Source organism: Congregibacter sp., assembly GCF_965660375.1.
Lineage (GTDB): Bacteria > Pseudomonadota > Gammaproteobacteria > Pseudomonadales > Halieaceae > Congregibacter.
Genome location: NZ_CBFHZO010000115.1, coordinates 1 through 43,952, shown reverse-complemented (window position 1 = coordinate 43,952; position 43,952 = coordinate 1). Strand labels below are relative to the sequence as shown.

The 43,952-nt window shown below is 57.8% G+C and carries 36 protein-coding genes; 14 read left to right on the top strand and 22 right to left on the bottom strand.

Annotation, left to right across the window (positions count from 1 at the left end; genetic code table 11):
• From ACTG3T_RS11465 to ACTG3T_RS11450, 4 genes are all read right to left on the bottom strand, one after another.
• Positions 1-922, bottom strand: a 922-nt coding sequence (locus ACTG3T_RS11465) for an NAD(P)H-dependent flavin oxidoreductase (RefSeq protein ID WP_439102410.1), incomplete at its 3' end; no start/stop codon positions are given.
• 69 nt (positions 923-991) lie between these two features.
• Positions 992-2,218 carry a thiolase family protein gene (locus ACTG3T_RS11460; protein WP_439102409.1) on the bottom strand — a complete coding sequence of 409 codons (1,227 nt, stop codon included), beginning with the start codon at positions 2,216-2,218 and terminating at the stop codon, positions 992-994.
• A complete protein-coding gene (gene paaN / locus ACTG3T_RS11455) occupies positions 2,215-3,918 on the bottom strand; it encodes a phenylacetic acid degradation protein PaaN (protein ID WP_439102408.1) in 1,704 nt (567 codons plus the stop codon). Before paaN ends, ACTG3T_RS11460 begins: the two co-directional genes overlap by 4 nt.
• Before the next feature lie 8 nt (positions 3,919-3,926).
• The gene (locus ACTG3T_RS11450) at positions 3,927-5,072 is read right to left on the bottom strand and encodes an acetyl-CoA C-acyltransferase (protein ID WP_439102407.1); all 1,146 of its coding nucleotides are present in this window, start codon (positions 5,070-5,072) and stop codon (positions 3,927-3,929) included.
• Between the two features lie 132 nt (positions 5,073-5,204).
• Between ACTG3T_RS11450 and ACTG3T_RS11445 the strand changes: the two genes are divergently transcribed.
• The 5 genes from ACTG3T_RS11445 to ACTG3T_RS11425 are packed head-to-tail and all read left to right on the top strand — an operon-like array spanning position 5,205 to position 10,032.
• On the top strand, positions 5,205-5,498 hold the full coding sequence (locus tag ACTG3T_RS11445; protein WP_439102406.1) for a hypothetical protein: 294 nt from the start codon (positions 5,205-5,207) through the stop codon (positions 5,496-5,498).
• The gene (locus tag ACTG3T_RS11440; protein ID WP_439102405.1) at positions 5,495-6,397 is read left to right on the top strand and encodes an MBL fold metallo-hydrolase; all 903 of its coding nucleotides are present in this window, start codon (positions 5,495-5,497) and stop codon (positions 6,395-6,397) included. The genes ACTG3T_RS11445 and ACTG3T_RS11440 overlap by 4 nt, the downstream gene beginning before the upstream one ends.
• A 4-nt stretch (positions 6,398-6,401) precedes the next feature.
• Positions 6,402-8,093, top strand: a complete 1,692-nt coding sequence (locus ACTG3T_RS11435) for a TIGR01244 family sulfur transferase (RefSeq protein ID WP_439102404.1) — start codon at positions 6,402-6,404, stop codon at positions 8,091-8,093.
• Positions 8,090-9,817: a SulP family inorganic anion transporter gene (locus ACTG3T_RS11430; protein ID WP_439102403.1), complete on the top strand. Its 1,728-nt coding sequence runs from the start codon at positions 8,090-8,092 to the stop codon at positions 9,815-9,817. The genes ACTG3T_RS11435 and ACTG3T_RS11430 overlap by 4 nt, the downstream gene beginning before the upstream one ends.
• A complete protein-coding gene (locus tag ACTG3T_RS11425) occupies positions 9,814-10,032 on the top strand; it encodes a hypothetical protein (RefSeq protein ID WP_439102402.1) in 219 nt (72 codons plus the stop codon). The genes ACTG3T_RS11430 and ACTG3T_RS11425 overlap by 4 nt, the downstream gene beginning before the upstream one ends.
• Before the next feature lie 22 nt (positions 10,033-10,054).
• On the opposite strand, the gene ACTG3T_RS11420 is transcribed toward ACTG3T_RS11425, so the two are convergent.
• From ACTG3T_RS11420 to nudC, 8 genes are all read right to left on the bottom strand, one after another.
• A complete protein-coding gene (locus ACTG3T_RS11420; RefSeq protein ID WP_439102401.1) occupies positions 10,055-10,408 on the bottom strand; it encodes a tRNA-binding protein in 354 nt (117 codons plus the stop codon).
• A gap of 30 nt (positions 10,409-10,438) precedes the next feature.
• Positions 10,439-11,695: an amidohydrolase family protein gene (locus ACTG3T_RS11415; protein ID WP_439102400.1), complete on the bottom strand. Its 1,257-nt coding sequence runs from the start codon at positions 11,693-11,695 to the stop codon at positions 10,439-10,441.
• The gene (locus tag ACTG3T_RS11410) at positions 11,692-13,071 is read right to left on the bottom strand and encodes an amidohydrolase (protein ID WP_439102399.1); all 1,380 of its coding nucleotides are present in this window, start codon (positions 13,069-13,071) and stop codon (positions 11,692-11,694) included. The genes ACTG3T_RS11415 and ACTG3T_RS11410 overlap by 4 nt, the downstream gene beginning before the upstream one ends.
• A gap of 134 nt (positions 13,072-13,205) precedes the next feature.
• Positions 13,206-13,382: a hypothetical protein gene (locus ACTG3T_RS11405; protein WP_439102398.1), complete on the bottom strand. Its 177-nt coding sequence runs from the start codon at positions 13,380-13,382 to the stop codon at positions 13,206-13,208.
• Positions 13,383-13,399: 17 nt separating this feature from the next.
• Entirely contained in the window at positions 13,400-13,903 is a 504-nt protein-coding gene (locus tag ACTG3T_RS11400; RefSeq protein WP_439102397.1) for a hypothetical protein, read from the bottom strand.
• Between the two features lie 22 nt (positions 13,904-13,925).
• Positions 13,926-14,330 (bottom strand): DUF2237 family protein, encoded by a 405-nt coding sequence (locus tag ACTG3T_RS11395; protein WP_439102396.1) that lies wholly within the window; start codon positions 14,328-14,330, stop codon positions 13,926-13,928.
• Between the two features lie 53 nt (positions 14,331-14,383).
• A complete protein-coding gene (gene sohB, locus ACTG3T_RS11390; protein WP_439102395.1) occupies positions 14,384-15,451 on the bottom strand; it encodes a protease SohB in 1,068 nt (355 codons plus the stop codon).
• Between the two features lie 30 nt (positions 15,452-15,481).
• Positions 15,482-16,300: an NAD(+) diphosphatase gene (nudC, locus tag ACTG3T_RS11385; protein ID WP_439102394.1), complete on the bottom strand. Its 819-nt coding sequence runs from the start codon at positions 16,298-16,300 to the stop codon at positions 15,482-15,484.
• 208 nt (positions 16,301-16,508) lie between these two features.
• Here nudC and nhaB point away from each other — a divergent pair, with 208 nt between their 5' ends.
• Positions 16,509-18,014, top strand: a complete 1,506-nt coding sequence (gene nhaB, locus ACTG3T_RS11380; protein WP_439102393.1) for a sodium/proton antiporter NhaB — start codon at positions 16,509-16,511, stop codon at positions 18,012-18,014.
• A 38-nt stretch (positions 18,015-18,052) separates the two neighbouring features.
• On the opposite strand, the gene dnaQ is transcribed toward nhaB, so the two are convergent.
• The 3 genes from dnaQ to ACTG3T_RS11365 are packed head-to-tail and all read right to left on the bottom strand — an operon-like array spanning position 18,053 to position 20,167.
• A complete protein-coding gene (gene dnaQ / locus ACTG3T_RS11375; RefSeq protein ID WP_439102392.1) occupies positions 18,053-18,775 on the bottom strand; it encodes a DNA polymerase III subunit epsilon in 723 nt (240 codons plus the stop codon).
• 32 nt (positions 18,776-18,807) lie between these two features.
• Positions 18,808-19,245, bottom strand: a complete 438-nt coding sequence (gene rnhA / locus ACTG3T_RS11370; RefSeq protein WP_439102391.1) for a ribonuclease HI — start codon at positions 19,243-19,245, stop codon at positions 18,808-18,810.
• Between the two features lie 28 nt (positions 19,246-19,273).
• Entirely contained in the window at positions 19,274-20,167 is an 894-nt protein-coding gene (locus ACTG3T_RS11365) for a class I SAM-dependent methyltransferase (protein ID WP_439102390.1), read from the bottom strand.
• 117 nt (positions 20,168-20,284) lie between these two features.
• Between ACTG3T_RS11365 and gloB the strand changes: the two genes are divergently transcribed.
• Positions 20,285-21,055: a hydroxyacylglutathione hydrolase gene (gloB, locus tag ACTG3T_RS11360; RefSeq protein WP_439102389.1), complete on the top strand. Its 771-nt coding sequence runs from the start codon at positions 20,285-20,287 to the stop codon at positions 21,053-21,055.
• Positions 21,037-22,389, top strand: coding sequence for a LysM peptidoglycan-binding domain-containing protein (locus tag ACTG3T_RS11355; protein ID WP_439102388.1), 1,353 nt, complete (start codon positions 21,037-21,039; stop codon positions 22,387-22,389). Before gloB ends, ACTG3T_RS11355 begins: the two co-directional genes overlap by 19 nt.
• A gap of 18 nt (positions 22,390-22,407) precedes the next feature.
• Here ACTG3T_RS11355 and ACTG3T_RS11350 read toward each other — a convergent pair whose 3' ends face one another.
• The 4 genes from ACTG3T_RS11350 to ACTG3T_RS11335 form a co-directional block, all read right to left on the bottom strand.
• Complete coding sequence (locus ACTG3T_RS11350) at positions 22,408-25,449, bottom strand: efflux RND transporter permease subunit (RefSeq protein ID WP_439102387.1); 3,042 nt, start codon at positions 25,447-25,449, stop codon at positions 22,408-22,410.
• Positions 25,446-26,549: an efflux RND transporter periplasmic adaptor subunit gene (locus ACTG3T_RS11345; RefSeq protein ID WP_439102411.1), complete on the bottom strand. Its 1,104-nt coding sequence runs from the start codon at positions 26,547-26,549 to the stop codon at positions 25,446-25,448. The genes ACTG3T_RS11350 and ACTG3T_RS11345 overlap by 4 nt, the downstream gene beginning before the upstream one ends.
• Before the next feature lie 153 nt (positions 26,550-26,702).
• Complete coding sequence (locus tag ACTG3T_RS11340) at positions 26,703-30,026, bottom strand: UvrD-helicase domain-containing protein (protein ID WP_439102386.1); 3,324 nt, start codon at positions 30,024-30,026, stop codon at positions 26,703-26,705.
• On the bottom strand, positions 30,023-32,716 hold the full coding sequence (locus ACTG3T_RS11335; protein WP_439102385.1) for a PD-(D/E)XK nuclease family protein: 2,694 nt from the start codon (positions 32,714-32,716) through the stop codon (positions 30,023-30,025). The genes ACTG3T_RS11340 and ACTG3T_RS11335 overlap by 4 nt, the downstream gene beginning before the upstream one ends.
• Positions 32,717-32,875: 159 nt before the next feature.
• Here ACTG3T_RS11335 and ACTG3T_RS11330 point away from each other — a divergent pair, with 159 nt between their 5' ends.
• Positions 32,876-33,955 carry a 3-deoxy-7-phosphoheptulonate synthase gene (locus ACTG3T_RS11330; RefSeq protein ID WP_439102384.1) on the top strand — a complete coding sequence of 360 codons (1,080 nt, stop codon included), beginning with the start codon at positions 32,876-32,878 and terminating at the stop codon, positions 33,953-33,955.
• Here ACTG3T_RS11330 and nfuA read toward each other — a convergent pair.
• Positions 33,952-34,527 (bottom strand): Fe-S biogenesis protein NfuA, encoded by a 576-nt coding sequence (gene nfuA / locus ACTG3T_RS11325; RefSeq protein ID WP_439102383.1) that lies wholly within the window; start codon positions 34,525-34,527, stop codon positions 33,952-33,954. The genes ACTG3T_RS11330 and nfuA overlap by 4 nt on opposite strands.
• A gap of 255 nt (positions 34,528-34,782) precedes the next feature.
• Here nfuA and metH point away from each other — a divergent pair, with 255 nt between their 5' ends.
• Together metH and ACTG3T_RS11315 are read left to right on the top strand one after the other, a co-directional pair.
• Entirely contained in the window at positions 34,783-38,448 is a 3,666-nt protein-coding gene (metH, locus tag ACTG3T_RS11320) for a methionine synthase (RefSeq protein ID WP_439102382.1), read from the top strand.
• 25 nt (positions 38,449-38,473) lie between these two features.
• Positions 38,474-38,800, top strand: coding sequence for a DUF2970 domain-containing protein (locus ACTG3T_RS11315; RefSeq protein ID WP_439102381.1), 327 nt, complete (start codon positions 38,474-38,476; stop codon positions 38,798-38,800).
• Here the strand turns inward: ACTG3T_RS11315 and ACTG3T_RS11310 are convergent.
• The gene (locus ACTG3T_RS11310) at positions 38,797-38,916 is read right to left on the bottom strand and encodes a methionine synthase (RefSeq protein ID WP_439102380.1); all 120 of its coding nucleotides are present in this window, start codon (positions 38,914-38,916) and stop codon (positions 38,797-38,799) included. The two genes, ACTG3T_RS11315 and ACTG3T_RS11310, sit on opposite strands and share 4 nt — an antisense overlap.
• 263 nt (positions 38,917-39,179) lie before the next feature.
• Positions 39,180-40,340, bottom strand: a complete 1,161-nt coding sequence (locus ACTG3T_RS11305) for a serine hydrolase domain-containing protein (RefSeq protein ID WP_439102379.1) — start codon at positions 40,338-40,340, stop codon at positions 39,180-39,182.
• A gap of 175 nt (positions 40,341-40,515) precedes the next feature.
• Between ACTG3T_RS11305 and ACTG3T_RS11300 the strand changes: the two genes are divergently transcribed.
• The 3 genes from ACTG3T_RS11300 (at position 40,516) to ACTG3T_RS11290 (ending at position 43,847) form a co-directional block, all read left to right on the top strand.
• Positions 40,516-42,180, top strand: coding sequence for a nitrite/sulfite reductase (locus tag ACTG3T_RS11300; protein WP_439102378.1), 1,665 nt, complete (start codon positions 40,516-40,518; stop codon positions 42,178-42,180).
• Positions 42,167-42,604, top strand: coding sequence for a DUF934 domain-containing protein (locus ACTG3T_RS11295; RefSeq protein WP_439102377.1), 438 nt, complete (start codon positions 42,167-42,169; stop codon positions 42,602-42,604). Before ACTG3T_RS11300 ends, ACTG3T_RS11295 begins: the two co-directional genes overlap by 14 nt.
• 67 nt (positions 42,605-42,671) lie before the next feature.
• Positions 42,672-43,847: a cation:proton antiporter domain-containing protein gene (locus tag ACTG3T_RS11290; protein ID WP_439102376.1), complete on the top strand. Its 1,176-nt coding sequence runs from the start codon at positions 42,672-42,674 to the stop codon at positions 43,845-43,847.
• The last annotated feature ends 105 nt before the right edge of the window (positions 43,848-43,952 follow it).

Genomic DNA, 43,952 nt, shown 5'->3' with positions numbered 1-43,952 from the left:
TGGTCATTCTCTGAAAGCGAGCGATGGCATCGCGATATTCTTTTTCCAGATCATCAACGATGTCAGCCAGAGGTTCTATACCGCGACTCCGCCCGACCCCCTGCCCCGCTGCCCAGATATCCCGCCAGCGCTTACTGGCATGGGTGCCGGAATAATCTCGCGGCATGGCCTCGGAACTGCTGAGGTCGATACCGGCTTGTGCAACGCTCGCTTTTAACCAGGACGCCTTGGTGCCGGTAATCGCCGCAGACACCACCAGATCTTCAGAATCTGCTGCAATCACCATCTCCTTATAAGCCTGCTGGGCCATGCTCTCTACCGTAGGCAGAAATCGAGTCCCCATGTAAACGTAATCCGCCCCGGCGGCGATAGCGCCGGCAACGCCTGCTCCATCACAGATCCCGCCACCGACGGCAATGTACCCATCAAAGAACTCGCGGATGGCGGATATAAAGGCAAAAGGCGATAGCTCCCCGGTGTGTCCGCCGGCACCGGCACTAATACAGGCCAGGCCATCAACCCCCGCGTCTGCCGCTTTTTTTGCAAGCTTGAGGTTTACGACGTCGGCAAACACCAAACCACCGTAGGCTTTTACCGTGCTCATAACAGGCTTTGGTGATCCCAGCGCAGTGATCACTGCGGCCGGCTTGTACTTTGCTACGAGCTCCAGCTCTTCGTCGAGGCGCGTGTAGGATGAATGGGTGATGAGATTCATCACCCAGGGTGCATCAGTGTCCGACAGCGCCCCGGAGATCCGGGCCATCCATCGATCCAGCTCTTTGATGGTTCGCGTGTTGGTCGAGGGAAATGAGCCGGCTATGCCGGCTTTGCAGGCCGCGATAACCATCTCAGGTCCGGACACCAGAAACATCGGCGCACAGAAAACCGGTAAACGTAGCTTTAGGGGATCCTGGTTATCCATTATCGAAACCTGATAGGTGAGAAGGGTTCGCCGCATGAGGTTCTTCGCGGCGAATGTGAAGGTCTGGCGTCAATGTGCCATCCGCTCCAGGACGGCGACCGTTGTCACGCCCTCTTCCACGCCAAGAAAGCCCCCACCGTTTTCGGCTACGCCAATGCGCGCCCCATCGACTTGCCGCGCGTCTGCGTCGCCCCGCAGCTGAGTTACCAGCTCATAGAGTTGTGCGATTCCGGTGGCACCCACGGGATGCCCCTTGGCGAGGAGACCGCCCGAGGGATTGACCGGCACCTTACCACCCAGGGTGAAATCTCCCTGCTTGAGGCGCGCGCCGACTTCCCCGGGAGCACATAGCCCCAGGTTTTCAATCTGCTGCACCGTGGAAAAAGCCGTGGCATCGTGAACCTCGACCACGTCGATGTCCCGGGGGTCGATAGATGCCTCTGCGTAAGCCGCCGTCGACGCCCGGCGACTGATGTGATTTTCGTAATCCAACTTGTCTCGTGACTGGGTGCTCAACAACGCGATAGACCGGAGGCGGATCGCCCGGGATTTACCCAGACGCTTTGCAGCAGCCTCGCTACACAGCACCAGCGCCGCCGCGCCATCGCTGACGGGTGCGCACATCGCCCGGGTAAACGGATCCACAATGGCTTTGTCCGCCAGCACCTCAGCTACCGTGAACGGCGTGTGGTACTGGGCGTTGGGATTGTGCTGACCGTGGCAGTGGGTGTTTGCAGCAACTCGTGCAAAGTCCTCCTGCGTGGTGCCAAAGCGCTCCATGTGAACCTTCGCCTGCGCCGCATACAAATCCATAAACAGACTGCGATCGGGACCGGGGGCATCGCCCCCCATGGCGACGATGTAATCCAGAACGCTTTGCCGGTCGTGAATATCGGTACCGCCGGCAAAAGCGGCCGCCACTTTTTCCGAGCGGTCTTTGTAAACCATTTTTTCGGCGCCGATGACCAGGGCGATATCAATCATTCCTGCGCGGATTGCAGTCATAGCCTGGTGGGCAGCGGTGGAGCCCGAGGCGCAGGCGTTTTCCACGTTAATGATTGGAATCCCCTCGATGCCCGCAGCGCGCAGGGCGATCTGTCCGCGAATCGTATTCTGTCCCTCGAGCATCGGCTGGCGCGTGTTTGAAAACCACGCGGATTGAATATCCCTGGTTTGCAGTCCGGCATCCGCGAGTGCAGCGGAAACGGCGCTCGCGGTCAGTGTTTTTACCGTCTCCTCCAGACGCTTGCCAAAGGGCGTCATGGACGCACCGATGACGTAAACGTCCTGACTCATGCAGCGTCTTTCCTAATTGGCCGCCGGCGCTGGGCGATACGAAAACGTGAGGCCACAAAGGAAAGGTCTGCCAGACAGGCATTGCCTGCAGGGTTCAATCCCGTAACGTGATAATCACTGTAGGCGGCAGCAAAATTAATCCACATGGCACCGGTGAGATTAATACTGAGGTTGGCGCCCACCGTGGCATAGACATCTACCCATCGGTCAACGAAGTCGTCATCGGTGGAGTACATGTAGCAGGAAATCGTCCCGCGGGTTCTTGCCAGCTCCGTTGCCTCTTCCGCCGCAGCATCGGCGCTGTCTGTTGCCACGATAAAGAGCACGGGACCGAAGCGCTCTTCGGCGTACATCGCCTGATGGGATGAATCCCCTGAGATGACCATCATGGTGCGTGTTCGTGCCGCGGGGAAGTCCGGATGCTCATAGGCGCCACCCTGTCGGAGAATGCTCAAGCCCTCTCGTTCCGCCATGGCCGACGCCTCAGCCACCACATCGAGACTGAGCTGGGCCTGCACCGCTCCCATAATGCCTGCGGCCACTTTAGGACTGTCTGCCAGGGCATCAACCTCATCCACGATGCATTGCGCTACTGCGTCAAAACTTACGTGCCCGTCGCGAGTCTGAATGCCATCTTTGGGCACAAATACCACCTGGGGACTGGTGCACATTTGTGCCGAAAACAAACTCGATGCGCGGGCAATGGCCCGCATAGATTCGGCTAGGTCATCAACCGATTCCACGACTACGCTGTTAACGCCGGCGGTTTCGGTGAACAACTGCTTGCCTGTAACCGTCCGCTCCAGGTGGCTACCGAAGCGAGGGCTGCCGGTGAAATCGATGATCTGCACGTCGGGATGCTCAACATACTGTCCGGCAACCGGCTCGGCCACAGTATCGACGGCCAGAGTGACAAGATTAGGATCAAAGCCAAATTCTGACAGCACCGCCCGGCAGCGCTCCACGACAATTGCCATGGGAAGAATGGCGATGGGATGGGGTTTGACGATAACCGGGTTACCTGTGGAAAGGCTTGCAAACATCGCCGGATAGGCGTTCCAGGTAGGGAAGGAGGCGCAGCAGATAACCAGTCCCACACCTCGGGGTACCAGCGTGTAGGTTTTCTCCAGCGCCACCTCATCGCGACCAAACTGCCGGTGGTACTTGGCTTCAGGAGCAACGTTGTCCATGGCCGTGGCCGCGTAGGCAAGCGCCTCGATGCCGCGGTCAAGGGCATTCGGGCCGGAGCCACTGAAGGCCTGTGTGTAGCTCTGCCCCGCCACATGCATCACCGCGTGCGCCATCTCAAAATTGTTGTCGTAGAGCTGCTCGGCCATTTCGAGGCACAGTGCAATGCGCAAGCCTGGCGACGCCTTGGACCAATGGGCCATAGCCACTTTTGCCGATGCAATGAGTGTCTCGGGGTCACACAGGGGGTAGCTGATACCCAGTGGGTCCAGAGTAAAGGGAGAAACTTCCTCCCCCGACCATCCGCTTATCCCCGGAAGACCCATCTCAAAGCGCCGGTTCAGGCGGGCCTCAAAAGCAGCCTTGCCCGCGGCAGGCTTTTCTTCACCATGGATTTTGGAGGACGGAGAGTCCTTGAAGGGACTCCAGCTTTTTCGGGTGTTTACTGCATCGATGGCGGCCTCCAGTGTGGCCGCGTGCTTGCTTACGAGCGTCTCATGTTGTGTTGTCATCGTGAATGTCATCCCAGTCTTTCTACGATCATTGCGCTGCCCGCGCCGGAAGCGCCGGCGGCAACCACGAGTCCATAACGTCCCTCGGCTTCATCAAGAGCATCGAGTAACGTGGAGAGAAGAATCGCGCCGGAGGCGCCCAGAGGGTGACCTTTGGCCAGATGACCACCACTCACATTGACCCGTTCCGGTGAGACGTCGTAGTCCCGCAGGAACTGCACAATGCTCACGGCAAAAGCCTCCATAAACTCGATGCGATCCATGTCATCCAGGGTCAGCTCTGCGCGCCGAAGCACCTTGTCCAGCGCGCCGAAGCTGGCCGTCAGTGACTCCGCAGGATCACCACCCACTTCTGCGCTGGCAATAATCCGCGCTCTGGGCTTTGCATCAATGGCGCCCTCTGCCGCAATGAGCGCCAAGCCGGCGCCGTCTGCAATTGGGGGGGCGTGAGCGATGGTGTGTCTGTGGTCAATATCCCGACCCAGAATATCTTTGTAGTGCGCTGCTGCCGCACCGAAGGCTGGCTCCATAGCCGCAAGGGAATCGGCGGTACCTACCCTCACACACTCTTCGCGATCCAAACCATCAACCGCGATGCGGGAGGCAACCAGTGCAGTGGCCTCCGCTGCGGCAGAGCGCTGCTGAGAACGCAAGGCCGCAGTGTCCAGTTCCTCACGGCTAATGTTTTGATCTTCTGCCAGACGATCAGCGGCCAGAGCAACCAACAGGTAGCGACTGCGGTTGGGTAAAGACGTGTCGGTGTAAAAGTCCGCCTTGTCAGCCATGAATGGCACGCGGGACATCATCTCGACCCCCCCGGCGAGCACGGAATCAGCTTGCCCCGATTCCACCAGGCCATGGGCCTGCCCCATGGCGGTGAGACCGGATACACAGAAGTTATTGATCGAGACCGCCGAGGTGCTGTCGGGTAGCTTGGCGCGGAATTTTGATACCAGCGCGATATTGCCGCCCTGCGCACCAACCTGACCGACGGCACCAAGAATCAGTGCGTCAGGGGTCAAAGGCCCCGCGCCTCTCTCTGCCAGAGCCTCCACGAGCGCTGCAACCAGTTCATCAGGTTTTCTGGCAGCAAGACCACCCTCGGACTTACCTTTGCCACGAGGCGTTCGCACAGCATCGTAAATTACAGCCATAGTTCGGTTTTCCGGTTGTTTTATCTGGATCGTTTATGGACCGCTTAGACCCTTTGAGATGGCGCTGTCACATCATTCGTTGTCGAGTTTGAGTCTCACATAGCTTGGTACGTTTATACAAGCAGAATGCCCTTGGTACGCAGCGCAGCCGGCGATACCCTGGCTAACCTGGCGCTCTTCGACGGAAACTGTCCGGCGCCCTTCCTCGCGCATTTCGATGCACGGGAGTGTCAACGCCTGGAGGATGGCTGGGGTCCGGGCATGCATCGGATCGATATGGAGCTTACGATTGGCCCCCTATGGACGCCGTTAAAGATAGGCAGCGCAAAAAACGATGCAGATCAATTTTCTGGGCAGGAAATTGCGCTATACTTTAGTTATATGCATATTCTTTTTGTTTATATAACACGGGAGTTATCGCCATGACGGCTATTGCAGATGTTACTCACTTTTTCGATGCCCCCACGAACACCTTGTCCTATGTCGTGAAAGACCCGGACAGCCAGGCCTGCGCTATCGTGGACAGCGTGCTCAACCTCGACTACCCCTCCGGTACTGTCAGCTACGATGGAGCCGATGCCATCATTGCCCACGTACAAGAAAACGGGCTGGCCGTAGAATGGATTCTGGAGACGCACGTTCACGCGGATCACCTCTCTGCGGCCCCCTACCTCCAGCAGAAGCTCGGCGGTAAGATCGCCATCGGATCGGCCATCAAAACGGTGCAAAACGTTTTTGGCGAGGTCTTTAACGCTGACCCCGGTTTCCTTCGCGATGGCTCACAATTTGATGTGCTGCTGTCTGAGGGCGACAACATCAACATTGGCTCTCTCGAAGGTTATGCCATGCATACGCCGGGTCACACCCCCGCCTGCATGGTCTATGTACTGGGTGATGCCGCCTTCGTTGGCGATACGCTGTTTATGCCGGACTTTGGTACCGCACGCTGTGACTTTCCGGGGGGCGATGCGGCCACCTTGTTCCGCTCCATTAAACGCATTCTTGCCTTGCCTGCCGAAACCCGCATTTTTGTTTGTCACGACTACATGCCCAACGATCGGGAGCTGGCGTTTGAGACCACCGTCGCGGCTGAGACCGAAGCAAATATTCATGTAAAGGAAGGTGTCAGCGAAAGCGAATTTGTCGCTATGCGCGAAGCGCGTGACCAGACTCTTGGTATGCCAAATCTTATTTTGCCGTCACTCCAGGTGAACATGCGTGCGGGGCATGTGCCGCCGCCAGAAAGCAATGAGCGTTTCTTCCTAAAGCTCCCGTTGAATGCCTTCGGTGGGCCTGATCTTTCCAACCTCGCAGCCAAGGAATAATACAATGAGCCTTAAGCTAATCCCCGTTCACGAATCATTTTCGGTGTCGACACAGGTCACCGCGGCAGACATTCCAACCCTTGTGGACGCCGGTGTGAAATCGTTGATCTGCAATCGTCCTGACGGCGAGGCAAACGACCAGCCGACGATCACGGAGATTAGAAGCGCGGCTGAAGCTGCCGGCCTCAAAATTGCCTACGTGCCCGTGGTGTCCGGTAAGTTTACTCCAGCGGATGTTGCCGATTTTGCCAGTGCATTGGCTCACCTGGAGGCACCGGTTCACGCTTTTTGTCGCACGGGCACCCGGTCTATAACCCTGTGGAGCCTCCATCAACAGGCGCAGGGAGTCGCTGGCGACGAGCTGCTCCAACGGGCAAGCGAGTGTGGTTACGACCTCAGTGATGCCCTGGGGCGCGCTCCGGTGGCTGAGTCCAAAGTGGATGAGACGATCAAGGCCAAGGACCATTACGACATCGTTATTGTGGGCGCCGGTGCGGCGGGCATCTCTGTGGCATCCAGCCTGATGGCGCGGACCCAGGCGCTCTCAATCGCAATCATTGATCCCGCTGAGGTCCATTACTACCAGCCGGGCTGGACAATGGTCGGTGGTGGGATTTTCCGTCAGGAAGACACGGTAAAGACCATGGCTTCCCTAATCCCCGAGGGCGTGCGTTGGATCAAGGCGGCCGTGGGCAATTTTGAGCCCGAAAACAACCGCGTGCTGCTCGAAGACAGTCACCCGATTCACTACGACCGGCTGATTGTGGCTCCGGGCATCAAGTTGGACTGGCACGGTATTGATGGCCTTGTGGAAACCCTCGGACGCAACGGTGTCACCTCGAATTACCGCTACGACCTGGCGCCTTACACCTGGGAACTTGTGAGCAGTCTTCAGAAAGGTAAGGCACTGTTTACCCAGCCACCTATGCCGATCAAATGTGCGGGGGCGCCTCAGAAAGCACTCTATCTATCGGGGGATCACTGGCGGCGCCGAGGTGTACTGAACAACATAGATATCAGCTTTTTCAATGCCGGGCCCGTGCTGTTTGGGGTTAAAGAATACGTCCCGGCACTGATGGAATACATCGAACGCTACCAGGCGACGCTCAATTTTGGCCACCGCCTGACACGTATTGACGGAGATTCCAAAACCGCCTGGTTCGACACTCAGAATGAAAATGGTGAAACCGTGGAGGTGAGCTCTGACTTTGACATGATCCACGTCTGTCCACCGCAAACCGCGCCGGATTTCATTCGCCAAAGCCCGCTATCAGATGATGGGGGATGGATAGACGTGGATCAGAACACGCTCCAGCACAAGCGTTACGCCAATATCTGGAGCCTGGGTGACGCCATGAACGCCCCTAACGCCAAAACGGCCGCCGCAGCGCGCATGCAGGCACCTATTGTTGCCAACAACCTACTCCACGACATGGATCGTGTATCAGGCGTTGCCCATTACAATGGCTACGGGTCCTGCCCGCTTACGGTAGAACGCGGCAAAATCGTGTTGGCTGAGTTCGGTTACGGCGGCAAGCTGTTGCCCAGTTTCCCTCGATGGCTGCTTAATGGACAGCGCCCCACGCGCCTGGCCTGGATCCTCAAGGAACAGATATTGCCGCCGATCTACTGGAAGGCGATGCTCAAGGGCAAAGAGTGGATGGTCAATCCGGAGCGCAGTAAGGCAGAAGCATGAAGCCATGGCTTCGTAGCCTGCTGCCGCCCCTGGACTGGCTGGGTAGCTACAATCGTGAGGCCCTAGCAAGCGATAGTCTTGCAGCTGTGATCGTGACGATCATGCTGATCCCTCAATCGCTGGCCTACGCACTGCTGGCTGGTCTGCCCGCAGAGATGGGGCTCTACGCCAGCATTCTGCCGTTGCTGGCCTACGCGATTTTTGGCAGTAGCCGTACCCTGTCCGTGGGCCCTGTCGCCGTTGTGTCACTGATGACTGCTACGGCGGTGGGCAAGATCGCGGCTACCGGCACCCTGGGTTATGCCTCTGCAGCCATTGCCATGGCGTTGCTGTCCGGAATGATGCTCATCGGCATGGGACTGTTGCGTTTTGGCTATCTCGCCAACCTCCTCTCTCATCCGGTTGTCTCCGGCTTTATCACTGCCTCCGGCATCATCATTGCGCTGTCGCAGCTGCGCCACATCTTTGGAATTGAAGCCCATGGAGAAACGCTGCCAACACTGCTGAGCACGCTTCTGACGCACTTATCGCAGCTCAACACGGTAACTACGGTAACCGGTTTTGCGGCGCTCGTTTTTCTCTTTTGGGTGCGTTCGGGACTGGCGCCACTGCTTCGCAGTGCCGGTTTAAGCTCAAGCGCAGCGTCGATGTTGGCAAAAGCGGGACCGGTGCTGGTGATCATCGCTACCACGTTGGCGAGCGTAGTGTTCGGCTACGAAAACCTCGGGGTCTCTCTGGTCGGTAAGGTACCCCAGGGGCTCCCTGCATTCAGCTTGCCGGCAATGAATATTGAGCTGTGGTCAGAGCTGGTGGTTTCCGCCCTGCTCATCAGCGTCATTGGTTTTGTGGAATCAGTGTCAGTAGGTAAAACGCTCGCTGCGAAGCGACGACAAAGAATCAATGCAAACCAGGAGCTCGTTGCGCTGGGGGCGGCAAATGTCGCATCGGCCGTATCCGGTGGCTTTCCCGTGACCGGCGGGTTTTCCCGCTCCGTCGTAAACTTTGATGCCGGGGCCCAGACACAGTTGGCGAGCGTGCTGACCGCTATCGGTATCGCCGCAGCTGCGTTGCTCCTGACGCCGGTTTTGTATTTTCTCCCCAAAGCGACTCTCGCTGCGACAATCATCGTGGCGGTTACCTCACTGATTGATTTTGGTCTGATAAAAGTTGCGTGGAATTATTCCAAAAGTGATTTCACGGCGGTCATGGTGACGATCCTGTGTACTTTGTTTTTCGGTGTTGAGTTAGGTGTGTTGGCGGGCATTGTGGCGTCGATCACTTTACATCTGCACAAGACCTCGCAGCCGCACATCGCCATCGTCGGTGAAGTACCGGGAACGGAGCACTTCCGCAACGTGAATCGACATGACGTCATTACCCACCCGAGCATTGTGTCGCTGCGAATTGATGAAAGCCTGTACTTTGCCAATGCTGGCTACATGGAAAGCGCCATCTACGCCGTGATTGCGGAGCACGGCAATGAGCTAAAGCACATTGTGCTGCAATGCACCGCCGTGAACGCCATTGATCTCAGTGCCCTGGAGGCCTTGGAGGCTGTTACCCGGCGACTCAAGGAACAGGACATAATGCTCCACCTGAGTGAGGTAAAAGGACCGGTTATGGACGCCCTGGAGCGCACAGACTTTCTTGATCATTTGTCGGGCCAGGTGTTTCTCTCCCAGCATCAGGCCTGCGAAGCGCTCAGGCCTGACGCAGGCTCATGAGTCGTGCATTGCAAATTCTGTCGGTATTGCTGATCGCCGGCTGCGCGCTGTTCGCTTATTTTCTTACCCTTGCGCCAACGCAGGACGATCCCTGTTTGAATCCGCAAAATGATGTAAGTGCCGCCATTCTCGGTGATGACCGAGATCAGGATGCCCTGGCTAATCGGGCCATGTTGCAGCGTAAGTTGTGTGAGGACAGCAAACGCACACGCTGAGTGGCTCCCACCCTGCCTCGTTTCACAAGAGCTTTGAACCCAGGGGAACGTCCGAGTCCGGAACGCAGAGGGCCACCTGCCCCTCCTCATTGTGAAATCCGGTGATGAGGCATTCGGACATGATCGGTCCAATCTGCTTCCTGGGGAAGTTGATCACCCCAACCACCAGCTTGCCAACGAGATCCTCAAGCGCGTAGAGCCCGGTTATCTGCGCACTGGATTTTTTGACACCGATAGCCTCGCCAAAATCCACCTGCAGTATGTAGGCGGGGTTGCGCGCCGCCTCGAATGGCTCAGCGCTCACCACCCGACCTACGCGCAGCTCTACGCTCTCAAAGTCTGACCAGGCTATCTCTTTCAATTTATCGCCTTTCAAACAGACCAATCATGAAGGGTGCTCCCCAACCTATTCGGACGGGGGCGTCGTGCTCATGTAAGCACGCCCCAGGGGATGGGGCTCGGCGTAGTATCGATCCCGGAGCAGTGTCTGCCGACTCACCATGCTGTCTACGACTCCACCAAGCACCACCTGATCAGCAGCCGTGGTGACTTCCAGAGGATCGCCACTCCAAATCACCAGGTCTGCGCGCGCCCCGGGGGCGATGACACGCGCATCGGCGCCAAAGACCTCAGCGGGCACCCGTGTCAGCGCAGCAAGCGCGGCATCCGCCGGCATGCCGTTGGCCACCGCGTTACCCGCGGCCTGCCGAACCTTGCGCGCATTCGGCGTGCGATCCTCTGCAAACATCACGGATACCCCTGCCGCATGCAGCAGCGCTGCGTTATCCAGACGGGCTCCGAGGGAATCAAAGTCTGCCGGCAGGTTATCCAGTGCGTTAATCACTATCGGAACCTCCGCAGCGGCGAGTTCGCTGGCAACCATCCAGGCTTCACGGCCACCCTGAATCACCAGACGTATATCCTCTTCTTCCGCAAAGCGAAGCACCTGCAAAATATCGCTGGCTCGATGGACACGCACCACAAAGACACCCTCCTCGATCACTTCCGCAAGTGTCTCCTGCCCTGCGGGCGTAATGAGGCTCAAATCTTCCGGGTCGTCCTGCTCTATTTCGGCAAAGGCCTGACGAAGCAGCATCCAGATCGCCGCACGGGAACCACCGACCTCCGCAGCCGCGTCCCCACTTAGATCAACGAACACGACGCGATCACCTTCAAAACTGTCGTAACCGCCATCCAGGCGAACGAGCCCCCCACTACCTGCGAGTGTGCGGTCACCCGCCTCCGCAGACAATAGCGTGTATCCAAAACCCTCTATTCGTGTGACCGGCACCACCGCCGAATGGGGGTTATAGGCGACGCGCACATCAAACTCCGGGTGCATGAGACCGGTGTAGATCTCACGCAGTTGACTGTCCACAGAGTCGTCTACGGCGCCCACATCGGCTAGTCCTGTCGCACTGATCCCCGCAAAAAACGCGGGAGTTACCGGTCGGCCCTGCGCATCAATAACCGATACATCATCATCAGCCTTGAGATCGCGGCCTACCCTTTTGATCCTGCCGTCGAGAACCAGAACATCACCATCGATAAGCTCTCCGTCAGCGTTCATGGTGTGAATGGAGGCATTGCGAATAAGTAAGTCCTGGGCGCCTGCGAAAGGTGCCAGGAGTGCAGTTACAAGAAGCAAAATGGTCGGTTTCATTGTGCTGCCTCCAGGAGTTGCCCCAGTTCAAAGTCGGTTACCGGAATCAGGGCCGGGTCGTTGCGGTCAAACTTCAGGACCCCGTCGATAAAGACCCGTTGGGCGCGGGTGTACACACTCATGGGGTTACCGTCCCAAAGCACCAGATCGGCCATCTTGCCCGGCGCAATGGTGCCCGTGACGTCATCAATACCCAATGACTTTGCAGCGTTTTCGGTGATCCAGCGGATCGCTCGCTCCGGCGGAATGTCCAAGCCCATGCGCTGCCCTCGCGACATCGCCTTCGCGGCTTCCTGATTCAACCGCTGTATGCCCTCCGACGAGTCTGAGTGCACCACTGCGCAACTGCCCTCGGGCCGGTCTACCAACGCGAGGTTTTCCATGATGCCGTCGTAGGCCTCCATCTTGAATCCCCACCAGTCCGCCCACAGAGCGCCACACACTCCCTCTTCAGCAAGACGATCCGCTACTTTATAAGCCTCTACACCATGGTGAAAACTGCCCACCTCGTAGCCGAACTCATCAGCCATATCGAGTACGGTCATCATCTCGTCGGCCCGATAGCAGTGCATGTGAACAATGATTTCACCATTGAGCACTCCTGCAAGGGTTTCCAGTTCCAGATCCCGCACAGGTGCTTTTTTGTCGTCTTTACCGGACTCCTCGTAGGCCGCCCAGTCATCAATGTATTTCTGGGCGCGAATCCACGCTTCCCGGTAGCCCGCGACGTTACCCATACGCGTAGAGGGCGCCGACTTACGACTGCCATAGACGCGTTTGGGGTTCTCACCGCAGGCCATTTTGAGGCCATAGGGTGCCTCCGGAAATTTCATTCCCTGATAGCTACCGGAAAGGCTGTTCTTGATGGTGACACCACGGCCACCAAACAAATTCGCCGAGCCCGGGAGCACCTGCAACGTGGTGACGCCGCCCGCGAGCGCACGAACAAAGCCGGGGTCCTGAGGCCAGATGCTGTGTTCGGCCCATACTTCCGCGGTAACAGGTGCGGTCGATTCGTTGCCGTCAGAGTGTGCCTCGACACCGGGGCTGGGATAAACACCCAGATGGGAGTGCACATCGATAATGCCCGGTGTCAGCCAAAGATCGCTGCCGTCGATTACTACGGCGTCGGCGGTGCTGTCTCCCTCGCCCACCCACTGAATCACACCGTCAGCGACATACACCGCCGTTTGGTCGAGGCGTCGGCCATCGCCGGTGAGTGCCGTGACGTTTTCGATCAACAGCGGGGACGCTTTCGGCGCTTCATAAGTCGATGGATAGGGTTGGGCGTGAAGCGTCGCCGCGGCCACCGACACCATCAATGTGGTCGTCGCTTTCAGAACAGGCCCAAGGGCATGGTAGATAAGTTTCTTCATTGCTTGCGGATGCCTCTCATGGCGTAGTTACACTGCCTCTAACAATACAGGCCTCGCCACTTATGTCGAGGCCTTTGGCGTTTCAACGCCGGCATGCCATTTTTCGGAAAGAGGCTGAGCTGCAAGCTAAGGGCTCAGGGTGTCGAACCCGCGGTGCTCAGAAGCTGCCCATCCGACATCCAGGCGTGGAACTCTCCTCCGTCTGGCAGCAGCGTCAGCGTTTCGCTGGCACCCTTATCAAGATCGTAGACTTCCAATAGCGTGCCCTCATCAGTCGGCCGCGTGAAGCTCACCGCGCGACGATTGGGCACGGACTGAGGGGATCGCCCTACCCCCTGGCAATAGGCTGCGCCTCACCGGTGCTGATTTTCATCAGCTGTAGGAGAGAGGGTTCCTGCAGCAGCCACGAGGCGAGGTGATCAGCGTCAAACCAGGCGTGATAGCCCACGGGGCCGATGTCTGGGAAAATAATTGCCGCATCAGCGCCTTGTCGCGGCATACGCCAGAGCCGACCGCTGGTGTTAGTCCGCGAGCGGATATAGCTGACGCCGCCGTCGCTGTCGGGAATAGGTGTCGGCGAGAACTCGCTCTCTTCGTCCGTGGCAGTGAATCTACCCGTGCTTTCTGAGCCGGGTATCCAACGCCACAGGTCCGTCCCCTCAGGCGTGGGTGCCGGTGCGGGTGCGGCGGCATGGGCAGAGCTTTCATCGACCGGGTTCTGCGCTGGAGAAACCGGCGTGTTCTCTTTCTCACAGCCTGACAGTGTTGCCACGGCCATCGCCAGCGATAAAGCGGCAGCACATCGCCCGGATCCTGTGCGGAGGTGTCTCATCTGGGGATTCCTGGTTGAGCCGTCAGCTCAGATCGATAGCGTATTCGCGCAGTGTTTCCATAGGCACGGTGTCCAGCGCCCGAAGATGGGTGCGCCGCAAATACACCCGCGGCGCTTTTCCCGCCTTGTGCGCTTCCAGCCAGCGGGATGCGCAGAGACACCAGCGCTGCCCCTCCGACAGACCCGGGAAACCAAACTGGGGCACCGGCGTCATCAGGTCATTGCCCCTGCTGCGGGAGTACTCGAGAAACTCCAGAGTGAGGGCTACGCATACGGTATGGGACCCCACGTCCTGGGTGTTGGTGTTGCAGCAGCCATCGCGGAAAAACCCGGTGACCGGATCGGTGCTGCAGCTCTCCAGGGGCTCAGAGAACACATTCAATGATTCCGCCTGCTCCATGGTTTGCTCCATGATTCCGTTGTTCATGAACCACCTGTCACGCGATGGACATCACCGACGCCCATTGCGGCAATCAAATCTTATTGCTTCGGGCGTGTAAGTGACGCCTGCCAAAGCTTCAAAAAGCCCCGCTCCAGCGCGTTCTCGGCGGCAATGCCCAGCTTCTGCTGCCAGTTTTTGCGAGGCACGTAGTTCAGTTCATACACGCCATGAGTGGCCAGCTTGTCCTGAATGTACTCATCGGAGGTCTGCAGCGCATCCACCAGGTTCACAGCCTTGGCGCGCTGCCCGTACCAGGTTTCACCGGTGGCAACGTTATCAATATCAACAACTTCGCGGTTTTCTTTGACAAACTGCTTGAAGAGTACGTGAGTGTCCTCAAGCTCCTCTTTGAACTTGTCCCGTCCCTTGTCGGTGTTCTCACCAAAAATTGTCAGCGTTCGTTTGTACTCGCCCGCTGTGAGCACTTCAAAATCAATGTCGTTCTTTTTCAGCACCCGATGGAAATTAGGAAGCTGGGCAATCACCCCGATAGAGCCAATGATGGCAAACGGTGCTGCGATGATCTGGTTGGCCACACAGGCCATCATGTAGCCGCCGCTCGCCGCGACCTTGTCCACCGCCACGGTCAGCTTGGCGCCCTTGTTGCGAATACGTTGGAGCTGGCTGGAGGCCAGACCGTAGCTGTGGACCATGCCGCCGCCACTTTCCAGGCGAACAAGAACTTCGTCGTTATCTCGCAATTCGCTGAGCAGCGTTGAGACCTCCTCCCTGAGTTCTTCGACTGCCGAGGCGCGAATATCGCCATCGAAGTCCAGCACGTAGAGCCGCGGCTGCTCGGAGGGTTCCTCATTGCCGGACTTCACATGCTTCTTTGCCGCCTTGGCTTCTTCTTTGGTTTTCTTTTTCTCGGCTTTTTTCTCGGCCTTTTGTGATTCCTTGCGCAGGGCAGGATCCAGGGTTGCGTCTCGCAGCGTCTCCCGGAGATCTTTGTAGCGATCGTTGAGTTTGTGCACCTCAATATGACCGCTAGTTTCACCGCGGTGACGCTGGGACGCTGCTGCGATCAGCAAAACGATGAGGCCCACGGACACAACGATGGTTATCGCCTTTGCCAGAAAGAGACCGTACTCAGATAAAAATTCCATAGTGTTTCCTGAAGGTGAAGTGCTGCCGCTCTAGCGCGACTGTACGCGGCGGCAGTGATACTGAATGAGCTGACCGGCAATAGATGATGGTGGGGGTACCGGGGGCAGATCGTTGGGGTGGTACCAGTTGGCCTCGGCAATCTCGTCAAGATCCGGTGTGATATCGCCGCTGGCGTACTCGGCAAAATAGCCAAGCATCAGTTGATTGGGAAAGGGCCAGGACTGGGACCCGAAATACTCGATCTCAGCAACCTCTACGCCTACTTCTTCGCGCACTTCGCGGCGCAGCGTGTCTTCGGCGCTTTCTCCCGCTTCGATGAAGCCCGCCAGGGAGCTGTACATGGGCCGAGGAAACCGGGCATTGCGCGCTAACAACATCTCATCGCCCCGGGTGATCAGCATGATTACGCAGGGGGAAATTCTGGGATAGAGTAGGGTTTTACAAGATCCGCAGGCCATCGCCCGTTCACCATCGGCTATCTGCATTTGCTGACCACAGCGGCCACAGAATCGATGATCCCGTTGCCAGTCCAGCAACTGGGCCGCACGACCCGCCAGAGCAAACACGCCGTCGTCGACGCGCCCCAGCAGCTGGTAGAGGCTCCCAGCCTGATAGCGCATGGCATCGACATCGCAAATATCCCGAATTTCTACCGCAAAGCAGGCCTGCCCTGACCAGTGACCGATGTAGTGCTCCCGGGCCACTTCCCAGCGGTTTTGTGCGAGGTCCGTATCGGTGAGGATACACGGCTCCCGGGAGCGCATATCCATCACCAGCTTCCCGCGCTGAAACACGATATGCAGCGCATCCTTGCGATGATCGGGGGCGGGCTGATCGAGGTCCAGCATAGCTTGAAAAACTCCGGGTGCAGTGCGGATTTAGTCCGCCGAGGGCACATCAGGGAAAGGGGCGCTATCCTATGCACCGCCGACGCCCGTCGCAAGGGGCAGAGTGGCCACCCGCCGACCGTGTTTCGCCCAAAGATTCGCCCGCGGCGTCTTACGTGAATCCCGGCAATACCGTACACTTGCCGGTCTAATATTAAGAGGAAAACCCATGAGCGCATCCGCAACACAGGCGTTTTGGCATAATTTTCTTGGGCCATCACCTGGCTGGTACAAGAAGGCCATCATTGCCTTTTTAGTGATAAATCCTGTTTTGCTCTATACCATTGGTCCCTTTGCCACGGGCTGGGTGCTGATTGGCGAGTTCATTTTTACCCTCGCCCTCGCCCTGCGATGCTACCCCCTGCAGCCCGGAGGGCTGTTAGCCATCGAGGCCGTGATACTTGGTATGACGAGCCCGCACTCGGTGTTCCACGAGACGGAAGCGAACTTTGAAGTCATCCTGCTTTTGATGTTCATGGTCGCCGGCATTTACTTCATGAAGGATTTGCTGCTCTTTGTCTTCACGCGAATTCTTTTGAAAGTTAAGTCCAAAATCGTTCTATCCCTGCTTTTCAGCCTTGTCGCCGCCTTTCTTTCCGCTTTCCTCGATGCATTGACGGTCACCGCGGTTCTTATCAGCGTGGGTGTGGGGTTTTATTCTGTGTACCACAAGGTCGCCTCAGGCAAAGGTTCTCACCACGACACGCATGACCACGGGAGCGACGTGGACGTTCAGGCAAACCACAAAGAAGATCTCGAAGACTTTCGCGCCTTCCTCCGCTCACTGTTGATGCACGGTGCCGTGGGCACTGCCCTTGGCGGTGTGTGCACGCTGGTCGGCGAGCCGCAGAACTTGCTCATCGCCTCCGTCGCCGATTGGGATTTCATCAAGTTTGTGACAGTCATGGCGCCCGTGACCATGCCGGTGCTTGCCTGTGGCCTCATGACCTGCGCACTCCTCGAGTGGAGCGGTAAGTTCGGCTACGGCGCCAAGCTGCCGGCGTCAGTCCGTCTGGTGCTCAATGAGTTTCAGGAAAATGCCGATGAGAAGCGCGACACCCGCGATGTTGCCCGCTTGGTGGTCCAGGCACTCGTGGCGGTGATTCTGGTGCTTGGGCTCGCTATGCATTGGGCAGCAGTGGGCCTCATCGGCCTTATGGTCATTGTTCTGCTTACGGCCTTTAACGGCATCGTGGAAGAGCACCAAATTGGTCATGCCTTCGAGGAGGCCCTGCCCTTCACCGCCCTGTTGGTAGTTTTCTTTGCCATTGTTGCAGTGATTCACGATCAGCATTTGTTTACGCCGGTGATCGATGCAGTGCTCGCCATGGATTCTACGATCAGGCCGGGTATGTTCTTTATTGCCAACGGCGTGCTATCGATGATCAGTGACAATGTTTTTGTGGCCACGGTATATATCAACGAAGTGAAAATGGCACTGGATGCAGGGTCGATCAGCCGTGCGGAGTTCGATCAGCTTGCCGTTGCCATCAACACCGGCACAAACCTGCCCAGCGTGGCAACGCCCAACGGGCAGGCCGCCTTTCTGTTTCTGCTGACATCAGCATTGGCACCGCTTATCCGCCTGTCCTATGGACGCATGGTGATCATGGCCCTGCCGTACACCATCGTCATGGGTGGAGTGGGCTTGGCTTGTGTGACCGCCTTTATCTAGGAGGCACTTCTCTGCCGGGGGGACTCAGCCCCTAAGGGCTAGCTGCCGCTGCGGGCCTGTCGCCACAGCGGTTCTGCTCCGGCCGAGGCGATGCTGTCCAGCTGCGCCTCATGGGCCGCGAGCTCTTCATCAGTGGGTTGTATAACTGGAAGACGCACCCGGTCTGCGGGTAAGCGACGGAGACCCCGAACCCGGGCACGCCCCTGGTTGTCGTCATCATTGCCACCCAAAGCAAGGGCGGTCTGTCCGCCGGTCATGGTCAGATAGACATCCGCGAGAATCTCGGCATCGAGTAAGGCGCCGTGGAGATCCCGGCTGGAGTTGTCTACGCCATAGCGTCCACACAGCGCATCCAGGCTGTTGCGCTGCCCCGGATGGCGGCTTCGCGCCATGATCAGCGTGTCGGTAACCTCGCAGCGTTTGGCCAGCGGTGTCGCCGACGCATCCAGACGGCTCAGTTCGCTGTCAAGAAAACCAATGTCAAAGGGCGCATTGTGGATAATCAACTCTGCGCCATCCACAAATTCGATGAAGTCCCTCGCCACAGCAGAGAATACGGGTTTGTCGGCGAGGAAGGTCGCAGTAATGCCGTGCACCTCGATGGCGCCGGCGTCGATATCCCGCTCGGGATTGATATAGCGATGGAAATGTCGTCCCGTGAGCTGACGGTTCTCCATCTCTACACAGCCTATCTCGATAATCCGGTGGCCCTGACTGACCTCGAGGCCGGTGGTCTCCGTGTCCAGAACGATTTGTCGCATAGCAGTAATCCAGGTTCCCTTTTGGGTTTCCTTTAGGAAAGCATTTCGTCGATAGCTTTATTTGCCAGGGCGTCCGCCCTCTCATTGCCGGGGTGACCGCTGTGACCCTTCACCCACTCCCACTCGATGCTATGGCGTTCGCACTCGGCCTCAAGACGTTGCCAAAGATCCGCATTGGCCACCGGTTTTTTGGCGGCGGTTTTCCAGCCACGGCGTTTCCAGTTGGGCAGCCACTCGGTGATCCCTTTCATCACGTAGGTAGAGTCCGTGACCAGCTTTACGGCACAGGGCTCGCTTATGGCAGCGAGTCCCTCAATCGCCGCGCTGAGTTCCATGCGGTTGTTGGTGGTGTCGGCCGCCCCGCCATAGAGTTCGCGCTCCTTTGTGCCGTAAACCAACAGCGCGCCCCAGCCGCCGGGACCGGGGTTTCCTCGACAGGCTCCATCGGTAAACAGTTCAACGCGTTTCATAAAGTCTCAGGGGTTAAAGTAAAAAGCCTCAGGCGGCCAGGTCACTGTTATCTGTCCGCGGCTGCTGGGGGGCCGGGGCCGGTGCGGGTCTGCCCGCAACACCCAGCCCGCGGAAGCTCTCTTTAGCCCGAACGCGCAGGCTTCGGGGTCGCCGTACGCCGGCGATCTGTTTGATGGCGTGGGCGATATAGACACTGCCACCGGGCAGATTATGATCGGCCGCCCACTCATCTATCCGCCCCACCAGCTGTCGCCAGCGGCCCTGTCCCCTTTGCGATGGTTCACCTGCTTTACCGACACTACCCGCTTTAGCGTATCGTCCCGCCAGCGGTATGGGAAACAGATGTTGTGCGCTTTCCAGTTCGCAGTCCAGCAGGCGCAGCCAATCTGTCAAGCGATGGAGGCTCACGGGGCGATGCCGTTCCCTGTTCCAGAGACTGCTCTTGCGCATACCACGGGTGTACTGCAGAGCCCCCAGCAGGCTGTAGGGATTAAAACCCACAACAATAAGATGTCCATGGGGCCGCAGCACGCGCTGCATTTCCCGCAGACTCCCATGGGGATGTTCGTCAAATTCCAGGGCGTGAAATGCGACGACCGTATCAACGCTGTCACTCTCCAGCGGTAGCTCATCGCCGTGACAGTACAGCGACGCACGGCGGTCAGCGCCGTCTGCCTGAATAGCGCTGCTTGCCTGAATAGCGCCGCTTGCCTGAATAGCGCCGCTTGCAAAGATATGGTGGTTTATGGGGCTATCTGCGATTAGGCTGCGATGGGCTAGCGGCCCAATCTGCAGAATGTGATAACCAAACGACAGGGCAAGCACAGGCTCCAGACGCTGGACAATGGCGCTGCAAAGCTCCTCGCCAGAATCTCTGGCGTACCAGGATTCCAGAGCTCGGGAAATCTCGATAGACTGCATGTTCGCGACGCTCTTCACGGTGATGAGAGTAGCCAGTGTGTTGCCTGCATGCAACGCCTGACTACGGTTATACCGGAGGAAGTCCTTCCAATACGTTTTTTACGACGAGAGTTTTACATGTCCAGCATCATCGCCATCCCGGCGTTTAGTGATAACTATATCTGGCTTCTCCCTAACGGCGATGGCAGCGCACTGGTAGTGGATCCCGGGGACGCAGCTCCTGTGGAAGCGGCGCTGCAGGAGCAGGGACTGACACTGGACGGCATTCTCATCACGCATCACCACTTTGACCATGTGGGTGGCTTGAAAGCCCTGAAAGAAAAGCACGCCTGTGTCGTCTATGGCCCGGTCAACCCAGCCATCGAGGGAATCGACAGGGAGCTCGGCTCCGGTGACCGCGTGACTGTGGGTGATTACCACTTCGAGGTCATCAGCGTGCCGGGACACACCCTCGACCACATTGCGTATTTCCAGGCGGGTGATGTGCCGCTGTTGTTCTGCGGTGACACGCTCTTTGCCGGCGGTTGCGGACGAATTTTTGAAGGCACGCCGGCGATGATGCACGAGTCGCTGAGTCGTCTGGCGGCTCTACCGGCAGACACGGCGGTCTTTTGCGCTCATGAGTACACCCTCGCGAACCTCACCTTTGCCCGGGCCGCTGATCCGGACAATGAGGAACTCAAGGCCCGGGAGACCAGGGCCAAGGCTCTTCGAAGTGAAGGTATGCCCACGATACCCTCCACCATCAGCCTCGAAAAAGCAACAAACCCCTTTCTGCGCAGTGCTGAATCAGGCCTGGCCGAGGGCCTGGAGGCAGCGGGACGCGACCCCGGTGCCACCCCTGTTGAGTGCTTTGCAGAGCTGCGCGCATGGAAGGATCAGTTCTGAAAATCGTGATGTTCCGCCTTGCCGTCATTGCGGTCGTGCTTTTTCTTGGCGCTTGTAGCACCCAGAACAACAAGTCTTCGCAGGCAGGTGCATCGGTAACACCGGCAGCGGAGCTGCTGCCGCCGTCCAAAGCATCTACCCTAGAAGACCCGCCGGGGCCGCCGGTGGATCTGTGGGACAGAGTCCGCCGCCAACTCAGCATGCATACGCTGCACAATGCCCGCATCGGCTCAGCGCGGGAGTATTACCTCAAGCAGTCCCGTTACTTTGATCTTCTCGGACCTCGGGCAGAACGCTATCTTTTCTATCTGGTCGAGGCGGTAGAAGCCAGAGAGATGCCCATCGAAATCGCCATGCTTCCGCTGGTGGAAAGCGCGCTGAACCCCTTTGCCATTTCCAACCAGAAGGCTGCAGGGCTTTGGCAGATCATGCCCGGCACTGCGGATTATCTGGGCATGCGAAGAGACTGGTGGTTTGATGGCCGTCTGGATATTCGCGACTCCACCAAGCATGCTCTGGATTATCTGGAATCCCTGAATGACGATTTTGACGGTGACTGGCTTCTGACCCTGGCGGCCTACAATTCCGGTAAAGGACGGGTGCAGCGCGCTATCCGGCGCAATAAAAGCAGGGGCATGGCAAGCGATTACTGGTCCCTGGAGCTTCCCCGGGAGACCCGCCGCTATGTGCCGCGTCTGATTGCACTCAGTACAATCATTGCCTTCAGCGAGGCATTGGAAGTCGCGTTACCTGAGGTTCCCAACGCGCCCGCGTTTGCCGCCATTGCCACCGGCGGACAGATTGAAATGCTGCGCGCTGCAGAACTTTCGGGCCTGGATCTGTTGGAACTGCGCAGCTTCAATCCGGGGCAGCTTCGCTGGGCCACCGCACCCCAGGGCACCGGGGAGATTCTTGTCCCTGTCGCCGTCGCCGAACCCCTTGCGCGCTCACTCTCAGCGCTGCCGGATTCCGAGCGCGTCACCTGGCAGCACTACCGAATTCGCCGTGGGGACAGTCTGATCCGCATTGCAAAGACTTTTGACACGCAGGTGGGCCTCCTGCGGGAAGTGAACAATCTCAAGAGCAATCTCATCCGCGCGGGCGACACGCTTATGATTCCCGACAGTGCCGCCTGGCAGGCCAGTCTCGCCCTGGCGCAAGGTGGCAGCACCGGCGTGAAGCGCGGCTACAAAGTGCGCCGGGGAGACTCTCTCTACGAAATAGCCGCACGCTTTGATGTCACTATCGACGACATCATCAGCTGGAACGACCTAGACCCCGGCCGCTACCTGCAGCCCGGACAATCCCTTACCCTTTATCTTGGCGGCGGCTGAGCGTTCAACTCTTGCCTCTTATGAGGTGTTCTTGTGGATATTGAAAAAAGTAGCGTATAGCGTCGGTACGACCGTGAGAGTTAATACGGACGCAAACCCTAGTCCCGCCATGATGGTTACTGACATGTTGACGAAAAAGACGTCTGACAATAGAGGTATCAGACCTAAAATCGTTGTGCCGGATGCCAACACTACCGGCCTCGCCCGGGACACGGCGGAGTCCAGAATCGCCTCATAGGGATCATTGCCGTCAGCAATCTGCTGGTCGATTTCTTCGATGAGCACGATGGCATTTTTGATCAACAGTCCGATAAGCGACAGTGCTCCCAGCAGTGACATAAAGTCAAAAGCCCCGTTTGTTGCCAGCAGTCCGGCACTGACACCTACAATGGCCAGGGGAACGGTAAGCCAGATGATTAGCGGCTGTCGGAGCTTTCCGAAGAGGACAATGCTGGTGAGTATCATGAGTAAAATGCCCACCGGCAGGGAGCGCCCAAGGCCCTCCTGGGCATTGGCATTGTCTTCGTACTCGCCGCCCCAGGACAGATCGTATCCCGGAGGCAGCTCTATCGCCTCTAGCTGAGGACGGAGCCGCTCAAATAGCGGCGTCGCCAGCTCCCCCCGGGGATTACAGGAGGCGATGATGGTTTTCATGCGGTTTCGGCTGCGCAGCACAGCGTTTTCGTAATCTGTGCGATATCCGGAAATGACTGCGGTGGCTGGCACAGTCCGCCCCAGAACCGCACTCCAGATCTGTACATCGCGCACGGAATTCACATCGCCGCGTTCATTCTCCGTCGCGCGCATTCTCAGGGGCAGCACCCGGTTACCGTCGCGATAGCTGCCGGCAGGCAAACCGTCGAAGGCAGACTTCATGGCATCACCCAACTCTTCTCTGCTGATACCCAGCTGGCGCCCTACCTGTTCATTGAACACAGGCGTGACCAGCTTTACGGGCGAACGCCAGTCATTGCGAATATCCACGGCTTCGGCGTCACTACGCATAATGGCTTCAGCCTGCTCTGAAAGCTGTCGCAGAACCGTGGCATCGGGCCCCGAAAAGCGAGCCTCTATTTTGGCATCGCGGCCAGGCCCGATTCGCAGTGATTTCACGATGGGGTCGATCCAAGGACTTTCGCTACGCAGCTTTTCTGCCACCAGTTCCTGCAGCGCCGTGACCTGCTCGGGCTTTTCCGTGCGTACGATGATCTGACTATAAACGGATGTGGGTTCCCGCGCGTCATAGACGAGTGTGAAGCGCTGGTGGGCGCCGCCGATCACCGCGGTTGTTTGCAGCACTCCCGGCTGCTCGCGCAGAAAGTTTGACACCTCAAGCGTGTCATCCCGGGTCTTGCGGATATCTGTGCCTTCAGGCTCATAGATATCAACAAAAAACAGTGGAGTACTGGAGGCCGGGAAAAAGCCACTTTTCACCTGGCCGAAACCCACAACACCCAGCGCAAACAGCACTGCTACCAGTACCAGGGTAAACCACCGGTGATTCACGGCGAGCGCGACCAGGTTTCGATACGCGCCGAACAATTTACCCCCATAGGGATTTTTTTCCTGATCGAGGCCACCCGGTTTTAACAATAGCGAGCACAGCAGTGGCGTCGTGCTTACCGCCGTAATCCAGCTCAACGACAAAGAGATAAGAATGACGTAGAACAGCGAACCGGCGAATTCCCCGGTGTTGTCCGGCGATAGCCCGATGGCCGAAAAGGCCAGAATACCGATGGCTGTTCCGCCGAGGAGAGCCCAGATTGTTTTACCCACGGCTTCCGTGGCCGCCTCTATCGCCTTCATGCCGGATTGCATACGCACCTGCATGCCTTCCGCAACGACGATGGCATTATCCACCAGCATGCCCAGAGCGATGACCAGCGCCCCCAGAGAGATGCGTTGAAGCTCGATACCGAAGAGATACATCAAAAGAAGTGTCCCGGACACGGTAATCAGCAAAACAGAGCCGATAATCAGACCCGAGCGCAAGCCCATGAACAGCAGCAGCACTGCGATGACAATAACCACGGCCTGGGCCACACTTATGACAAATCCGCTTACGGATTCTTCCACCTCTGCGGGCTGATCGTAGACCGCCTCCAGCGACATGCCCACGGGAATGAGCGTCTGCAGGTCATCGATACGGTCCTGGAGTCGCTTACCGACTTCCACGACGTTCTGCCCCTTGGCCATACTGATACCTACACTGAGCGCCGGCTGCCCATTGTGGTAATACAGCTTTATTGGCACTTCCTGGTAAGCGCGGGTAATCGTGGCTATATCTTTGAGAGCCACCAGGTCGCGATTTCGCGAGGAGATAAGTACGTTCCCGATCTCCTGCACCGAATCGAACTCCCCGGTGGGTTTGATCCGCAGATAGTCGTCGCCCACACGCACATTACCTGCATCCACCACGGAGTTTTGCGACCCCAGAACTCCGGCGATAGTCGCGGGATCAATCCCCAGTTCCGCCAGTCTTACGCGGGACATATCGAGGTACACGACTTCCTGCTGCTCCCCATCAATGGACACCTTGCGAACGCCCTTGACGAGTACCAGCTCCCGTTTGATGTCATCTGCGACATCGTAGAGATCGCGCCAGCTGTAGCCCTCTCCGGTGATCATGAGATAAACGCCGTAAACATCTCCAAAATCATCGATGACGACAGGTGCCCGGGCACCCGGGGGCAGCTTGGGTCTTACATCGGTGATTTTACGGCGCAGCTCGTCAAACACGTTAGGGAGTTCATCGGCACCGTACTCATCCTTGAACTCGATGGTGATATCCGAGAGGCCGGGCCGGGACACAGACATCTTCAGTCGCTTAAGCTGGGGTAGTTTCTGGATCGCATCCTCAAGGTGATAGGTCACCTCATCGTAAACTTCCTTTGCTGAGGCCCCCGGATACTGGGTGATGATTTTTGCCATTTTGATGGTGAAAGCTGGATCTTCCAGCTTGCCCATCTTCTGAAAACCATAAATACCACCCGCCACCATTATCACGATCACAAGCCAGGAGATCACTGGCGTGCGAACGGAGTAAGCGCCGATGCTCATAGCTGAGAGCTATCCCGGTCAGTTTTTTCTCGGGGGACCGCCTGCTCGCCCCCGGGCATCCGCGTTACGCGCATGCCCTCGGAAAGATAGCTGGCACCGATAGCGACAATCTCTTCGCCGCCCGATAAACCGGAAAGCACTTCGATCATGTCACCGGACATACGCCCCGTTTCTACGCTGACGCTGTTGACCTCCATGCGGTCGGAGTCGAGTACAAAAACCCTTGGCAAGAGTTTGGCATCGGCTTGAACTGCTCTTGCGGGCACCCAGGTAACCGCTTCGCTGGACAGCACATTGCTGAAGTCGATTTCTACCTGCGCAGTCATGCCCGGGAGCACCGTGAACTCGTCCGGCTGTCGCATCTTGAAGGTGACCGGGTAGGTCTGCGTGTCAGGATCCGCGCGGGTGGCTACTTCGTGGACTTCAAGGCCGTAGCTGGTGTCCGGACGATTGTCGAAGGAGGCCACGGCCAGCACCTTAGCCCCGCTCGCCTTCTCAACGGAGTCGTTGGAAAGCTCGTCTTCGCCTCCGGTGGTTACTGAACGGATGACCGACTCCGGCAGGGCTATGATCACGTAGAGCTGCTCCGTATCCTGCAGATAGACGATGCTCTGCTTGGCTCTCACCTCTTCAAAATTATCCACATAGCGGCGGGCAATGCGGCCCTTGAAAGGTGCACGGAGAGTTGCGTAGCTAAGTTCTGCCTCGGCCTGGGCTAGCGCTGCCCGTGCTGATCTGAAATCCGCTTCCATGCGGTCATAATCCAATTGAGAAATACTCCCTGATCCAATGAGCTCACCTGCCCGCCGAAAGTTTCGCTCTGCATTTTCAAAGGTCGCCCGTCGGTCTTCCAGGGCATTTTCAAAGTCCGTAGCATCCAGCTGGGCCACGATCTCCCGGGGCTCTACCACCTGTCCCTCGCGCACAGGCAGTGCCTCGAGCCTTCCTGCCACTCTAAAAGATAATTCCGCCTGTTTTGCAGCCTCAATAACAGCCGGGAACTGCCGGACCTCCGCTCCCAGTCCCTGGTCGACTTTAAAGATCTTCACAGGACGGGAGCGCACACGCTCCTCCCCAGGAGGGGGTTCAGAGCACCCCACGACCGTGACTAGCAACAGTGCCGCGGCGATCCAAAGCGCAGATTTGGAAGCAGCGATTCTTTTTGCCCCTCGATTACGGGGCGGCACGGGAGTAGCGTTCATGCGGGGAGCACTCGTCTCTGGGAGTATTTTGATTATAAGAGTCGCAGTGACCTACTGACCAGCGGTCGGGGGGCGCCACTCGGCGCGGCGTCCCAGCGCGGGAAAATACAGGGCGCAGCGAACGGGCCCACCAAACCGCGCGGTAAGCGCCTCAAAGTAGCGTGCCAGCTGCTCCCCATAGGTCTCCAGCTGCGCGGTCAAAAAATGCTCTTCGTCCTGCCCGGGGCCCGGCACCGCAGTTTTATAATCTATTACCCAGCGCTCACCGGTAGCTTCATCCAAAAAGCTGTAATCGAGAATGAGCTGCTGCGCCCCCGCCTCGCTCGCAACCGTGACGGGTAGCTCCGCCAACCGCTCCGATCGCTCGGCTGACAGCGTCCAGCGGGCCCAGGAGTCCGTCAACAGCTGATTCAGCATAGACTCGCCCTCACTAAGGAGCTGTGGCAATGTCTGCCCGTCAGACCCTGCTTCAATTAATGAAACCCTCAGCAGCTCCCGGAGCCGCTCGTCGCAGCCCTCGGGAAGATCCTGTCGATAAACCAGGGCCTCAAGGCAGCGGTGAACTGCGGTGCCGAAGGCCCGTGCGAGATAGTTGTCGGAGAGCTCCAAGGGCGCCGCCGGCGCGTTTGGCGAAACAGCGGCAACGTCGGGAAGTTCTCGCAGTCGTCGATAGCCGACGGTTGTCTCATCGACCGGGTCTTCATTCAGAGACACATGGGTGACGCGGGACTGGGTCTCGATGGTGGGCCAGATCACACTCAGGAGTGATCCGGAACCCGGGGGCGAATAACTCTCCTTTGCCTCACTCCAGGACAGCGTAGCTCCCAGCCACAGATAGTCTGCCGCGCGGGTGCAACCCACGTAAAAAAGCCTTGCCGCCTCAAAGTCACGTTTTTGTTTGGCCTGTGCTTTCAGATAATCGTAGAGGCGTGGATTTCCACCTCCCCCGGCGGTATCCCGAATATCGAGTAAAAAACTGGGCGGCGCGCCCGGCAAAACAAATTCATCCCACAGCAGCAGCTCCTTGTCCTGGCCCCCGGTGCTCTTTCCCAGCGCAGGAATAAACACCCAATCGAATTCCAGTCCCTTGGCTTTGTGCATGGTCATTACCTCGACCTTACAGCGCTCATCGCCCGGCGAGGCGTAAAGCGCCTCCACCGCCGTGGCCAGGCTCCGTCCGTTAAGCGGAGTCTGCTCCACTTCCAGCGTTTCGAGGCACTGCAAAAAACGTTCGGCATCGCGAACATCGGCATCGCTCCCAAGGCTGGATGCACCTCTAAGAAGCAGCCAACACTCTTCTACCCAAACTCGCAGGGCGAGACGGTCCCGGTAGTGATCGGCCCAGGCCAGAAGTTTTTGCAACTGTCCCAGCCGCTCCTGTGCGGGTCCGGACAGGCGCTGAAATGCGTTATCCCTGGCGATATCTCTGGTCCACAAGTCGGCCGCAGTAGGACAGGCAGCCGTCATCCTTAGCAGGTCGGCGTTCACCAGAGCGATGGCCGGCGTGCGCAGCAGGCTCAACCAGGCAAAGCGGTCAAAGCGATCGCAAAGAACGGTCGTGAGTGTTAGCAGGTCGCGGATAAAGGGACGCTGGGAAAGTGTGTCCAGGTCTCTGGCGGCGACATCGATGTTGCGCTCGCGCAGCGCCGCCAGTACGGGCCTGAGCTGGGTCCGGGAGCGACCCAATACCGCGATACTTTCTACGTCATCTCGTGCGACACCCTCCGCAAGCTTGTCGCAAAGCGCATCGATTTCTGCTCTCTGCCCGCCATCGCCGGTAAAAAATGCGAACTCCGGCGCCAGATCAGAAGCTCTTGCCGCGCTGGCCTTGCGAAATTGCACAGCACCGAGCTGTGCATCATCGTCCTGCGGGAACCCGCTCTGAAAATGCTCGTTGGTCCACTCTACCAGCCCCCCCTGGCTCCGAAAGTTCACACTCAAATCCAGAGGCGTTAAAACAAGGTCCCCTACGCCTTCGTTCCTGGCGCGGATGAAAAGTCCCACGTTGGCTTCCCGAAAACCGTAGATGGACTGCATGGCATCGCCCACCAGGAGCAGCGTTCGCGACGCCCGGGGGTTCGCCATGTTGTGCTCCTGCCAACCCCGGGTCAGGCGGCGGATTAGCTCAAACTGAACCGACGAGGTGTCCTGGAACTCATCAACCAGCAAATGTTCGATGCTGTGATCCAGACGCAGCGCGAGGTCCGTCGGCGCATCATCCGTGCCCAGCGCGTCCAACGCCGCCATGGCGATCTGCGCATGGTCCACCTCGCCTTTTTGCTGAAACGTCAGCAAAAGTTCAGCGCCCAGTCTCGGCAAAAGACGGGTGACCGCCACCAACACATCCCAATGGGCTGGCTCATCGTTGATATCCGGTAACAGCAGCACCTGCCGCAGTTCCCCCAGAAGAGCGCCATCCGCCTCTTCCCGCAGTGCAGCCAGCAGCGCCAGCATCTGCTCCTTTGCCACCGCCGGTTCACCCTTGCCCGCGGGGAATCCGTTTTTTACATTGACGGTTTTTCGCCACTCGCCCTTGCCGGTCAGGAGCAACTCCGCCACAGCGCGCCACGCGGTGAGTTCGTTACTGCCACTGGTAAACAGCACACCCTCTTTGAGGTTTTGCTCCCGGTAGTCCATGAGCGCGACAAGCTGTTGCATATAGGGTTCAAAACGCGCATCGAGGAGCTCCAGCCGGTAATGCACGAGGGACTCTGTGATCTCTAAAACGCTTTGCTGATCGTCACTATGCAGGCCGGAGCCGCCAAACACCGGCTGCCATTGCTCCCGCCGCTGAAGTAGCTTGGATAACAGCTCCAGTGCGCTATCCCAGTTGTTGTCGAGGTGCAGCAGCAGCGTCTCTATATCTCGCGCTTGACCGTCTTGCCGTCGTCTAAGCTCCCGGTGCAAAAAACTTTCGATGGCCTCGCGATACAGCGGTCGACTGTCATCGGTCGCCGTCACGGGGCCCCCGCACCCACTGAGCACCGGCATCTGCCGGGTGAGATAGCCGCAAAAGCTATCGATGGTCTGAATCCGCAAGCGGGAGGGGTTGTCGAGTAAATCCCATCCACGGCGGTAATCATGTTCCGCTACAGCCGTTGCCGCGGATACGAGCGCTTTCTCGTGGGGATTGCTTGCCATCACTCCCTGTGCGGCGCCCTGCAATTCGCCGACCACGCGAGAACGCATTTCTGCGGCCGCCTTGCGCGTGAAGGTGATAGCCACCACGCTTTCGGGTTCATTCACGCGGGCTAGTAACCCGAGGAAACGCTGCACCAGAAGTGAGGTTTTGCCCGAGCCCGCCGGTGCGCTGACGCAAACGGACAAACCGGTGTCCACTGCCCGCTGGCGTGATGCGTTGTCGACGGGTGTCATTGGAGTTCCTCCCCCAGTCGACACAGGGAAAAACGCTGACAGTGCCGGCAGGCCTCTGTCGTGGGGTCAACGGCACTGATTCCCTCAACAAATTCCTGAGCCAGTGCTGCCAGCGCCTCATGCCAGTGCGCGCGAAGTACTTCCATACTGTCGGTTGCTGCGTTTTGCGTATCCTGTTTGTCGTCACCCTCACCCGAGTGTTCAAGATGTTCCTGAGCACCCGTGATACCAGGCTCGAAACGTCGCTTAGCAATCCCCTTGAAGCCTTCTATGCCAGGCTTGAGAGACGCATAGGCAATGCCCGAGGCAAAGGGTTCAAGCAGCGCATAAAGGGGTAACTGAGGGCGTGTCGGACGATCTCCAAGCCACTGACTGACACTCCCCGGCGAGCCGCTTTTATAGTCAACGATGAGCGAGCTACCGTCGCTTAGCTCATCAACCCTGTCGAGACGCAGTCGCAGCCGTAGACCGGCCAGATGGTGTTCCCGGGCCTGTTCTCGCGCGACAACGGTGAAGCGCTCATCACGCCCCCGTTCCACCGCCAACCAGCGCAGCAAGACGTGCCTCAGGCGCTGTCGTTCAAGATCCAACAACGCGCCGCCCAGTATATCCAAACGCGCTTTATCGATGCCCTGGAGCGCGAAGTCTGTCGCCGCCTCAATGATAGCGTCAAGCTCGAACTCATCGATGTTCTCGAGGCGCTCACTGTCCTTGATCTCTCCCCAAAGCTGGTAAAGGGCACGGTGGAGCAGAGTCCCCCGCTCCGAAGCCAATAATCCCGCCACCGGCGCCGGCAGCGGTGTGGCAGCGAGTCGCGTTGCAGCGAAGGCCTGAAAGGGGCAGCCGGACTGTTGTTCCAGAACGCTGGCACCAACGCCCCGGGACACCCGTTCATCGTCGCTCACAGGAACAGCGTCCAGCTCGACCGCATCAAAAGTTGCCTCTGCCTGTTGCTTGAGCCATCGACCATCAAGCCATCCCTCCTCTTCTTCGGCGATCTCAGGACTGTCAGTCAGCAACGGACTTGGCAGCACCTCGCTGCCGTCGACCTGGCTCACATAGCTGACTTGAATCGACCTTGAACCCTGTAGCCACTGAGTCCAGCGGTCGCTTGCCCAGCGCCGCTCCCAGACAGCATCAGCGTGAGGCATGCCTCTTTGTCGCTGAAGACCGTGGGGCAAATAGGGGTTGGGCTGCGCTGCAGCGGGCCAGCGATCAGCGCTCATGCCGGTAATCCATAGCGCATCAAACTGCAGTCCTGTGGTCTCAAGGGGCCCCAGCACCTGAATAGCCTGGTCCTCTGTCCTCGGTTGAAACTGCTGCTCTCCCAAAAGTTCCCTCAGGCTCTGTATAGCCTCCGCGAAGCTGATATCGGCTACCACATGATCCCGTGCGGCGAAGGCATCGAGAGATTCTTGCCACTGCACCGCCTGCTGGTACTCCAAAGAATCCAGCGCCGCGCCATGGGGCCATCCCCAGGCCTCAAGTATTGCTTTGAACGGTTCCAGCCACTGCGATGGTGGTCGTGAGCGCTTCTGCCATGCGCCATTGGTTGAGCGTTGCAATACCAGGTCCCAGGGCGCGGGACTGACGCTTCTGTCGAAGAGTTCTTCGAGGACGCCGTGAAGCACTCGCTGAGGGACTTTCTCCCGGGCGAGTTCGCGAAGCCGGCGCACGGATCTTTCGAGCTGTTCAGCGCGCAACTGCAGAGGCGCAACAAAGCGCGACTGCAGCAGGGCGATAACACTCTCCACCATCACTTCAGGAAGATTGAGTTCGAGAATTCGCAGGGCGTCGCGAATCAGAGGTACGCGGTCCAAACGAAAGCCTGTGGCAAAATTGACCGGCAGGCTGGCGTAGTTCTGCGTGAGGCAGTCGAATTCCTGGCGAAGAAAGAACTCCAACCGGTCCCGATCATTATGCATATCCGAAAGCACGACGGCATAGCGGCCAGTGGGGTCCCGAAGATACTGCTCGCGACACCAGCGGGCCGCGGTTTGAAGCTCGGCGCGGGGCTCACAGAAACTGCGCAGGGGCAGAACGCGCCCTTCCCGGCGAGGGGTTGCGATCCGATGGTATGTCGTCGCGGCGGCACAAAGGGCATGATGCAACGGCGGCAGGTCATCGTCACCTAACAAAGCGACCGCCTGATCCATGGCAGCGGGACAACAAAGAAGCTGTTCCAGAGCCTGCTCCGCTGTGATCGCATTCATGTTCCTGAGCTCATTACGAAAGGTGTTTTCCCAGCGGAGAAAAGTCCGGGAATCCTCATCGAAAGCAAACAACTGGCGGGTATTCGCATCGCCGGGATCAATGCGCCATAGCGCCAGACGTTCGCTCGCTTCCTGACACAACGCCGCAGCGCGCGCAGGACTGAGGAGCGAAAAAGCCCCCTCACTGTCTTCATCAATGACCCGTCGCCACAGAAGTCGCTGAGCGGCGCTGTCGAGAAGTGTTTGCGGAGCCAGCAAACCTCGGGTCACGGCAAAGCGCCATCGCTCAATCCAGTACTGACGGAGCGGTAGCACGGTACTGCTGGGCCACACGGTGTCACCTGCCGCCAGGCGCTGAAGGGCTTCAGCCTCACGGATAGCACGACTGAGACGGCGATTCGGCGTCAGTATCGCAACACCCTTTTCGAGCAGGCCCGCAATACTGTCCATATCCTGAAAAAGTGGGCGGAGACTCATGGAAGGCGCCTCGGGCTGACAAATAAGGCCGCTCCCGTCATGAATATTCACGCCTGATCACAGTCCCGTACATCTACTCATTGCTCCGCCTCTGCATTACACTGCCGCGCTTTCGCTATTCCGCTACGCGCAGACCCGCACTCTAGCAGGACCGTTTTCATGAGCAACAACGTTCACAACATCAATGTCGCCTCACAGGACATATTGCCCACGCCGGCTGACCTAAAACGCCTTGTGCCCTTGACAGAGCCCCTGGAGCGCGGTGTAACCGCCAGCCGTCAGTGTGTTTTTGACATTCTTGATCGTAAAGATCCGCGGCTGCTGGTGGTCGTGGGTCCCTGCTCTATCCATGACACCCGCGCGGCCATGGAATACGCCGAGCGACTCCATGCTCTGGCCGCGGAATTAGACGACACGCTGTTTATCGTGATGCGCGCCTATTTCGAAAAGCCAAGGACCACGGTGGGTTGGAAGGGACTGATTAACGATCCCTATCTCGATGATTCCTTTCGTATCGAAGAAGGCCTGACCATCGCACGGAAGCTCCTTACCGATGTGGTCACTCTGGGACTTCCCGTGTCTACCGAAGCGCTGGACCCGATTTCGCCGCAGTATCTGCAGGACCTTATTTCCTGGTCCGCAATTGGCGCGCGAACCACGGAGTCGCAGACGCACCGGGAAATGGCCAGTGGGCTTTCTTCCGCAGTGGGCTTCAAAAATGGTACCGACGGCGGCTTGACCGTTGCTGTGAATGCCCTGGGGGCTGCGTCGCAGTCACACCGGTTTCTGGGAATCAACAGCCAGGGGCAGGTATCGGTCTTCACCACTCGGGGTAACCCCTACGGGCATGTCGTGTTGCGTGGTGGCAGCACCGGACCCAACTACGACTCAGTGCATGTCACCCTGTGCGAGCAGGCGCTGGAAAAAGCTGGCATGCCACAAAACATCATGGTCGATTGCAGCCACGCGAACTCCAATAAAGATCCGGCCTTGCAGCCTCTGGTCGCTGACAATGTGGCGGATCAGATTATCGGGGGTAACAACTCCCTCATGGGACTTATGATCGAAAGCCATCTTCATGCTGGCAATCAGAGCATGGCGAGCAGTCTCAAGGATATGGAGTACGGCGTCTCCATCACCGATGGATGCATCGGCTGGGACGATACTGAAACGTGCCTGCGTTCTTTGCGCGACAAGTTAAAAGATGTGCTGCCGGAACGCCGTGTAGAGCGGTCTTAATAGAACGCGTTGCTCCGGTCAGAGTGATCGGTCATGTCCCGTACGCCTTTTAGCTGCGGCAGCTGATCAAGGAGGGTTTTCTCGACGCCGTCCTTGAGCGTCATATCCACGGCGCTGCAACCCTGACAGCCGCCACCGAAACGCAACACCGCGAACGCATCATCGGTCACCTCTACCAGTGACACCTCGCCGCCGTGAGCGGCAAGCGACGGATTGACCTCGTTGTACAGCAAATAGTTGATGCGGTCTTCGATGGGCGAGTCATCGCTTACCCGGGGCATTTTGGCGTTGGGCGCTTTGATCGTCAGTTGACCACCCATACGATCCGTCGAGTAATCCACCAGCGCATCCTCAAGAAACGGCACGCTGCGGCTATCCAACCAGGCAGTAATTTTATCGAAGGGCTGCTTTACGTCCTCATCGAGCACATCGCCTTCACGGCAATAGGCAATACAGGTTTCAGCGCGTGCGGTCCCGGGTTCGTTGATAAACACGCGCACGCCAAGGGCGTCCTCCTGTTTTCCCAGTAACTCCGCAAGGTATTCCTGTGCACTTTCTGTAATCGTCAGCATCGGCGTAATATCCACACACTTCCTGAGTAAATTAGTCAGGTATTATAGCGAGCCCCCGGTCCAGCGTCACTGTTTCACGGGAATTCATCACGTTGCTTACCTCGCGTCGTCTTTTGACGGGCCTTCTCCGGGGCTATTTCCATCCTGCTGCCCGTGCACCAATCTGCTATCATCCGGCCCCGAATTTATCGGTGTTTCAGCGGCTTTTCTGGAGCCCACGCCGACAACTGACCACCGACGGATGTTTTATAAGCGATGACCCCCTTTATTCCAGTACCCGGCCCCCTGGCGGATGCCCTCAGCGACCGTATTCTCATCATCGACGGCGCCATGGGCACGATGATTCAGGCCGAGGGGCTGGCCGAAGAGGACTATCGCGGAGAGCGCTTTGCCAGGCACGGCGGCGACTTGAAGGGTAACAATGACCTTTTATCCATCACCCGGCCGGACGTTATCGAAAAGATTCACAGCGCCTATCTGCAGGCCGGCGCGGACATCATTGAGACCAACACCTTTAACTCCACCGCCATAGCACTGGAGGACTACGGCCTGCAGGCCATTGCTCGGGAGCTTAACGAAACCTCGGCACGCATCGCCCGGAAAGCGGCAGACGACATGAGTGCCGAGACACCGGACAAGCCGCGGTTTGTAGCCGGCGTTCTCGGGCCTACACCGCGGACTGCGTCAATATCGCCCGATGTAAACGACCCCGGTGCGAGAAACATTGATTACCAGACCCTTAGCGAAGATTACGCTGAAGCCACTCACGGTCTTCTGGATGGCGGTGTCGATCTGCTCATGATCGAAACCATCTTCGACACCCTGAATGCCAAGGCAGCGATATTCGCTATTGAACAGGTGTTTGAAGAGCGCGGCGTACGCCTCCCGGTGATGCTTTCCGTCACCTTTCCGGATGTGAGCGGACGCAATCTCTCTGGTCAGAGCCCCGAGGCTTTCTGGTTTTCCATCGCCCACGCGCGCCCGTTGGTTGTAGGCAGCAACTGCGGCCGACGCTTCCAGGAAGTGAGGCCTTTCCTCGAGGAACTGTCCAAGGCTACTGATGGTTATTTCAGTGCTCACCTCAATGCCGGACTGCCCAACGCCTTTGGTGAGTACGATGAGGCGCCGGAAGCTATGGCGGCGGAATTCAAGGAATTTGCGGAGCGCGGCTTTGTTAATTTGGTTGGCGGTTGCTGTGGTACGACCCCGGCGCATGTCCGCGCTATTGCCAATGCCGTCGGCGGCATCCCTCCCCGCCCCTTACCCGATAATCCCAAGGCCTGCCAACTGAGTGGCCTGGAGCCCTTCACCTTCGCCGCGGACAGCTTGTTCGTGAACGTGGGTGAACGCTGCAACGTAACGGGATCGGCCCGCTTTAAAAGGCTGGTGTTGGCTGGCGATTACGAAACCGCGCTGGACGTGGCGCGCGCCCAGGTTGAGGACGGCGCGCAGATCATCGACGTCAACATGGACGAAGGCATGCTCGATGCCAAAGAAGCCATGGTCACCTTTTTGAATCTCATCGCATCGGAGCCGGATATCAGTCGTGTGCCGATCATGATCGACTCCTCACGCTGGGAGGTTATCGAGGCGGGATTGCGCTGCGTCCAGGGCAAGGCGGTGGTTAATTCCATCAGCCTCAAGGCCGGCGAGGAAGAGTTTCTGGAGCAGGCAGGACTCTGCCAGCGCTACGGGGCTGCCGTTGTTGTCATGGCCTTTGACGAAGACGGTCAGGCAGACACCGTCGCCCGTCGTCGCGAGATCTGTCAGCGCAGCTGGGATCTTCTGAGAGACCGCCTGGATTTTAATCCCGACGACATCATTTTTGATCCGAACATCTTTGCCATTGGAACGGGCATTGAAGCCCACAATAGCTATGCCGTGGACTTCATCGAATCGACCCGCTGGATCAAAGAAAATCTGCCCGGTGCCAAGGTTTCCGGTGGTGTGTCTAATGTCTCCTTCTCCTTTCGTGGCAACAATCCGGTCCGTGAAGCTATTCACTCGGTGTTTTTGTATCACGCGATTCGCGCAGGTATGGACATGGGGATCGTTAATGCCGGGCAGCTTGCCGTATACGACGAGCTTCCAGCGGAACTGCGCGACGCAGTGGAAGACGTGGTTCTCAACCGCCGCGATGACAGCACCGAGCGCCTGCTGGATATAGCGAGTAAGTACCACGCGGACGGACCTGCCTCGGTTCGGGTAGAGGACCTTGCCTGGCGCGATGAGCCTGTCAAAAAGCGCCTGGAATACGCGTTGGTTAAAGGCATCAACGGTTACATCGAAGAGGATGCCGAGGAGGCGCGCCAACAGGCGACCCGCCCAATCGAGGTGATCGAGGGGCCGCTCATGGACGGCATGAACGTTGTTGGTGACCTGTTTGGCCAGGGCAAAATGTTCCTGCCCCAGGTCGTAAAGAGCGCCCGCGTCATGAAGCAGGCGGTGGCTTATCTCCAACCTTATATTGAAGAAGAAAAAGCCGAGGGCAGCACTAACGGCAAGATTCTCATGGCGACGGTAAAAGGCGATGTCCACGATATCGGCAAAAACATCGTTGGCGTCGTTCTGCAGTGCAACAATTACGAGGTCATTGATCTGGGTGTGATGGTGCACTGTGAAGAAATTCTGCGCGTTGCCAAGGAAGAAAACGTCGATGTTATAGGTCTTAGCGGCCTCATCACGCCCTCCCTTGACGAGATGGTGCACGTAGCCAGTGAAATGCAGCGAACGGGGTTCTCGGTGCCGCTGATGATCGGTGGTGCAACCACCTCCAAAGCGCACACTGCGGTAAAAATAGAGCCCAATTACAGCAATGACCTGGTGGTTTACGTGCCGGACGCATCCCGCAGTGTTTCCGTTGCTTCCCAGCTGCTGGGCGAGCAAAAAGAGGGTTTTGTCATTGAGCGACGCGAGGAGTACCTGCAGGTTCGCGAGCGCATGGCCCAGCGAAAACCCAAAGCCAAGCGGCTGTCCTATGAGGAGGCTCTCGCGAACCGCGCAATCTTCGACTGGTCGTCCTACACCCCCCCGACGCCCACATTTACCGGTGTGCAGGTTTTTAAGGATATTTCTCTGGTGGATCTGGTTGAAACCATAGATTGGACGCCGTTTTTTATTACCTGGGAGCTGGCGGGCAAGTATCCGCGGATACTGAACGATGAAATTGTGGGCGAGCAGGCCCGAGAGTTATTCGCTGACGCTCAGGCGATGCTGACAAAGATTGTCGACGAGAACTGGCTGGAGGCCCGTGCCGCAGTGGGCTTTTGGCCCGCGCACAGCGACGGAGAGGACGTGGTACTCGATATTGATGGCACTGAAGAGCCCCCACGGCTCCATCATTTGCGTCAGCAGACAGAAAAAGCCAACGGCGACCCGAACTTCAGCCTCAGTGACTTTATAGCGCCGGATAATGATTACATTGGTGGCTTCTGCGTCACCACGGGTCACGGGGTTGCCGAGCGCGCTGCGGCTTTTGAGGCAGCCCATGATGATTACAGCTCCATCATGCTCAAGGCACTCGCTGACCGACTTGCAGAAGCGCTGGCTGAGCACATGCATCGGCGCGTGCGTCAGGAATTTTGGGCCTATGCCAGGGATGAAGAGCTCACCAACGAAGACCTGATCAAGGAGCGTTATCGAGGTATTCGTCCAGCGCCGGGATATCCCGCCTGTCCGGACCACACGGAAAAACGCACTTTGTTTGACTTGCTGGATGCGGAGTCCCTGTGTGGCGTGACCCTATCAGACAATTACGCCATGGATCCGGCATCGTCGGTCAGCGGCTGGTATTTCTCCCATCCCGAAGCCCGCTATTTTGCAGTAGGGAAAATTGGCGAAGACCAGTTGGAATCCATGGCTGCGAGAAAAGACAGAAAAACCGCAGAGCTGGCCCGATGGCTTGCGCCTAATCTGGACTGAGTCTTTCGAAAATCAAGGAGTAGAGATGACCATAACGAGTGATACCGGCGAAGAGACGACGCCAGAGCGACCGAAAGAAGAAGGGCATGAACATGTCCTGGCCGGGGCTCCGGGCAATCCCGACGAGAACGCCCCGGGTGATGAAGAGCATCCCACGGGTGCGTCGCTGAATTCGCTACAGGTTCTGAGCAGCGTACTGGCCGCAGGGCTCGGGGTTCAAAGCAGTAAAAATCGGGAGCGCGACTTCAAACAAGGCCGCGCGGGCACCTTTATCGTGGCGGGCCTCTTGTTCACGGCGCTGTTTATCGGAACGGTTTACACCATTGTCACTGTCGTTTTGAGCAGCCGCTAGCCGGGCATTCCGGCCAGCCAGAACGATACCGTTGTAACGACCACGGTCATAATGATCAGGGTGGCTACCGCATCTGCTTTGCCGTTTGACTTCTGGGGTCCGTTGGACGCCATCATAATATTTCCTTCTCTTGTTGCCCGTGTTGCCCGTGTTGCCCTTGCGTTACGAGCGCTCGTGCTTTTCTGTCAATTCAGGCGTCCCTTATATCTGAATGTCCGAATGTCTGACTGGACGCCCGCTCCCGGTAAATCGCAGAACATTTTACCACTTGGGGGCAGCACCCCCAAGAAAAAACATGCATACCCTTGATCCACGGCTCATCTATCGTTGATTCACCAGGCGCGCTGTTAGGAGACAACCCCAGGCTCTGAAACACAATCTAAAGCGAGCTGTAGACCGCTGCTTCCATCTCGAAAAAGAGCGCCGACGAGGCCTGATCCGCAAAGGGCAGAATCTGGCTGAGATAGGCACCACCAATACCGTTTTGGCGATCTATCCAGTAATAGCTGTTCGCCAGGCCCGCCCACATCAGGGTCCCCGCCGGTCTTCCGGTATACCCCGGCGCCTCGTTGATCTGAAAGCTCAAACCCCAGCTCTTCGGGTCGCCGGGGAAAAACTCTCCATCATTACTCACTGCCGGCACGCAGCTTTGCATGGGTAGTACACGCAGTTTACCGATCTGATTACTACACATGGTTTGCACCGTATCTGCCTGCAGAACCCGCGTTCCGTCAAGCTGACCATCGTTCAGGATCATGCGAATAAACCTGCCGTAGTCGGTCATGGTGCCCTTCAAACCACCTCCGCCCTCATCAAACTCGCGCTCATCGGATTTCTCCACGGGTAAAGGTGTCAGGGCTCCGTCAGCGGAGCGGATATGCAAATGCGCGGCGCGGGAAAACATGGCATCGTTGTAATCGAATCGGGTATCAGACATACCCAGAGGCCCCGTTAGATGCTCGGCAAAATAGTTCTCAAGACGCATACCCGAGGCTGCCTCCACGAGCTGCCCCGCCCAGTCGACTCCGATGCCGTAGCGCCATTGCGTACCCGGATCGAACATCAACGGCTGACGCAACGCCGCTTTTTGCTGTGTGCTGATATCCGGCGAACCTGTCTTCCTGAGCCACTGAAGCAGCGTCGGATCCCACATGTGATAGCTGTATCCGGAGGTATGCGTAAGAAGCTGACGGAGGGTCACCGGTGATGCCGGTGCGCGGGTTAAGGGCTCTCCATTATCGTCAAAGCCCGTGAGCACCTGGGCAGCCGCGATGTCCGGACAGACCTCCCCCGCCGGAGAGTCGAGACTCAGTGCTCTCCTTTCTACCAATTGCATTGCCGCGGCAGCGGTAAGTGCCTTGGTCATGGAGAAGATCTTACCCACCGTATCGGGCGTCATGGGGGCAGCACCACCCGCTACTCTTCCTCCAAATCCGCCTTCGTAACGCACACCCTCCCTGTCCACCACTACGGCCACCACTCCGGGCGCGGCACCCCCATCGACGCCCTCTCGTAAGATGCTATCCAGATGATCTTTCATCAACGCGTATCCTTGTTTGGAGGTTTGGGGTTTTGGGACAGGTTCGACGGTGAGCAGACTGACAAAAAAGGAACCTAGGCGCCATAACTAAATCATCCTAGCTTAGAAATAACAGAGATTGGATGGCGTCTCACAGCTTTGTTAGAGTGCGCGCTCCGCCGCCGACAGCACTGCCATGTATCAGTACGACAATCTGGATCAGACCATAGTTGACGATCGCGTCGCGCAGTTTCGCAACCAGACAGCGCGCTACCTCGACGGCGAGTTAAGCGACGCTGAGTTCCTGCCCCTGCGTCTTCAAAATGGTCTTTATGTGCAACGTTTGGCGCCCATGTTGCGAATCGCTGTGCCCTACGGACTCATTAGCAGCAAACAGCTACGGGCCATTGCCGACATTAGCCGTCGCTATGATAAGGGCTACGGACACATCAGCACCCGGCAGAACATTCAGTTGAACTGGCCCCAACTCCATGACGTGCCTGATATTCTCGCGGACCTGGCGGCGGTACAGATGCACGCTATCCAGACCAGCGGCAACTGCATCCGCAATACAACCACGGATCAATTTGCCGGGGTGGCTGCCGACGAGGTGGTTGATCCTCGCCCCTACTGCGAAATCATCCGTCAGTGGTCCACACTGCACCCTGAATTCGCCTTCCTGCCCCGTAAATTCAAGATAGCGGTAAACGGCGCTGAGGAAGATCGCGCAGCCATTCATTTTCACGATATCGGCATCGAACTTTATCGGGACGCGGCGAGCGCGGTGCGACTGAGGTTCCTGGTGGGTGGTGGATTGGGAAGAACTCCCGTAGTGGGAGCGATGATTCGCGACGATATGAACCCGGCGGACATGCTGAGTTATCTCGAGGCTATCCTGCGCGTCTACAATCTGCACGGAAGGAGGGACAACAAATACAAGGCCCGCATTAAGATTCTGGTGAAAGCCATGGGTGTAGAGGCCTTCCGGGATGCGGTCGACGCCGAGTGGGCCTCCCACCGGGGTGGGTCCAACACGCTCACTGAAAGCGCCCTCGCTGCTGTAGCGGCGCATTTCACCTCGCCCGACTACAAGGTTGCGGATGTGTCCCGGGAATCGGCTATTCTTGCAGAGGCCTGTGCGAAGGAGCCACTGTTCGCCGCCTGGGTGCAGCGCAACACCCAGGCACACAAGCAGCCTGGCTATCGTGCGGTTACCGTCACCCTGAAAGCTACGGGGCAGCCCCCCGGTGACATCAGTGCAGCTCAGATGGATGCACTCGCAAAGCTGGCTGACGCCTATTCCTTTGGTGAGATTCGCACCACCCATGAACAGAACATGGTTCTTGCCGACGTACGTGAAAGCGAACTCCGGAGCCTTTGGGAGGCACTGCAGCCTCTGGGATTGGCCGGCTCGAATGCGGGGCACATAACCGACATGATCTGCTGCCCCGGAGGGGATTTTTGTTCCCTGGCCAATGCCAAATCGCTCCCTGTCGCCCAGGCGCTTCAGGAACGCTTTGAGAGGCTGGATTATCAGTTTGATCTGGGGCCCATAGAACTGAACATCAGTGGCTGCATGAATGCCTGCGGCCATCACCACGTGGGGCATATCGGTATTCTGGGCGTGGACAAGAAAGGTCAGGAGTTCTACCAGGTGTGTATCGGAGGCTCGCAGGCCGGCAGAGCGCAGGTTGCGAAAATTCTTGGACCGTCATTCAGTCGCGCGGACCTACCCGATGCTATCGAAAAGCTCTTACAGCGCTACCTCGAGCTCCGGGAAACCGAGGAGGAGCGTTTCTTGCAGGTTTACGAACGCTGTGGTGTTGAGCCTTTCAAGGAGGCGGTTTATGGACAGGCCTGATGTGCCGGCGTCGACTATCTCTGCGCCCCCAGCGGAGGAATCCACGACCATGACCTTTGGTGAATGGCTGGATGCCGGTCATCCCCATGAAGCATGGGTCGTCGTCGCTGGGGATGATGACCTCTATGCGCACCATGCAGCCCTACTCCGCGCGCCTGGCATCTGCATACGCTTCGAGGGTTTTATGGATGGGCGGGGATTCAGCCATGCAGCGAAGCTGCGGCAACTGGGCTATGGGGGGACACTTGTCGCCGGTGGCGATGTTCTGGCGGACCAATGGGTGTATCTCCATCGTTGTGGCTTTGATGCACTGGAAAGTGATGCCACCGCGGCCAGCGCTGGGAGCCTGCCGGGTTTTTCCGAGACCTATCAGGCCGATGCACGAGAGTCTGAGCCGCTGTTTCGCCGCAAGCACAGCGCCTGAGTCGCGACTCCCCGAGGCCGTCTCGGGGGCCTGCTACAATCCTGGTCCGTTTTTAATCTAAGACCTTATGGATACTGGTTCCGTCACCTTTGCCTTTTTTCTGATCTTCAGCGGTGCTGCCGCTCTGGCGTCAGTGGCTCTCTACACCCGGCAACCGCTGATCATTGCCTATATCGCCCTCGGGGCGCTTATCGGGCCTTCGGGGTTCAGCCTGGTCACAGATCTGCAGCAGCTTTCCGATATCGGCCACATCGGAATCATTTTTCTGCTTTTTCTCCTCGGCTTGGATATGCAGCCTCAAGCTCTCTTCGCCACGATCCGAAATTCCACGGTGGTCGGACTGGTGAGCTCTGCTATTTTCTTTCTGACGTCCTGGGTGCTGGCGAGCTTTTTCTTCAGCGATTACGGCGAATCCGTGATTGTCGCCGTAGCGATGATGTTTTCTTCCACCATTATCGGCATCAAGCTTCTGCCTACCACGATCCTTCATCACAAGCACATCGGCGAAATGATGATCGGCCTGCTTTTGTTGCAGGACTTACTCGCCATCATTGTGCTGGTGCTCATCATGGCCAGCGGGAGCGCAGAGGAAGGAGAAGCTGCCTGGCATATCGCCAAGGTCCTGGTGGCCCTGCCCCTTCTTGGTCTGGCGGCCTGGGCCGTTGTACGTTATGTATTGCTACGGCTTATCCAGCGCTTCGACCGCTTTCACGAATACATTTTTTTACTGGCCATCGGCTGGTGTCTGGGCATGGCGGAAGCGGCACAACTGCTGGGGCTGTCCGCGGAGATCGGCGCTTTTGTCGCCGGCGTGAGCATTGCCACCAGCCCTATTTCGCAATACATCGCCGTTAACCTGAAACCCCTGCGCGACTTTTTCCTGATTCTATTTTTCTTCGCAGTCGGCGCGCGTTTTGATCTGGCCATGCTGGAGCAGGTGTGGCTGCCGGCGTTGTGTCTCGCGCTGCTCGTGCTCGCTATGAAGCCAGTAACGTACCGTTTGCTCCTCAAGGGCATGAGTGAACGCAGCAGTCTCGCCTGGGATTTGGGCTTTCGCCTGGGACAGGCCAGTGAGTTCTCTCTGCTCATTGCCTACATCGCCTTTGACGCGGGACTCTTGGGACTGGAGGCGTCGTTAACAATTCAGGCGACGACTATCATTACACTACTGGTGTCTTCCTACATAGTAGTGCTCAACTACCCTACCCCCATTGCTATCAGCGATCGTCTGCGCCGGGACTAGGATCCGCCCACAAAACTGCCATTAGCCAGGACAAAAAAAGCCGGCTTACGCCGGCTCTTGATTCACATTTTTGTGTAGGTACTAAATTTGCGCTTCGAGCTCCGG

Bases quoted from the DNA above. Each gene is read 5' to 3' on its own strand.
- ACTG3T_RS11435 (WP_439102404.1), top strand. From the start codon at position 6,402: ATGAGCCTTAAGCTAATCCCCGTTCACGAATCATTTTCGGTGTCGACA.
- nfuA (WP_439102383.1), bottom strand. From the start codon at position 34,527: ATGCTGACGATTACAGAAAGTGCACAGGAATACCTTGCGGAGTTACTG.
- ACTG3T_RS11425 (WP_439102402.1), top strand. From the start codon at position 9,814: ATGAGTCGTGCATTGCAAATTCTGTCGGTATTGCTGATCGCCGGCTGC.
- nhaB (WP_439102393.1), top strand. From the start codon at position 16,509: ATGAGCGCATCCGCAACACAGGCGTTTTGGCATAATTTTCTTGGGCCA.
- ACTG3T_RS11415 (WP_439102400.1), bottom strand. From the start codon at position 11,695: ATGAAACCGACCATTTTGCTTCTTGTAACTGCACTCCTGGCACCTTTC.
- gloB (WP_439102389.1), top strand. From the start codon at position 20,285: ATGTCCAGCATCATCGCCATCCCGGCGTTTAGTGATAACTATATCTGG.
- ACTG3T_RS11450 (WP_439102407.1), bottom strand. From the start codon at position 5,072: ATGGCTGTAATTTACGATGCTGTGCGAACGCCTCGTGGCAAAGGTAAG.
- ACTG3T_RS11400 (WP_439102397.1), bottom strand. From the start codon at position 13,903: ATGAGACACCTCCGCACAGGATCCGGGCGATGTGCTGCCGCTTTATCG.
- ACTG3T_RS11355 (WP_439102388.1), top strand. From the start codon at position 21,037: ATGGAAGGATCAGTTCTGAAAATCGTGATGTTCCGCCTTGCCGTCATT.
- ACTG3T_RS11335 (WP_439102385.1), bottom strand. From the start codon at position 32,716: ATGAGTCTCCGCCCACTTTTTCAGGATATGGACAGTATTGCGGGCCTG.
- rnhA (WP_439102391.1), bottom strand. From the start codon at position 19,245: ATGAAACGCGTTGAACTGTTTACCGATGGAGCCTGTCGAGGAAACCCC.
- sohB (WP_439102395.1), bottom strand. From the start codon at position 15,451: ATGGAATTTTTATCTGAGTACGGTCTCTTTCTGGCAAAGGCGATAACC.
- paaN (WP_439102408.1), bottom strand. From the start codon at position 3,918: ATGACAACACAACATGAGACGCTCGTAAGCAAGCACGCGGCCACACTG.
- nudC (WP_439102394.1), bottom strand. From the start codon at position 16,300: ATGCTGGACCTCGATCAGCCCGCCCCCGATCATCGCAAGGATGCGCTG.
- ACTG3T_RS11340 (WP_439102386.1), bottom strand. From the start codon at position 30,026: ATGACACCCGTCGACAACGCATCACGCCAGCGGGCAGTGGACACCGGT.
- dnaQ (WP_439102392.1), bottom strand. From the start codon at position 18,775: ATGCGACAAATCGTTCTGGACACGGAGACCACCGGCCTCGAGGTCAGT.
- ACTG3T_RS11410 (WP_439102399.1), bottom strand. From the start codon at position 13,071: ATGAAGAAACTTATCTACCATGCCCTTGGGCCTGTTCTGAAAGCGACG.
- ACTG3T_RS11350 (WP_439102387.1), bottom strand. From the start codon at position 25,449: ATGAGCATCGGCGCTTACTCCGTTCGCACGCCAGTGATCTCCTGGCTT.
- ACTG3T_RS11365 (WP_439102390.1), bottom strand. From the start codon at position 20,167: ATGCAGTCTATCGAGATTTCCCGAGCTCTGGAATCCTGGTACGCCAGA.
- ACTG3T_RS11295 (WP_439102377.1), top strand. From the start codon at position 42,167: ATGGACAGGCCTGATGTGCCGGCGTCGACTATCTCTGCGCCCCCAGCG.
- ACTG3T_RS11440 (WP_439102405.1), top strand. From the start codon at position 5,495: ATGACGGCTATTGCAGATGTTACTCACTTTTTCGATGCCCCCACGAAC.
- ACTG3T_RS11305 (WP_439102379.1), bottom strand. From the start codon at position 40,340: ATGAAAGATCATCTGGATAGCATCTTACGAGAGGGCGTCGATGGGGGT.
- metH (WP_439102382.1), top strand. From the start codon at position 34,783: ATGACCCCCTTTATTCCAGTACCCGGCCCCCTGGCGGATGCCCTCAGC.
- ACTG3T_RS11290 (WP_439102376.1), top strand. From the start codon at position 42,672: ATGGATACTGGTTCCGTCACCTTTGCCTTTTTTCTGATCTTCAGCGGT.
- ACTG3T_RS11330 (WP_439102384.1), top strand. From the start codon at position 32,876: ATGAGCAACAACGTTCACAACATCAATGTCGCCTCACAGGACATATTG.
- ACTG3T_RS11315 (WP_439102381.1), top strand. From the start codon at position 38,474: ATGACCATAACGAGTGATACCGGCGAAGAGACGACGCCAGAGCGACCG.
- ACTG3T_RS11430 (WP_439102403.1), top strand. From the start codon at position 8,090: ATGAAGCCATGGCTTCGTAGCCTGCTGCCGCCCCTGGACTGGCTGGGT.
- ACTG3T_RS11310 (WP_439102380.1), bottom strand. From the start codon at position 38,916: ATGATGGCGTCCAACGGACCCCAGAAGTCAAACGGCAAAGCAGATGCG.
- ACTG3T_RS11300 (WP_439102378.1), top strand. From the start codon at position 40,516: ATGTATCAGTACGACAATCTGGATCAGACCATAGTTGACGATCGCGTC.
- ACTG3T_RS11460 (WP_439102409.1), bottom strand. From the start codon at position 2,218: ATGAGTCAGGACGTTTACGTCATCGGTGCGTCCATGACGCCCTTTGGC.
- ACTG3T_RS11395 (WP_439102396.1), bottom strand. From the start codon at position 14,330: ATGAACAACGGAATCATGGAGCAAACCATGGAGCAGGCGGAATCATTG.